This window comes from Oryzibacillus soli, assembly GCF_051594765.1.
Lineage (GTDB): Bacteria > Bacillota > Bacilli > Paenibacillales > NBRC-103111 > Paenibacillus_AR.
The window spans coordinates 1-56,638 of record NZ_JBPPGJ010000021.1; the positions used below are offsets into that span (position 1 = coordinate 1).

Annotated in this window: 52 protein-coding genes and 1 other RNA gene; 35 read left to right on the forward strand and 18 right to left on the reverse strand. The window is 57.7% G+C overall.

Annotation, left to right across the window (positions count from 1 at the left end):
* Nucleotides 1–399 precede the first annotated feature (399 nt).
* The 5 genes from ACSEXW_RS23285 (at nt 400) to ACSEXW_RS23305 (ending at nt 7,280) form a co-directional block, all read left to right on the forward strand.
* Entirely contained in the window at nt 400–2,151 is a 1,752-nt protein-coding gene (locus ACSEXW_RS23285; RefSeq protein WP_438448582.1) for a sensor histidine kinase, read from the forward strand.
* Nucleotides 2,148–3,581 carry a response regulator transcription factor gene (locus ACSEXW_RS23290; protein ID WP_438448583.1) on the forward strand — a complete coding sequence of 478 codons (1,434 nt, stop codon included), beginning with the start codon at nt 2,148–2,150 and terminating at the stop codon, nt 3,579–3,581. The genes ACSEXW_RS23285 and ACSEXW_RS23290 overlap by 4 nt, the downstream gene beginning before the upstream one ends.
* Nucleotides 3,582–3,763: 182 nt before the next feature.
* The gene (locus ACSEXW_RS23295) at nt 3,764–5,479 is read left to right on the forward strand and encodes an extracellular solute-binding protein (protein ID WP_438448584.1); all 1,716 of its coding nucleotides are present in this window, start codon (nt 3,764–3,766) and stop codon (nt 5,477–5,479) included.
* A gap of 8 nt (nt 5,480–5,487) precedes the next feature.
* Entirely contained in the window at nt 5,488–6,378 is an 891-nt protein-coding gene (locus ACSEXW_RS23300) for an ABC transporter permease (RefSeq protein WP_438448672.1), read from the forward strand.
* A gap of 17 nt (nt 6,379–6,395) precedes the next feature.
* The gene (locus ACSEXW_RS23305; RefSeq protein ID WP_438448585.1) at nt 6,396–7,280 is read left to right on the forward strand and encodes a carbohydrate ABC transporter permease; all 885 of its coding nucleotides are present in this window, start codon (nt 6,396–6,398) and stop codon (nt 7,278–7,280) included.
* Nucleotides 7,281–7,351: 71 nt separating this feature from the next.
* Here the strand turns inward: ACSEXW_RS23305 and ACSEXW_RS23310 are convergent, their stop codons facing one another.
* Nucleotides 7,352–8,314: a D-2-hydroxyacid dehydrogenase gene (locus ACSEXW_RS23310; RefSeq protein ID WP_438448586.1), complete on the reverse strand. Its 963-nt coding sequence runs from the start codon at nt 8,312–8,314 to the stop codon at nt 7,352–7,354.
* Between the two features lie 95 nt (nt 8,315–8,409).
* Between ACSEXW_RS23310 and ACSEXW_RS23315 the strand changes: the two genes are divergently transcribed.
* Nucleotides 8,410–8,616 carry a DUF3906 family protein gene (locus tag ACSEXW_RS23315; protein ID WP_438448587.1) on the forward strand — a complete coding sequence of 69 codons (207 nt, stop codon included), beginning with the start codon at nt 8,410–8,412 and terminating at the stop codon, nt 8,614–8,616.
* A 61-nt stretch (nt 8,617–8,677) separates the two neighbouring features.
* The gene (locus ACSEXW_RS23320) at nt 8,678–9,223 is read left to right on the forward strand and encodes an NADPH-dependent FMN reductase (RefSeq protein WP_438448588.1); all 546 of its coding nucleotides are present in this window, start codon (nt 8,678–8,680) and stop codon (nt 9,221–9,223) included.
* A 61-nt stretch (nt 9,224–9,284) separates the two neighbouring features.
* Here the strand turns inward: ACSEXW_RS23320 and ACSEXW_RS23325 are convergent, their stop codons facing one another.
* A complete protein-coding gene (locus tag ACSEXW_RS23325; RefSeq protein WP_438448589.1) occupies nt 9,285–10,460 on the reverse strand; it encodes a putative glycoside hydrolase in 1,176 nt (391 codons plus the stop codon).
* A 235-nt stretch (nt 10,461–10,695) separates the two neighbouring features.
* Between ACSEXW_RS23325 and ACSEXW_RS23330 the strand changes: the two genes are divergently transcribed.
* A complete protein-coding gene (locus tag ACSEXW_RS23330; protein WP_438448590.1) occupies nt 10,696–11,871 on the forward strand; it encodes an MFS transporter in 1,176 nt (391 codons plus the stop codon).
* Nucleotides 11,872–11,965: 94 nt separating this feature from the next.
* Here the strand turns inward: ACSEXW_RS23330 and ACSEXW_RS23335 are convergent, their stop codons facing one another.
* The 3 genes from ACSEXW_RS23335 to ACSEXW_RS23345 all read right to left on the reverse strand — a co-directional run bounded on the left by ACSEXW_RS23335 (nt 11,966) and on the right by ACSEXW_RS23345 (nt 13,741).
* On the reverse strand, nt 11,966–12,160 hold the full coding sequence (locus ACSEXW_RS23335; protein WP_438448673.1) for a hypothetical protein: 195 nt from the start codon (nt 12,158–12,160) through the stop codon (nt 11,966–11,968).
* Nucleotides 12,161–12,289: 129 nt separating this feature from the next.
* Nucleotides 12,290–13,120 carry a YitT family protein gene (locus ACSEXW_RS23340; RefSeq protein ID WP_438448591.1) on the reverse strand — a complete coding sequence of 277 codons (831 nt, stop codon included), beginning with the start codon at nt 13,118–13,120 and terminating at the stop codon, nt 12,290–12,292.
* Nucleotides 13,121–13,213: 93 nt separating this feature from the next.
* Nucleotides 13,214–13,741: a DUF4178 domain-containing protein gene (locus tag ACSEXW_RS23345; protein ID WP_438448592.1), complete on the reverse strand. Its 528-nt coding sequence runs from the start codon at nt 13,739–13,741 to the stop codon at nt 13,214–13,216.
* Between the two features lie 331 nt (nt 13,742–14,072).
* Between ACSEXW_RS23345 and cshA the strand changes: the two genes are divergently transcribed.
* From cshA to ssrS, 3 genes are all read left to right on the forward strand, one after another.
* A complete protein-coding gene (cshA, locus tag ACSEXW_RS23350; RefSeq protein WP_438448593.1) occupies nt 14,073–15,695 on the forward strand; it encodes a degradosome RNA helicase CshA in 1,623 nt (540 codons plus the stop codon).
* 205 nt (nt 15,696–15,900) lie between these two features.
* Nucleotides 15,901–16,659, forward strand: a complete 759-nt coding sequence (locus tag ACSEXW_RS23355) for a YesL family protein (protein ID WP_438448674.1) — start codon at nt 15,901–15,903, stop codon at nt 16,657–16,659.
* Nucleotides 16,660–16,748: 89 nt separating this feature from the next.
* Nucleotides 16,749–16,930, forward strand: a non-coding RNA gene (gene ssrS / locus ACSEXW_RS23360) — 6S RNA.
* A gap of 66 nt (nt 16,931–16,996) precedes the next feature.
* Here ssrS and xylB read toward each other — a convergent pair.
* A complete protein-coding gene (gene xylB, locus ACSEXW_RS23365; RefSeq protein ID WP_438448594.1) occupies nt 16,997–18,529 on the reverse strand; it encodes a xylulokinase in 1,533 nt (510 codons plus the stop codon).
* A gap of 81 nt (nt 18,530–18,610) precedes the next feature.
* A complete protein-coding gene (locus ACSEXW_RS23370) occupies nt 18,611–19,597 on the reverse strand; it encodes a dimethylarginine dimethylaminohydrolase family protein (RefSeq protein ID WP_438448595.1) in 987 nt (328 codons plus the stop codon).
* Between the two features lie 233 nt (nt 19,598–19,830).
* On the opposite strand from ACSEXW_RS23370, the gene ACSEXW_RS23375 reads away from it, so the two are divergent.
* From ACSEXW_RS23375 to ACSEXW_RS23405, 7 genes are all read left to right on the forward strand, one after another.
* A complete protein-coding gene (locus tag ACSEXW_RS23375) occupies nt 19,831–21,057 on the forward strand; it encodes an ROK family transcriptional regulator (protein WP_438448596.1) in 1,227 nt (408 codons plus the stop codon).
* 24 nt (nt 21,058–21,081) lie between these two features.
* On the forward strand, nt 21,082–22,260 hold the full coding sequence (locus ACSEXW_RS23380) for a galactokinase (RefSeq protein ID WP_438448597.1): 1,179 nt from the start codon (nt 21,082–21,084) through the stop codon (nt 22,258–22,260).
* A gap of 80 nt (nt 22,261–22,340) precedes the next feature.
* On the forward strand, nt 22,341–23,327 hold the full coding sequence (gene galE / locus ACSEXW_RS23385) for a UDP-glucose 4-epimerase GalE (RefSeq protein ID WP_438448598.1): 987 nt from the start codon (nt 22,341–22,343) through the stop codon (nt 23,325–23,327).
* A 16-nt stretch (nt 23,328–23,343) separates the two neighbouring features.
* Nucleotides 23,344–24,903, forward strand: coding sequence for a UDP-glucose--hexose-1-phosphate uridylyltransferase (locus tag ACSEXW_RS23390; protein ID WP_438448599.1), 1,560 nt, complete (start codon nt 23,344–23,346; stop codon nt 24,901–24,903).
* Nucleotides 24,904–24,928: 25 nt separating this feature from the next.
* On the forward strand, nt 24,929–25,846 hold the full coding sequence (locus ACSEXW_RS23395) for a hypothetical protein (RefSeq protein WP_438448600.1): 918 nt from the start codon (nt 24,929–24,931) through the stop codon (nt 25,844–25,846).
* 9 nt (nt 25,847–25,855) lie between these two features.
* Nucleotides 25,856–26,788 carry a 1-phosphofructokinase family hexose kinase gene (locus ACSEXW_RS23400; protein WP_438448601.1) on the forward strand — a complete coding sequence of 311 codons (933 nt, stop codon included), beginning with the start codon at nt 25,856–25,858 and terminating at the stop codon, nt 26,786–26,788.
* A 116-nt stretch (nt 26,789–26,904) separates the two neighbouring features.
* On the forward strand, nt 26,905–27,291 hold the full coding sequence (locus ACSEXW_RS23405) for a DUF1499 domain-containing protein (protein ID WP_438448602.1): 387 nt from the start codon (nt 26,905–26,907) through the stop codon (nt 27,289–27,291).
* 89 nt (nt 27,292–27,380) lie between these two features.
* On the opposite strand, the gene tpx is transcribed toward ACSEXW_RS23405, so the two are convergent.
* On the reverse strand, nt 27,381–27,899 hold the full coding sequence (gene tpx, locus ACSEXW_RS23410; RefSeq protein WP_438448603.1) for a thiol peroxidase: 519 nt from the start codon (nt 27,897–27,899) through the stop codon (nt 27,381–27,383).
* Between the two features lie 152 nt (nt 27,900–28,051).
* Here tpx and gltC point away from each other — a divergent pair, with 152 nt between their 5' ends.
* Complete coding sequence (gene gltC / locus ACSEXW_RS23415) at nt 28,052–28,939, forward strand: glutamate biosynthesis transcriptional regulator GltC (protein WP_438448604.1); 888 nt, start codon at nt 28,052–28,054, stop codon at nt 28,937–28,939.
* Nucleotides 28,940–29,113: 174 nt separating this feature from the next.
* Here gltC and ACSEXW_RS23420 read toward each other — a convergent pair whose 3' ends face one another.
* Nucleotides 29,114–29,794 carry a zinc metallopeptidase gene (locus ACSEXW_RS23420; RefSeq protein ID WP_438448605.1) on the reverse strand — a complete coding sequence of 227 codons (681 nt, stop codon included), beginning with the start codon at nt 29,792–29,794 and terminating at the stop codon, nt 29,114–29,116.
* 38 nt (nt 29,795–29,832) lie between these two features.
* Complete coding sequence (locus tag ACSEXW_RS23425; protein ID WP_438448606.1) at nt 29,833–30,264, reverse strand: MerR family transcriptional regulator; 432 nt, start codon at nt 30,262–30,264, stop codon at nt 29,833–29,835.
* Nucleotides 30,265–30,531: 267 nt separating this feature from the next.
* Between ACSEXW_RS23425 and ACSEXW_RS23430 the strand changes: the two genes are divergently transcribed.
* The 3 genes from ACSEXW_RS23430 to ACSEXW_RS23440 all read left to right on the forward strand — a co-directional run bounded on the left by ACSEXW_RS23430 (nt 30,532) and on the right by ACSEXW_RS23440 (nt 33,849).
* A complete protein-coding gene (locus tag ACSEXW_RS23430; RefSeq protein WP_438448607.1) occupies nt 30,532–31,893 on the forward strand; it encodes an ammonium transporter in 1,362 nt (453 codons plus the stop codon).
* Nucleotides 31,894–31,987: 94 nt separating this feature from the next.
* Nucleotides 31,988–33,064 (forward strand): DUF294 nucleotidyltransferase-like domain-containing protein, encoded by a 1,077-nt coding sequence (locus tag ACSEXW_RS23435; protein WP_438448608.1) that lies wholly within the window; start codon nt 31,988–31,990, stop codon nt 33,062–33,064.
* Nucleotides 33,065–33,102: 38 nt separating this feature from the next.
* Nucleotides 33,103–33,849, forward strand: a complete 747-nt coding sequence (locus ACSEXW_RS23440; RefSeq protein ID WP_438448609.1) for an exonuclease domain-containing protein — start codon at nt 33,103–33,105, stop codon at nt 33,847–33,849.
* Here ACSEXW_RS23440 and ACSEXW_RS23445 read toward each other — a convergent pair.
* A complete protein-coding gene (locus ACSEXW_RS23445; protein ID WP_438448610.1) occupies nt 33,830–34,279 on the reverse strand; it encodes a M67 family metallopeptidase in 450 nt (149 codons plus the stop codon). The genes ACSEXW_RS23440 and ACSEXW_RS23445 overlap by 20 nt on opposite strands.
* Before the next feature lie 102 nt (nt 34,280–34,381).
* Nucleotides 34,382–35,710: an MFS transporter gene (locus ACSEXW_RS23450; RefSeq protein WP_438448611.1), complete on the reverse strand. Its 1,329-nt coding sequence runs from the start codon at nt 35,708–35,710 to the stop codon at nt 34,382–34,384.
* Nucleotides 35,711–35,850: 140 nt separating this feature from the next.
* On the opposite strand from ACSEXW_RS23450, the gene ACSEXW_RS23455 reads away from it, so the two are divergent.
* Complete coding sequence (locus ACSEXW_RS23455) at nt 35,851–36,381, forward strand: peroxiredoxin family protein (RefSeq protein ID WP_438448612.1); 531 nt, start codon at nt 35,851–35,853, stop codon at nt 36,379–36,381.
* Nucleotides 36,382–36,462: 81 nt separating this feature from the next.
* Here the strand turns inward: ACSEXW_RS23455 and cimA are convergent, their stop codons facing one another.
* On the reverse strand, nt 36,463–38,082 hold the full coding sequence (gene cimA / locus ACSEXW_RS23460; protein WP_438448613.1) for a citramalate synthase: 1,620 nt from the start codon (nt 38,080–38,082) through the stop codon (nt 36,463–36,465).
* Nucleotides 38,083–38,332: 250 nt separating this feature from the next.
* Between cimA and ACSEXW_RS23465 the strand changes: the two genes are divergently transcribed.
* Together ACSEXW_RS23465 and ACSEXW_RS23470 are read left to right on the forward strand one after the other, a co-directional pair.
* Complete coding sequence (locus ACSEXW_RS23465; RefSeq protein WP_438448675.1) at nt 38,333–39,628, forward strand: DNA polymerase IV; 1,296 nt, start codon at nt 38,333–38,335, stop codon at nt 39,626–39,628.
* A gap of 122 nt (nt 39,629–39,750) precedes the next feature.
* The gene (locus ACSEXW_RS23470) at nt 39,751–39,987 is read left to right on the forward strand and encodes a ferredoxin (RefSeq protein WP_438448614.1); all 237 of its coding nucleotides are present in this window, start codon (nt 39,751–39,753) and stop codon (nt 39,985–39,987) included.
* A 61-nt stretch (nt 39,988–40,048) separates the two neighbouring features.
* Here ACSEXW_RS23470 and ACSEXW_RS23475 read toward each other — a convergent pair whose 3' ends face one another.
* Nucleotides 40,049–41,842, reverse strand: a complete 1,794-nt coding sequence (locus ACSEXW_RS23475; RefSeq protein WP_438448615.1) for a CHASE2 domain-containing protein — start codon at nt 41,840–41,842, stop codon at nt 40,049–40,051.
* Between the two features lie 271 nt (nt 41,843–42,113).
* Here ACSEXW_RS23475 and ACSEXW_RS23480 point away from each other — a divergent pair, with 271 nt between their 5' ends.
* From ACSEXW_RS23480 to ACSEXW_RS23490, 3 genes are all read left to right on the forward strand, one after another.
* Complete coding sequence (locus ACSEXW_RS23480; protein ID WP_438448616.1) at nt 42,114–44,195, forward strand: FecR domain-containing protein; 2,082 nt, start codon at nt 42,114–42,116, stop codon at nt 44,193–44,195.
* 32 nt (nt 44,196–44,227) lie between these two features.
* Complete coding sequence (locus ACSEXW_RS23485) at nt 44,228–45,853, forward strand: NHL domain-containing protein (protein ID WP_438448617.1); 1,626 nt, start codon at nt 44,228–44,230, stop codon at nt 45,851–45,853.
* A 125-nt stretch (nt 45,854–45,978) separates the two neighbouring features.
* Nucleotides 45,979–47,445, forward strand: coding sequence for a L,D-transpeptidase (locus ACSEXW_RS23490; RefSeq protein ID WP_438448618.1), 1,467 nt, complete (start codon nt 45,979–45,981; stop codon nt 47,443–47,445).
* On the opposite strand, the gene ACSEXW_RS23495 is transcribed toward ACSEXW_RS23490, so the two are convergent.
* On the reverse strand, nt 47,442–47,576 hold the full coding sequence (locus ACSEXW_RS23495; RefSeq protein ID WP_438448619.1) for a hypothetical protein: 135 nt from the start codon (nt 47,574–47,576) through the stop codon (nt 47,442–47,444). The genes ACSEXW_RS23490 and ACSEXW_RS23495 overlap by 4 nt on opposite strands.
* 193 nt (nt 47,577–47,769) lie before the next feature.
* On the opposite strand from ACSEXW_RS23495, the gene ACSEXW_RS23500 reads away from it, so the two are divergent.
* Genes ACSEXW_RS23500 through ACSEXW_RS23510 form a run of 3 tightly spaced genes read left to right on the forward strand, consistent with a single transcriptional unit; the run spans nt 47,770 to nt 50,198 of the window.
* Nucleotides 47,770–48,858, forward strand: a complete 1,089-nt coding sequence (locus ACSEXW_RS23500; protein ID WP_438448620.1) for a quinone-dependent dihydroorotate dehydrogenase — start codon at nt 47,770–47,772, stop codon at nt 48,856–48,858.
* A gap of 27 nt (nt 48,859–48,885) precedes the next feature.
* Entirely contained in the window at nt 48,886–49,788 is a 903-nt protein-coding gene (gene yjbM / locus ACSEXW_RS23505) for a GTP diphosphokinase (protein ID WP_438448621.1), read from the forward strand.
* On the forward strand, nt 49,785–50,198 hold the full coding sequence (locus tag ACSEXW_RS23510; RefSeq protein ID WP_438448622.1) for a DUF309 domain-containing protein: 414 nt from the start codon (nt 49,785–49,787) through the stop codon (nt 50,196–50,198). Before yjbM ends, ACSEXW_RS23510 begins: the two co-directional genes overlap by 4 nt.
* A 60-nt stretch (nt 50,199–50,258) precedes the next feature.
* Here ACSEXW_RS23510 and ACSEXW_RS23515 read toward each other — a convergent pair whose 3' ends face one another.
* Entirely contained in the window at nt 50,259–50,759 is a 501-nt protein-coding gene (locus tag ACSEXW_RS23515) for a thioredoxin family protein (protein WP_438448623.1), read from the reverse strand.
* A gap of 146 nt (nt 50,760–50,905) precedes the next feature.
* On the opposite strand from ACSEXW_RS23515, the gene ACSEXW_RS23520 reads away from it, so the two are divergent.
* From ACSEXW_RS23520 to ACSEXW_RS23530, 3 genes are read left to right on the forward strand one after another with little or no spacing between them, the layout of a single operon-like run.
* Entirely contained in the window at nt 50,906–52,408 is a 1,503-nt protein-coding gene (locus ACSEXW_RS23520) for an RsmB/NOP family class I SAM-dependent RNA methyltransferase (RefSeq protein WP_438448624.1), read from the forward strand.
* Nucleotides 52,409–52,411: 3 nt separating this feature from the next.
* On the forward strand, nt 52,412–53,158 hold the full coding sequence (locus ACSEXW_RS23525; RefSeq protein ID WP_438448625.1) for a pseudouridine synthase: 747 nt from the start codon (nt 52,412–52,414) through the stop codon (nt 53,156–53,158).
* 40 nt (nt 53,159–53,198) lie between these two features.
* A complete protein-coding gene (locus tag ACSEXW_RS23530; protein ID WP_438448626.1) occupies nt 53,199–54,005 on the forward strand; it encodes a Cof-type HAD-IIB family hydrolase in 807 nt (268 codons plus the stop codon).
* 68 nt (nt 54,006–54,073) lie between these two features.
* Here ACSEXW_RS23530 and yjcZ read toward each other — a convergent pair whose 3' ends face one another.
* Entirely contained in the window at nt 54,074–54,169 is a 96-nt protein-coding gene (gene yjcZ, locus ACSEXW_RS23535) for a sporulation protein YjcZ (protein ID WP_438448627.1), read from the reverse strand.
* Nucleotides 54,170–54,370: 201 nt separating this feature from the next.
* On the opposite strand from yjcZ, the gene ACSEXW_RS23540 reads away from it, so the two are divergent.
* Nucleotides 54,371–55,483, forward strand: a complete 1,113-nt coding sequence (locus tag ACSEXW_RS23540) for a hypothetical protein (RefSeq protein WP_438448628.1) — start codon at nt 54,371–54,373, stop codon at nt 55,481–55,483.
* A 75-nt stretch (nt 55,484–55,558) separates the two neighbouring features.
* On the opposite strand, the gene ACSEXW_RS23545 is transcribed toward ACSEXW_RS23540, so the two are convergent.
* Nucleotides 55,559–56,515, reverse strand: coding sequence for a C40 family peptidase (locus ACSEXW_RS23545; protein ID WP_438448629.1), 957 nt, complete (start codon nt 56,513–56,515; stop codon nt 55,559–55,561).
* Nucleotides 56,516–56,638 lie beyond the last annotated feature (123 nt).

Below are 56,638 nucleotides of genomic sequence, written 5' to 3' on the forward strand. Positions count from 1 at the left end.
CAAAACTGGGGACAAATGCTGCTGCAACTGTCTGTCTTTTTCCCGGATCGGGTCGGTCAACATTTACGCTAGACAGGCCAACTCCCCCTCCCCGGGGGAGTTCCCTATAAATGAGTTTACACAAAATTCTTGACAGACCCGGGATAATGGTCAGAAGCTGCTGCGGCATGACCCAACCACCCAACCACCCAACCACCCGATCAACCCAGCACTATTCCCTCCCCCGCTTCCGAAGAACGAGCCCACCTTTATCTACACTTCAAAAAAGGAGCTCGCCTTACTTATAGGCGCTGGAAGGTTTTGTATGATACCATTAGGGCAGATTCAGCTTCAATGCGACGGCGGCCGGGCTGCCGGTCAGCAGCTGGGGTGTATGCTAAGGGAGGCGTATCTGCGATAATGAGCCTTTTCAAGAAGCGGCGGTTTTCGTTCTACGACTATTTCACCTTAAAGCGAAGAATCATCATCCTTTTTATGTTCAGCACCTTGACCCCGTTCGTCATCATCGGCCTTATCTCTTACTATGCCATCTATTCCATCCTCACCAACAAGATCCAGACCGGAGTCCAGAGCAACCTGAAGCAGGTCGAGCAATCGCTGGAGAACACCATCGCTAATCTGAATCACGTCTCCCAGCAGTTGGCCTTCGAAGGCACAGTAGGGCGGAAGCTGGACGAATTTCTGGACGCCGGCGTGTCGTACAAGCGCTTCGAGCTGTACGAGGAGCTGAAGGAGGAGCTCCGGCTCATTACATTTACGAACCCCAGCATCGGGTTGACCTTCTATTACTTTAAGAAGGATGGGACTTATAACTTCGAGAATCTGGGCGTGCGGGAGGGCTTCTCCCCCGACCGGCTGCCGCTCCTGGCGGAATATTACGGGATCTCGTATTACGGCCCCCATATCAGCAACAATTATTCGGACAACCAATATGTCCTGTCCGCGCTCCGCAAGGTGGAGCTTCCCGGAAGGGACGACACCTACGTCTACATTGAGTCCGGCTTCAGGCTGACACAGAACATTCTGAGCAACAATCCGTTCCGCGAAGGCGTGTCCCACATCATCCTGGACAATGACGGCCGGATCGCGTACAGCGAGACGCCGACTGCCTTTCCCATGGATACCCGGGCGCCGGATTTCCTTCATCAAGGCAAGTCCGGGGCGTATCAGGACTATGTCTGGTTCAAGGAAACCAGCAATCAGGGCTGGAGCGTCATCACGGTGATCCCCAAAGCCGTCTACAACAAGGAGATGAACCGCTGGTTCGCTCAGATTCTGTTCTTCTCCTTCCTCTTCGCTGCGGTCAGCGTGCTTCTGGGCTGGCTTCTCTGGAAGATGGTGTACCGGCCGCTCAACAATTTCAACAAGGAGATCAAGCAGATGGCGTTAAGCCGCGGGCAGATGCTTCCGCCCGCCAGAACTCAGATTCCTGAATTCGACTACCTGCTGAATCAGTTCCGCATGATGAAGGATCAGATCTGGCACCTTTTCTCCGAGGTGGAGCAGAAGGAGAAGAGGCGGGTGGATCTGGAGGTGGAGAAGCTTCTGTACCAGATCAATCCTCATTTTCTGATGAACACGCTGGATACGGTGCATTGGCTTGCCGTCATGAACGGGCAAGGGGAAATCGACCGTCTGGTCTCCTCCTTGAACAAGCTCTTATATTACAATCTGGGCAAGCTGGGCCAAGCCTCCACTATGGAGGAGGAGATCGATGCGTTGCAGCAGTATTTGACCCTGCAGCAGATCCGATACGACTTCAAGTTTGACGTCCGGCTTCAAGTGGAGGAGACGGCACTGAAGGCGCCTGTTCCCCGGTTCATTCTGCAGCCGCTGGTGGAGAACTCGCTGTATCACGGCTTGAACGACGACGGCCGGATTCTGGTGGAGGTTAAGCAGAACGGAGGGATGCTGGAGATCGGCATTCATGATAATGGCGCGGGTATGACGGAGGAGGCGATCCGTCAGCTGTTCCAGCAGCGGGATCCATCGAGCCGGAAGGTGGGAATGGGGATCGGCCTGCATTACGTGAAGCGGATGATCGAGAACCAGTACGGTGATCGGGCCGGACTAAAGATCAACAGTGTGATGGGAGAGGGGACCAGCATCCTCTTGCAGCTGCCCATTCAGGAGGTGGAAGCGATTGCATGATCAGAGTACTCGTGGTGGATGACGACAAGCTGGTTCGCAAGGGCTTGATCTCGGCGATGCCCTGGAGCGACTTCGGCATGGAAGTGGTAGGGGAAGCGAGCAACGGGGAGAAGGCCTTGGAATTTCTGGAGTTGCAGCCTGTTGAGCTCTTGCTGACGGACCTGGCCATGCCGGTTATGTCGGGTTTGGAGCTGATGCGCGCGGTGAGAAAGCGTTACCCGGAGATTCATATCGTGGTGCTGACGTTCCATCAGGACTTCGAATATGTGCAGGAGGCTCTGCGCCTGGGCGCCATCGATTATATCGCCAAGGTGCAGCTGGAGAAGGAGCATTTCGACGAGGTGCTGCAGCGGGTTACGGCACAGATTCATGAGCGCGGACAGAGCGTCCACGCTCACACGCACGCCCATCTGCATCCACCGAAGGGAGGGAGAAGCGAGAAGCTGCCGGACTCGGGAGCGGCCTTCTTATCTCTCGGTCGGGGGTGGGATCCATATGACAATCCGCTGCCTTCCGGAGCCGTTACATCAGGGGCTCTGGTGGAGGTAGACCGGCATCTGTGGTTATGGCTTCCGTCAGACTCCACCGGGCCGGAGAAGGAGGCTCCGGAGGCACTTCGATCCCTCTTCACGCCGTCTTTAGGCTGGGGCATGCTGGAGCTGCAAGGCATCGGGTCGATGGAGGCAAAGGACCTGCACGGATCGCTTCTGGCCTATAGGGAAGGGGGGTTCTTTTATGACTTTATCCCAACGGGGGGAAGCCACATATTCAACCCGGCCGAAGAAAAGGCGGAAGCTGCCGAAGATCGGGAGCCGAGGATCGCCCGGTTGAAGAGCTGTTGGGCCTCCCGGGAATGGATTCATGATGATGCCGCCTACCAGAAGGTCAAGAACGAGCTGAAGGACCTTCGGCTGCCGAAGGCCAAGCTGCTCGGTCTGCTGTACGCCCTTCTGGACGATTGGAATCGGATAGGGGAACAGCTGGGCTTCCATAGGGTTGAGCTTCAGGAGGTACCGCACCATTGGGGGAGAGTTCAAGCGGAGCTGGACGCAATCCGGTATTCCATCCGGCGCTCCATCGAGAACACCTCCTTCTCCCGTGAAGTGGTCGGTGCAGTGATGAAGGCCGTGGCGCTTGTCCATGATGAGCTGGACCGGCCTGTTACAGCCGCAGATGTAGCCAAACGTGTCGGTATGAGCCGAAGCTACTTCAGCCAATGCTTCCGGGATATCATCGGCTCCACCTTCAACGATTACCTCCGGCACGTCCGTATGGAGCGTGCGAAGGAGCTCTTGCTCTGCACCAACAAGACCATAGCCTGGATTGCCGAGAATACGGGCTACACGGATGAAAAGTACTTTAGCCGCACCTTCCGGGACTACGAGGGCCTCCTTCCGAGCGAGTTCCGCAGCTCCAGCCTGCAACGGTAGAGATTTGTTCTCCCGCAGGGGGGACGGATGTCGGAGAGCGTGAGCGAACGCAGCGCGGCCCCTAATATTTTTCGGTCAAATGCCCCACAAAAGCTGTAACCGCTTCCTATCCGAGGGACCGCACGGTTTATGGTACCTTAATGGCGTAGGGAAATACGATCTTGGAGAAAGAAGGGGAATCCATGCGCAGGATGAAAATTGCCGCACCATGGCTCATCGCATCCATGATGGTCGCCGTTACCGCATGCAGCGGCAGCACAACCTCGGAACCGCCCGCAACAACGAGCGGGACGGGAGCGACACCCAAGTCCGATACGGCAGCGACCAAGGCGCCGGCGGATCCGTTCGGCAAGTACGAGAAAACCGTGACGATCAACATCGGCAAGGAAGTCAACCCCTCCGACAAAACACTCCCCCCGGGCGACAGCACCGAGAGCAATCAATATACGCGGTATGTGAAGGACAACTTGAACATCGATGCGAAGAACGCTTGGCAGGCGGCGACCGGCAAGGATTACGACCAGAAGGTCAATCTGTCCATCGCGAGCAACGATCTTCCGGATGCGATGATCGTTAACGACACCCAGCTTCGGCAGATGGTCAAGGCGAATCAGCTGGCCGATCTGACGGAGGTCTTCAACCAGTACGCCTCCCCGGCGGTGAAGAGCATTATCGAATCCACCAAGGGGCTCGCGGCCAAGGCGGTGACCTTCAACGGCAAGATGCTGGCCATTCCCAACGTGACGACCGAGTCCGACATGGTGCATATGGCGTGGATCCGCAAGGATTGGCTCGATAAGCTGAACCTGCAGCCCCCGAAGAGCATCGACGATCTGGAGAAGATCGCCAAGGCCTTCGTAGAACAGGATCCGGACGGCAACGGCAAGGCGGATACGATCGGCATCGTAGGCCCACAATCCGGCGGATTGCTCCATGCGAACTTCATCGCGCCCAACAACAACAATTACGGCTTCGACCCGGTGTTCTCCTCTTACCACTCGTATCCGGGATTCTGGCTGAAGGGCGGAGACGGCAAGGCGGTATACGGCTCCATCCTGCCGGAGACGAAGCAGGCGCTGGCCAAGCTGGCGGATTGGTACAAAAAAGGGCTGATCGACAAAGAGATCAGCGTGCGCAAGGATTCGGCCGAGCTCATCAAGAGCGGCCAGGCGGGGATCTGGTTCGGCATGTGGTGGGCGGGCTATGGGCCCTTGGGCGATGCCATCAAGAACAACCCGAAGGCCAACTGGCAGGCGTACAACGCCCCGCTTGACGCCAACGGCGAGTTCACGCCTCACATGGGTACGCCGTCCAACAAGTTCCTGGTGGTCCGCAAGGGCTACGAGCATCCGGAGGCGGCGCTCAAGATGGTGAACCTGCTCTTGCGGGATGAATCCAAGATGGATGTGAAGGTGTCCTTGGACAATTACCCGCTGCGCGTAGTTTTCGCTCCGATGGACGAGATGGACGTTACCTACAAGATGATGAAGGAAGTGCTCGCCGGCACCAAGAAGCCGGAGGAGCTGGATTTGCCGGGCTACAAGCTGCTGAAGAACGATGCCCTGACCGTGAAGAAGGTGAAGCTGGAGCCTTATGACAAGGTCGATATCCAATACTGGGATCCGAACGCCGACCTGGGGGTATGGAAGCGGATGTACTCGACCTTCGTGGGAGTCGGGGCTCTGCAGTCCCCTTATAAGCGGACATATAGCCTGACCTACGGCATGACGAAGTCGATGGAATCCAAGTGGCCGACACTCGACAAGCTGGAGAAGGAGACCTTCCTGAAGATCATCATGGGATCCGCCCCCGTAGATTCCTTCGACACCTTCGTCACCGAGTGGAAAAAGCAGGGCGGCGACCAGATCACCGCCGAGGTTGAGGAGCAGTCCAAGTGAGAAGCGGCATGAAATCCAGAGGCTTCGCCAAGCATTACTATCTCATGCTTCTGCCGGGCTATGTCTGGCTGATCCTGTTCAGCATCGTCCCGATGTTCGGCTTCGTCATCGCCTTCCAGGACTATAATCCGGGGCTCGGCATGCTGCATTCGGACTGGATCGGCTTCGAGAACTTCCGGTATCTGTTCTCGCTGAGCGACAGCGGCACCGTCTTCTGGAATACGCTCTATATCGCCGTCATGAAGATCGTCGCCAATCTGATCGTGCCCCTCGTCTTCGCCCTGATGCTGAATGAGCTTCGGCTGGCCGTCTTGAAGCGATGGATCCAGACCCTGGTGTATCTGCCCCACTTCCTCTCCTGGGTCATCCTGTCCGGGATCCTGCTGGACATCTTCGCCTATAAGGGGCCGGTCAACAGCATGCTGTCCGTGTTCGGGGCGGAGCCGATCCTCTTCTTCGGACGGGCGGATCTGTTCCCGTACCTGATCGTCGGCAGTGACGTGTGGAAGGAATTCGGCTTCAACACGATTATTTATTTGGCGGCTCTGACCGGCATCAATCCGGCGCTGTACGAAGCGGCGGCCATGGACGGGGCGACGAGGCTCCAGCGGCTCGGACACATTACCTTGCCCGGCATCTCCACGACCGTGGTGCTGCTGTCCGTTCTTAGCCTGGGCAATGTGTTGAACGCCGGGTTCGACCAGATCTTCAACCTGTATAACCCGCTGGTCTATTCCTCCGGCGACATCATCGACACGTGGGTATACCGGACCGGTCTCGTGAACCTGCAGTACGGGCTGGCGACCGCCATGGGCATGTTCAAATCAGTCATCAGCTTCGTTCTGATCGTCACGTCCTATGCCTTGGCTTCGAAATTCGCCAACTACCGGATTTTCTAACGGAAAGGAGCATCAGCATGGTTAGAGAAACGTCTCCCGGCTCCAAGCTGTTCGACGTAGTGCTCGTCGTCCTGCTTGTCGGCATCGCCCTCCTGTGCCTGCTGCCCCTGTGGTACACCTTATCCATCTCGCTCAGCACCAACTCGGCTGCGGAGGCGGGACTCGTCAAGCTGTGGCCGGTGGGCTTCAACCTGAACTCGTACAACGAAATCATGGGGGATGCCAAGTTCTTCAACTCCTTCTGGATAACCGTGAAGCGGGTGGTGCTGGGAGCCGGGGTCAGCTTCGTCGTCACCGTGTTGATGGCCTACCCCTTGTCCAAGTCGGCCAAGGAGCTGCCCTTGCGCAATACGCTCATGTGGATTCTCGTCTTCACCATGCTGTTCAACGGCGGCTTAATCCCCTGGTACCAGACGGTCAAATCGCTGGGCCTCATCAACAGTATCTGGGCCTTGGTCCTGGGGCATAGCGTGCCGATGTTCAACGTGATCCTGGTCGTCAACTACTTCCGGAACCTGCCGAAGGAGCTGGAGGAGGCGGCGCTGGTGGACGGGGCGGGGCCTTGGTACATGCTGGCGAAGCTCTTCGTCCCGCTAGCGGTTCCGGTGCTGGCCACGGTCACTCTGTTCAGCATCGTCTACCATTGGAACGAATTCTTCAACGGGCTGGTGCTCATGTCCAAGGCCAATATGTACCCGCTGCAGACCTACATCCAGCAGCTGGTGGTGGTCATCGACGCCTCTACGATGGACACGGAGCAGCTGAAGCGGCTCTCCGAGCTGTCCAACCGGACGCTGAATGCCGCCAAGATCTTCATCGCCATGATCCCGGTGCTGATTATCTATCCGTTCCTGCAGCGCTTCTTCATCCACGGGATCACGTTAGGGTCGGTGAAGGAGTAAGGAAAATCCGATTCAGACCAAAAGAGCGGAAGACCGGGGAGCCGGTTTTCCGCTCTTTTTGGGGTCACGGCTCAGTAGCCGGTCTCCAGGTTCACATCGTTCATAAGCCCGCGGCCGTCCAGATACCGCCGGAGGTTCTCGAACACGATCTCGGCAGCGCGAGCCATATAGTGCGGGCTAAGGCCCGCCACGTGGGGCGTGATGAAGACATTGGGCAGCTCCCATAGCGGGGAATCCTCCGGAAGCGGCTCCTTCTCGAACACGTCGAGAGCAGCTCCGCCGATGACTCCGCTGCGCAGCGCTTCGATCAGGTCATCCTCCTTCACGACGGAGCCCCGGGCCAGATTGATGAGAAAAGCCGTGGGCTTCATGGCGCGAAGCTCCTCCATGGCGATGAAGTGCCTGGTCTCCTCCGTAGCGGGGAGGAGGAGCACCACGAAGTCGCTCCGGGAGAGGAGCTCCAGGAGCCCCTCCCGGCCGGAGTAAACTGCATCAAGACCTTCCTGCGGTTGACCCGAGCGGGAGTAGCCCAATGTGGTCATCCCGAAGGCCCGGGCCTTCTCCGCAACAGCGCGGCCGATGCTTCCCGGACCGAGAATCCCCACTGTACGGCCGTAGAGCTCGTTGACGGGCACGTTTTTGCCCCACACCTTGTTCCGCTGGTTCATCAAGTGAAGATCCGGACGGCGGCACCATTGGAGCATATACAGGAGTGCAAACTCGCTCATCTGAATCCGATGGATTCCCCGTACGTTGGTCAGACGAATGCCGCGATCCGCGAGGATGGCGAGGGGGATGCCGTCCACACCGGCGGAGAGCATCTGAATCCACCGGAGCTTCGGAGCGGATAGGATGGCTTGGGCCTCCAGCTTGCCGGTGGCCAGGAAGATCTCGGCCTCCGTACCGGCCTCGGCTAGCTCCTCCGGTGTCCGGCACAGGACGATCTCCACCCGGCCGGCCAGGTCGCCGGGCAGCCGGTCCGTTATAGCGGCGATGTTAGCTCGGGTATAGGCGGCAACTTGGATCGGGCGCATGACGGCACTTCCTTTCGAGGGATGGAGTTTGGTACCATCATACCCTTTTTTCTGCTAAGATGAAATCGGACTTCAACGTAACGGAGGGGTAACGGATGTTCCTGTACAAGATCGAAATCACCATGCCCGAAGGGAAGAAAGCGGCCTTGATCGTCCTGGCCGATTCGGATGCCAAAGCGTTCGAATACGCGGAAGGCCATCTGGCCCGGCATTACATTAAAGCGCCCGAGGTACTGGAGATGGTCATGCTGGAGAAGAAGCGGGTGGAAAAAGGCTCCGGTTATGTGATCGAAACCGTTTGACATTATATACATAATAAACTAAAATGTATATAAAGTTGTCAAATCGGGGAGTTGATGCGGAATGAAAGTGATCATCCTGGCCGGAAGCAACCGGAGGAATGCTACCAGCACCAAGCTGGCGGAGGTAGTGGGGAAGCGGATCCGTGAAGCGGGTCATGAGGCGGTATTGTTCGACCTGTATGAGAAGCCGGTTCCGCTGTACGACCCCGATGCGGATTATGACGGAGAACCGGCCGTCGTGGACCTGTACCGCGGATTTCTTGAAGCGGATGCCGTTGTTCTGGCCAGCCCGGAGTATCACGGCACCATGACGGGCGTGCTGAAGAACGCGCTGGACCACCTGGGCTTCGAGCATTTCGACGGCAAGCCGGTGTTGGCTCTGGCATCTGCAGGCGGTGCCGTTGGAGTCAGCACTCTGACCCAGATACAGGCGGTAGTCCGCAATCTGCACGGCATCAACTGCCCGGAGTGGATCTCGATCGGAGGGGACCAGCGCAGCTTCGGTCCGGACGACGAGCCCGCTGATCCGAAGGTGAGGGCCCGCCTGGAGCGGACCGTCCATTATTTCCTCCGTATGGGGCAGGAGCTGAGAGGACTTCGCAGCTGATTCCTATGTAATGAAGAGGCCGCTTGTCTCCCGATGGGAGCACAAGCGGCCTTTGTTCCGTTTATTTATAGATGACGCCGGGGGAATAGGTGTTGGCTGCATTCCAGAGCAGGTATTCGTTGACGCCGTTGTCCTTCAGAGCGCGGATCTGCTCCTCCACTTCATGCTTGCCGTACTTGATGTAGCCGGGGACCCAGGATGCGGTGAAATCCTGTATCCAAGGCCGGATGATGGGCTTCAGGCTGCCGATGGGCTCCAGCTTCTTGTTCGTGTCGATGGAAGCCCCGTTGATGGTGGCATAGGGCGCCGCATCCGGCACCTTCTGACCGAACCAGCCGGTGCTGTAATGACTGGGATAGATCATGGGAGCGATGACGTCCACATTCTGCGAGATCTTGTTGAAGTCCTGGCCGATGCCTTCGGCGGCCGGGACGGATGCGGCGTAGCCGAAGATGTCCACGGAGGTGCGGATTCCTAAGGGGGCCAGCTGCTCCCGGGCATACTTCACGAAGGAGGTGACGGCGTCTGTGCGGGAACGCTCATCCTTGGTGTATTTCAGTGAGTCCGCCCGCTTCTCGAAGCCTTCCGGGAACCGAACGTAGTCGAATTGGATTTCCTTGAAGCCGGCCTTGATGGCTTCCTTGGCGACGGCGATATTGTAATCCCAGACCTCCTTGCGGTAGGGATTGACGAAGCTGTCCGGCGTAGGCTTGCCGTTGTTCCAGATGGAGCCGTCCGGATTCAGGAATGTGAGCTCCGGCTTCTTCTTAGCAAGCACGGTGTCCTTGAAGACGACGATCCGGGCGATGGGGTAGACGTTATGCTCCTTCAGCTTCTCCATCAGCTTCGGCATGTCGGCGATGATCTTCTTGGAGGTCTCCATGGCCGCCAGCTCCGGGTTTCCGGTGTCGTAGGTGATATACCCGTAGTCATCCTTGATGTCGATGACCAATGCATTCAGGTCCGTCTCATCCAGCAGCTTCAAGAGATCGTTCAAGCGGGCGCCCCCTGCGCTGTGGGCAGTGGAGTAGACACCTTTTACCGTAGGGGCCTCCTTCTGGGGGTCGACCTTGTTGACCGGCATCAGGGGATCCAGCGCCGTTGTGCCGTCCGGCTTCTGAACCACCGCCGCGGGGGGCATCTGCGAGGCCTGGACCAGCTGATCCAGGGTAATGCCCGGCTGGCTCTCCGAGACGTTCCCCCAGACCATCATTAAAGCGGCTAATAGCATTTCCATAGTAATCTCTCTCCCATATCTATCGCATCCAAACGTATTCCCATTATACGCGATGGCACTCCTGCCGCACAGGGGTTAGTAGTAGGATTTTGTTGGTTTCCGGCGGAAAAAGTCGGACCAACACGGAAGTACACGGATGAACCCGGATCGAAACGTTGATCTGGCACGACTTCTCAATCGGACCGGATTGCGGTAGGATAGAGGGATGGATAGAGGAAGGAGTCTACTAATTCCGATGAGAAAACAAATTGCCGTCCTCCGGGGGTTAACGTCCGGTTATTACGCCACGCAGGCCATCCTGCTGCCGCTCTTGCCCTTGTACTTCGCCAATCTCGGCTACAGTTCCCAAGAGACGGGCCTGTTCATGATGATCGGCCCCTTCGTCACTGTATTCGCGCAGCCCATGTGGGGGTACATCAGCGACAGGCTGCAGAAGCTTCGGATCATCATCCTGAGCCTGTGGCTCTTGACCATTGCCTCCAGCGTGCTGCTGTTCCATGCGAATACCTTCATGCTGACCTTCCTGTCGGTGCTGCTCTGCTACTTCTTCATGCTGCCGTCCGTTCCGCTCTTGGACAGCATCATTCTGAAGTCTACGGCGGAGGCCAAAGTGCCGTACGGCTCGGTCCGGCTGTGGGGCTCGGTCGGCTTCACGATCGTAGCCGTCCTGTCGGGCTTCGCCCTGAATGCCCTCGGCGGCATTACGAATATCAAATATATGTATTGGACGGTTTGGCTTATTCCGCTGTCCTTGATCTACCTGCTCCAGGACGTGAAGTCGGACGGGAAGCGCCCGCGGGTCACCTTGGGTTCGCTTAAGGCAGTCACGGGGAACAAGCCCTTCCTGTGGTTCCTGCTGCTGGTCTTCGTCCTGACCGTGCCCCACCGGATGAACGACGCCCTCTTCAGCCTGTATCTTCAAGAGATGCATGCCGACAACTGGATGGTCAGCCTGGCTTGGGCATTGGCGGCAGGCAGCGAGATTCCCACCTTTGCGCTTTTGTCGCGCTACATGCACAAATTCCATGAGCTGGCCCTCTTGGGGGCCGCCGCCATGCTGTTCACCGTGCGGTGGCTGGTATACGCCAGCGTACACGACCCTTGGGTCCTGACCTTCATGCAGCTGACTCACTCGGTGACCTATGCTCCCTTCTGGGTGGTGGCGGTGCAGTATACGGTACGCCTGGTTCCAGAGGAATTCCGCGCGACGGGTCAATCCATGCTGTCCGCCGTGTTCCTGGGCATTGCAGGCATCACCGGAGGATTCTTCGGGGGACGGATTGGGGACCTGTGGGGCTACGGCGCCGCTTACCGGATCGGGGCGGGGATGGCGTTCTTGGCCGGAATCGGCTTCCTGGTCACCCATGCCGTATACCGGAGGCGCAGCACGATGGTTCTTGAAGGCGATTGATCCTCTGCCTATGAAGCAAAATCACTCCCCGGCATGCCGGGGAGTGATTTGTTCTAATCCGTATGAAAAAGATACTGCCGATACCGTGGTGCGTTTACTGGATGTAGACGTTCTTCTGGTGCTCGGAGATGCTGTACTGGATGATCTCAACGGCGTCTTCTTCCATTAAGGCTTCGATTCCATTCACGAGGACAATCTCGGAATCGAGTTCCCGAGGCTTCAAGAAAGGATAGAGCTCGGGGGTTAATTTCATCACAATCCTGGATAGCTTAACGGTTTCCACGTGAATCACCCTTCCCAATCGTAATGGTTCGATCAGAAACAGACGTTGCACGATCTCTCACGTAACACCAGAATCCTATGAAATTACTCCCTCATTATAGCATAGACCGAAGACGATGACATTGAGAACTTATGTCTATTGCACATTTCCGCGCCGGAATTGTCCCAGTACGCCAACCGTTTCCACAATATTTACGAATGCATTAGGGTCGGTATCCCGAATAATCTTCGTTAATTCCGCCAGCTCGTACCGGGTCGTCACCGTCATGAGCATGTCGCTCTCATGATGGGAGAAGGCCCCCTCCGCCTTGATCAGGGTGACGCCGCGGGGAAGGCGGAGCATCTTCTCCAGGAGGGCGTCCTTGTTCTTGGTGATGATGAACAGGGTGACCTTGATGTGCCGGATGTGTATGGTGTCCACAACCTTGCCGGAGATATAGATGCAGAGCATGGACCGAAGGGCTGCAGTCCATTCCTGCTGGACATAGGCCAGCGCCAGCACCACGAAGCCGTTCAGGGCGAACAGGAACATCCCCAGCGGAAAATCGCTCTTGCGGGTCAAGATGGAGCCTACGATGTCGAAGCCGCCGCTGGAGCCGCCGATGCGGAGGGTAATGCCCGATCCGATGGCGATGATCACCCCGCCGAAGATGGCGGCGATGAGCGGGTCCTGGGTTACTGACGTCTCGGGAAACAACTGCATGAACCAGGAGGTCAAGGCTACGGTCACCACGGAGATGGTGATGAAGCGCCTCCCCAGCACCACCCAGCCCCAGATCATCACCGGCAGGTTGAACAAAAGATACAGCATGCCGATGTTCAGGGGCGTCACATAGCCGACGATCATGGCGATGCCGGATATGCCGCCGCTCAAGAGCTGGTGGGGAATGAGGAACAGATTGAAGCCTCCTGCGATCAGGGCGGCACCCAGTACGGTAATGAGCAATTCAGCGGCGGTTCTCTTCATGGCGGCGTTCTGCACCTCATCATTAGGGTAGGAAGATGGTTGTCTCTACCTATTAGTATAGTAGAACGTGCGCCGCCGCGCAAAAGGGCTATCTTACGTCTTCATGAACTTGACTTGGGAGGATGGAGTCCGTTCTCCGCGCATGGCGATGAACTTGCCATCCTGCCATTGCAGGAAGAAGTACTCTTCTCCGGAGCCGAAATATCTCCAGTACAGCACGTCGTCCCCGCTCCGAAAATCCGTATTGCCCAGGGTCCGGGTCATATCGGTACGATGGTGCTCCAGCGTGAAGGATTGCTGTCCGTCGATGTCGAGCTTGGCGGGCACGTCGTCGGGGCTGTCCAGGGAACCCTCCAGAAATTCGCAGAGGAAGCATTCGTAGCTGCGGCCTTTTTCCACAAGCAGGCATGAAATATTACGCCCGTTCTGCAAATAATAGGCATAACGGTGGGGGGCGTAGCCACGGTCGAAGTACTCCGCTTTTCCCGTGATAACGTACTGCTGCAAATCGACGTTCACAATATCTCCGACACCCGAATCCTCGAAGGGATTCCGGGAGGCGGGAACAGGCTCGGGTTTGCGGCTCTTCATGATGGAGCCGATCCTCTTGAATATGGACATGAACAGTCTCTCCTTGTCAGTGGCTTCAGGCTTAACCCTATATACGCGAACCCGGCGCATGAGGTTTCGCTTGCCCGTATTCTGCCTGATCAAAAATGCCTCCCGGAAAAGTGGCAATCTTTGTTGTATATATGCTACAATGTTAGAGATATTCTTAAGTACGGCTGTATTTTCCTGAGTTTCCAGGGATATACTTATGGGTTGTGAGATCGGGGTTGCAGTGTACGGGATCGTTCCCCTTGCATATAAGCGTCGCACTTAAGGGTAAATCATTGAAGCCGCGGAAGCCGGCAGGCCAGCCGGAAAACCGCGCAGAAGGAGAATGAACGCATTGAAAACTTTTAACGAATTCGGTTTGGAACCGAAGGTACTTCGCGCGATCACGGAGATGGGATTTGAAGAAGCAACGCCGATCCAGGAGAAGACCATTCCTCTGGCTCTGGAGGGCAAGGACCTGATCGGTCAGGCTCAGACCGGTACCGGCAAGACCGCCGCGTTCAGCGTGCCGCTTATCCATAAGATCGATGTGACCGAAGAGCGCATCGTGGCGCTCGTTATGTGCCCGACCCGCGAGCTGGCCATCCAGGTGGCTGAAGAAATCGGCAAGCTGGGCCGATTCAAGGGCATCCGTTCCCTGCCGATCTACGGCGGGCAGGATATCGTCAAGCAGATCCGCGCTCTGAAGAAGCGTCCTCAGATCATCATCGGCACCCCAGGCCGTCTTCTTGACCATATTAACCGCAAGACCATCAAGCTGGACGATGTGCAGACCGTCATCCTCGACGAGGCAGACGAAATGCTGGACATGGGCTTCATGGAGGACATCCAGAGCATCCTGAAGCTTGTTCCGGAGAACCGCCACACCATGCTGTTCTCGGCTACCATGCCGCCGAACATCCAGAAGCTGGCGCAGCAGTTCCTTCGCAATCCGGAGCATGTCTCCGTGATTCCGAAGCAAGTCAGCGCTCCGCTGATTCAGCAAAGCTACATTGAAGTTCAGGAAAAATTGAAGTTCGAAGCGCTGTGCCGCCTTGTAGATATGGAAGCTCCGGAGCTGGCCATCGTATTCGGCCGGACGAAGCGCCGGGTTGACGAGCTGGCAGAAGCTCTTCAGAAGCGCGGCTATTCCGCGGAAGGCCTTCATGGCGATCTGTCCCAGAATCAGCGCGACAACGTCATGCGTAAGTTCCGCGACGGCAGCATCGACGTTCTGGTAGCCACCGACGTGGCGGCACGCGGTCTGGACGTATCGGGCGTTACCCACGTCATCAACTTCGACCTTCCGCAGGATCCGGAGAGCTACGTGCACCGGATCGGCCGTACCGGCCGTGCAGGCAAGGAGGGAACGTCCTATACGTTCGTCACTCCTCGTGAAATCGACCATCTGCACCTGATCGAGCGCGTAACCCGTCACCGGATTCCGAAGCGTCAGCTGCCCACCATTGCAGAGGCTATGGAAGGCAAACAGCGGATCCTGGCCCAACAGATTCTGGAGATCGTCGACAACGGCGATATTCACGAATTCAAGGCAACCGCCATTCAGTTGTTGGAGCAATATGATTCCGTCGTGCTGCTGGGCGCGGCCATGAAGCTTCTGGCAGGCGAGCACAGCGACGTGCAGATCGAGCTGACTCCGGAGGAACCGATCCGCGTGAAGCGCCGTCCGTATAACGACATCCGTTCGGCCGGACGCCGTCCGGGTGGTTCCGGCGGCTATGGCGGCGGCTACGGCGGCGGGCGCCGCACCGGCGGAGACCGTCCGGGCGGACACGGCGGGCACGGCGGGCACCGCAGCCATTCCGGCCGGAAGGAAGGCGGCGGCTACGAAGGCCGTTCCTACCGTGACGGCGGCAGCGGCGGAGACCGCGGCGGCAGCGGCGGTGATCGCGGCGGGTACAAGGGCAACCGCGGAGGAGACCGTCCTGCGCGTGAAGAGGATTTCGCCAACCGCTAATGGCGGCGGTTGATCCATGGACGAAGGGTCCGCTCCGGCGGCCCTTCGTTCTTTTTTTGCTGCAGCGGCAGATGTTGACACAACTGCGGGATCCCGGCGTCTACCGATCCGGCTCGAAATAGGCTATAATAAGAGAACGTTAGCATAACTGCTGGAGCACCAACAACGATCTGCCAGCAGCGACAAGGAGGAACTACTCGTGGAAATGCGAGGTTTAATGGGCGGTTTTTACCGCATATCGGAATGGATTATGAGGTTCTCGGCCATCAATCTGTTATGGGTGTTCTGCTCGATTCCATTCTTCTTCTTACTCTTATCCCTGATGATCACACCGGACGCAACCAACGATCAGATTCTGAGCATGTTCTGGATGCTGGCCGTCGTGGCGCCGTTTACGCTGATTCCGGCAACCGCTGCCATGTTCGGAGTTGCCCGCAAGTGGATTATGGGTGACGAGGACGTGCCGCTGTTCAAGACTTACTTCCGCAACTACAAGGAGAACTACAAGCAGAGCATGCTGGGCGGTCTGATCTTCGCTTTCCTGGGGGCCATCCTGGTGGTGAACCTGGACTTCTATTCCGATCGGTCGGACGGTTTGCGGTATCTGTCGCTTCTGTTCATCTCCTTCACCGTGGTGTTCGGGGCAGCGTTAATAAATTTCCTGTCCATGACGGTACACTTCAACATGAAGCTGCTCCAGCTGATCCGCAATGCGTTCATCATGACGCTGGGACAACCCTTTACCTCCATCGCCATTCTGGTGACCAACGGCTTGATCCTGTATATCAGCAGCAAGTATACGTTCCTGATCCCGTTCTTCATGGGGAGCCTGATGGCGTATGCCTCCTTCTGGTACTTCTACCGGAGCTTCCAGCGGATCCAAGACAAGGCGGAGAAGCAGCGTGAGAAGGAAGAAGCCGCGCTTCTGAATAATGCGGACGAACCGGTGCAGACTAAAGATTGAGCCGGTTGCCGGAATCCGGCAAGCATCCCATAAGCTTTAGCCGGTCTACCGGTTTACATTGGCGGACGCAAGGGCTATAATGAGGGTACAAAATCCTGCGATGTGCGTTATGATCCTACGTTGTTTTGAACCAATGGATGTTTCTAGGGAGACCTACATTGCCGCGCGGCTGACATGCCCTCGAAAAGGGACTTCAAAAACGCGGCTGCGGACACCCACCTGCGAGAGCGGGTTTGAAGCATGTGGATCGGACGGCATAGGCGGGTTTTCTTTTTGAACAGGATAAGGGCTGTCTCCGTTGCCTTGCGGCATCGGGACAGCCCTTTTTTTTGCTTGCTTATGACTTCACGGCCAGATCGGTCAGCTGATGAAGGGTCTCCTTCAAGGTCGGGTAAAGCGAACGGTAGATCTTGTAATAGGCTTCATACTTGGCGCTGTTGGCCGGATTCGGCTCAACCCGATCGACAACCTGGATCCAGCTCTCGCATAGCTCCGAGGTATCGCGCTTCAGGACGCCGGAGGCAGCCATGACTGCCGCGCCATAAGCCGGGCCGTCCGTCGAATTGACGGTGACGACGGGATAGCCGAAGATGTCGGCGATCATCTGGCGCCAGAACAGGCTGCGGGCGCCGCCGCCGTTGACCCGCAGCTCGCTGATCTCGACGGAGGATTCCTTCATCAGCTCCAGAGAGTCGCGCAGGCCGAAGGTAATGCCCTCGAGGACGGCACGGGTCAGGTGAGCCTTGGTATGCCGCAGGTTCAGGCCGATGAAGCCGCCGCGTGCTTTCGGATCCGGATGAGGCGTGCGCTCGCCGGTCAGGTAGGGGAGGAACAACAGGCCTTCGCTGCCCAGAGGCGCGGTCTCGGCCAGTGCAGTCAAGTATTCGTAGACATCGCGGCCCTCTTGGGCGGCTTTCTGGAGCTCTTCGTACCCGAACTGGTTCTTCCACCATTGGAAGGAGCCGCCGGCGGACAGCATGACACCCATCCGGTGCCACTTGCCGGGAACGCCGTGGCAGAATGAGTGGAGGCGGCATTCCGCATCCACCTGGTAGCTGTCGTCATGGACGAAGACGACACCGGAGGTGCCCAGAGCGACGGAGGCGATGCCGCTCTTCACAACGCCGACTCCTACGGCCCCGCAAGCTTGGTCGCCGCCGCCGGCCACCACAGGGGTCCCCTCGGCCAGGCCGGTCGCTTCCGCTGCCGAGGCCAAGAGATGGCCGGCAATATCGTTGCTCTCGAAGAGAGGGGGGAGCCATTCCATCGGAAGATCCAGGGCCTCGACTACCTCCCGGGACCAACGCCGGTTGGCGACGTCCAGCAGCAGGGTGCCGCTGGCATCCGCCATGTCCATGCCGAATTGGCCGGTCAGCTGCAGGCGGACATAATCCTTCGGCAGCATCAGATGGCGGGTCCGGGCATAGAGCTCGGGCTCCTCTTGCTTCAGCCATACTGCCTTGGGCGCGGTGAAGCCGGTAAGCGCTTTATTGCCGGTCAGCTCGCCCAGCCGCTTCGCGCCGACCTGCTGCTCGATCCATTCGCATTGGCTTCCGGTCCTCTGGTCGCACCAGAGAAGAGCGGGACGCACGACCTGCAGGGCCTCGTCCAGGAAGACGGAGCCGTGCATCTGGCCGGACAGGCCGACGCCGGCAACCTGGGAGCCGGCAATGCCGGTTTTCTTCAGCAGCTCCTTAATACAGAGCGCAGACTTCGTCCACCAATCCTCCGGGTTCTGCTCCGCCCAGCCGGGATGGGGCTGCGACAGCGGATATTCCTCGCTATGGCTGCCTACAACGGCTCCTTGCTCGTTGACCAGAATACATTTCACGGCGGAAGTGCCCAGATCGATACCTAAAAAGACCTTCATGTCCTCTCACCTCATCTATAAAGTACACCCATTATAACATAGTTCGTTTAATAGATAAACTAATAGTTGGAGGTGCATAGGCTAGACATGGTCCCGGATTAGCGGCAGGGTAAGGCAGTGGATACCTCCTCCAAGCTTGAAGAATTCGGTAACCTTGGCAGGAATGACCTCCACGCCGCAGCGGTCCAGAAGCTCGATGGTTCTGCAGGCCGTGTCGGAGAGTAGAACCTTGCCGGGGCCAAGCACCAACCCGTTGATGCTCAGAGGATGGTCCGACGGATCGGCATGGAGGAGCTCGATCTGGCGGTTGTGCAGCTCATCCAGGAACCAGAAGGGGAGCAGGGCTGTGTTCACCAAGGCCTTCCGGCGGTCCACCATCAGGAAGGCTTCATCGAGGTGAATGATGGTCGAAGGAAGATCCACGGCTAAGAGGCGGACGTTCTGAAAATCTAGTATGGCCCCGATTTGGCGGATTCCCTCCGCATTAACCCGCTCAGACCGGCCGATGACCGCCGTCCGGGCATCCAGCATGGTGAAGCTGCCACCTTCTGCGAATCCGCTGCCCTGGACCATACCCAGAACAGGCATGCCGAGGGAATGAAAGGTGCGGGCGGCCAGAGCCGCTTCGCCGTATCGAATGTAGAGGGCGAACCTGGGTATGATGACGCCTCCCGGCACCACCATGCCCGAGTCGCGGACGAAGAGGCGCTCGGGCCAACCGTTGGCGTCTCCGGCTTCTACGGTCTCCACCCCGTGCTCGTGCAGCAGGACCGTCAAGGCGTCATGCTGCTCCTGCAGCGCGTCCAGGCGAGCCATCTCCTGCCCGTGAAGCTCATGGGGCGACCGCCCGTGGATGGCCCCGGTCAGCACGGGGCCCGACTCGATTTGCTCGGCATGTCGATGAAGCTTCAGCACCTCGTCGCCCGGACGGTGGACAAGCACCTTGCGGAGGGTGCCGGTGCCGTTGATGACCCCCCAAGGCGCCCCCCATATATCGCGGAGCAGATGGGGATCGTGGAAGGGCTCCGTTACCCGGGTACGGGTCAGATAGCGGTGACTGGGTTCCATAGCAGCCCATCCTTTCTTCGGTCGGAAATCAAGTCCTTTGTTCCTAGATTCCCGCATTTTTGCCGCACTATCCCGAAGAGACCGGGCATTTTTATGCGAAGGTAATGTGGGTGGCCTATCGCCGGATGCAATGCGCACCCTTCGACAAAACTAGGTCTTGAAAGCCGAAAAGAGACCTGCTACAATGGGTACATCAAATACTTTATTTAGTAAATAAAGAAAGTATGTGGCGTATGGAATTTTTCAGCACAGCGAACAAAAGCCTTATCAAGGACATCAACACCGCCACCATTCTGCAGATCGTCCGGACCAAGGGACCGATCTCCCGGGCCGAGATTTCCAAGCTGACCGGCTTGAACCCGGCCACCGTCTCCAGCAACGTCGGCAGCCTGATCGAGAACGGACTGGTGCGGGAGACGGGCATCGGCGCCTCCAGCGGCGGCCGCAAGCCCATGATGATCGAGCTGAACCCGGATGCCTATTATGTGATCGGGGTCGATATGGGAACCACCGATGTTTCGACCGGAATCACGGATCTGGAGGGGCGGATCCAGCACAAGGTGACGCTTCCCTTCGGCGATAGGACAGAGCCGGAAGAGATTCTGGGGGTGATCCGCCAATCGATCCGCGACGTGATGGCGGCCTCCGGGCTGGAGACGGACCGCTTTATCGGCATCGGCATGGGAATCCACGGCCTGGTCGATCCGGACCGGGGCATCTCCCTCTACGCGCCTGCTTTCCAGTGGGAGGATGTGCCGATCGCAGAGCCCTTCAGCCGGGAATTCGGCCTCCCCGTCACCATCGATAACGATGCCCGGGCCATGGCTCTGGGGGAGAAGTGGTTCGGCAAGGCGGCGGAGGTGGGCAATTTCGTATTCCTGAACATCGGTACGGGAATCGGCTCGGGCATCTACGTGAACGGAGAGCTGATCCGCGGCGCCCACTTCGGAGCCGGAGAGATCGGCCACATCCGGGTGCAGGATACGGGCGAGCGCTGCTTCTGCGGCATTGTCGGCTGCCTGTCCACCTTGGCCTCCGGCCCCGCCATCGAACGGCAGGCCCGGCATGACGCGTCTGCAGGGCTGGCGCCTCATCTGCTGCAGCTTGCCGGGGGAGAGCCCGGCCGGATCACCGGCGAGCTGATACATCAAGCGGCGCTGCAGGCAGACGCCTATGCCATCCGCCTCCTGGACGAAGCGGGACGGCACATCGGCAGCGCGCTGTCGGTGATCGTGAACCTTCTGAATCCCGAGATGGTCCTGATCGGCGGCGGCGTTTCCAATGGCGGAGACTTCCTCTTCGACGGGCTGAAGGAGGAGGCGGCCCTTCGGTCCATGGCCAACAACATCAAGAAGACCTACATCGGTCCCGCCGGTCTGGGCGACGATTGCGGCATGATCGGGGCCGCGGCGCTCATTCTGCGAAGTGTATTCCGTAATCCCAATCAATATAATTCCTAATCTACTTAAAGGATGGTGCCACACATGGCAAACGAAAAGCTTGAGCAGTTGAAACGTCAATTCACCGAACGCTTCGGCGGAAGCGCCGACGGTATCCGGGTCTTCCTGGCTCCCGGGCGTGTGAACCTGATCGGAGAGCATACAGATTATAACGGCGGATATGTGTTCCCGGCGGCCTTGACCTTCGGCACCTTCATGCTGATCCGCAAGCGGAACGACAACGTCATCCGGCTGGCATCCACCAACTTCGACCTTCAGGGCGAATTCACCATGGAAACCGCCGTCTATGACGAAGCTCATGACTGGATCAACTACCCGAAGTCCATTCTGGTTCACCTGGCCAAGCGGGGCTTTACCTTCGGCGGGTATGACGCACTGTTCCACGGGGAGATCCCGAACGGTGCGGGCCTCTCGTCCTCGGCATCCATCCATCTGGCCACTGCGTACGGCTTTATGTCTATGGAAGGCCATCCGATTGACCGAGTGCAGCTGGCTCTGGCCGCTCAAGAGGCGGAGAACCAGTTCATGGGCGTCAAGTGCGGCATCATGGACCAGTTCGTCATTGCGAACGGCAAGAAGGACCATGCCGTGCTTCTGATGTGCAGCACGCTGGAATACCAGCTGGTGCCTTTTAAGGCGCAGGGCTACAAGATTGTTGTGGGCAACACCAATAAGCGCCGGGGATTGGTGGATTCGGAATACAACACCCGCCGCGCCCAATGCGAGCAGGCAGTCGTCTATCTGCGTGCCGCGTTCCCGAACCTGCAGCTCCTGGGAGAGCTGACCAAGGAACAGTTCGATGCCAACGCCCATCTAATCCAGGATCCCACCGTTCTGAAGCGCGCCCGCCACGTGGTGGAGGAGATCGACCGGGTGCTCCAGTCGGTGGATGCCCTGAAGGCCAACGATCTGGTCCGCTTCGGCCAGATGATGAACGGGTCCGGCGACTCCCTGCGCGAGCTGTATGAGGTAACCTGCAAGGAGCTGGACGTAATGGTTGAGGAAGCCCGCAAGATCGAGGGCGTACTGGGCGCCCGTATGACCGGCGCAGGTTTCGGCGGCTGTACGGTATCGCTGGTCCGCGACGATATGGTGGATGCTTTCATCGAGCAGGTGGGCCGGAACTATGCCGAGCGCACCGATTACAAAGCGGATTTCTACGTGGCGGATATCGGCGACGGCGTGAAGGAAGTTACGGAATAAGGCAAGCGTTGAAATTATTCTTTCTATATAATAGATTCATATCCTAGATTAGATTCCAGAATTTATAAGGAGTGGTAGAGATGGCAGTATTGGTAACCGGCGGGGCAGGCTATATCGGATCCCATACCGTAGCGGAGCTCATCGCGAACAACGAAGAGGTCGTCATCGTCGACAACCTGTATCAAGGACATAAGGACGCGGTGGTTGGGGGGAAGCTGTACGTAGGCGATATCCGGGATAAGGAGTTTCTGGATACGGTCTTCAAGGAGAATGCGATTGACGCGGTGATTCACTTCGCAGCCAACTCACTGGTGGGTGAGAGCATGAAGGATCCGGCCAAATATTACCACAACAACGTATACGGAACCCTGTGCCTCCTGGAGAAGATGAATGAATACGGCGTGAACAAGATCGTCTTCTCGTCAACAGCCGCCACCTACGGCGAGCCGGAGAACATCCCGATTCTCGAGGACGACCGGACCTTCCCGACCAATACCTACGGCGAGACCAAGCTGGCCATGGAAAAAATGATGAAGTGGTTCGACACGGCCCACAACGTAAAGTACGTATCCCTGCGCTACTTCAACGCCTGCGGGGCACATGAGAGCGGCAAGATCGGAGAGGACCACAATCCGGAGACCCACCTGATCCCGCTGATTCTGCAGGTTCCGCTGGGCAAGCGTCCGCACATCTCCGTCTTCGGCGAGGATTATCCGACGGCGGACGGCACCTGCATCCGGGATTACCTGCACGTCTCCGACCTGGCCGATGCGCATCTGCTGGCCGTGAAGCATCTGCGGGCAGGCGGGGCAAGCAGCATCTATAACCTGGGCAACGGCAAAGGCTTCTCCGTCAAGGAAGTCATCGACATGGCCCGCAAGGTCACCGGCCATCCGATCCCGGTATCTATCGAAGGCCGCCGCGCCGGCGATCCGGCTGCTCTGGTAGCGTCCTCCGAGAAGGCGAAGCGCGAGCTGGGCTGGCAGCCGAAGCGCGACAGTCTGGAGCATATCATCGAGACCGCGTGGAACTGGCACAAATCCCATCCGAACGGCTACGAGGACTAAGAGGGAGACGACAACCATGAGCGAATGCACCATCGCGCAAGATATAGCACTTCTGGTCCGCTTCGGCCGGGAAAACGGCATGCTGGGCGAAGGCGACGAATGGGCCGCCACCAACGCCCTTCTGGCTCTTCTGGGAGTGGCGGAGCCCTATGAGGGCCCGCTCCCCGAAGAGCGGGCGGACAGTCCCGTCCCGATTCTGGAACGGATTCTGGACTACACGGCGGAGAAGGGGCTTCTTCCCGCCGATACGATGGGATACCGGGACCTGATGGATGCCCGGATCATGGGACACTTGATGCCCCGGCAGTCTGAGGTGGCTCGGGAATTCTGGGCCACCGCCCGCGGCCAGTCCATCCAAGAGGCGACGGACCGGTTTTACGGCCTGTCCATCAATTCCAACTATATCCGGATGGACCGGATCAAGAAGAATGGCTACTGGCTGGCGCCGACGGAATACGGCGATCTGGAAATCACCATCAACCTGTCAAAGCCGGAGAAGGATCCGAAGGACATCGCCGCCGAGCGGAATTTGCCTCAGAGCAAGTATCCCAAGTGCCTGCTGTGCGTGGAGAACGTCGGTTATGCGGGGCGCTTGAACCACCCGGCACGCCAGAACCACCGGATCATCCCTTTGACCTTGGCCGGCAAAGCCTGGTTTTTCCAATATTCGCCCTACGTTTACTACAACGAACACTGCATCATTCTGAGCGCCGAGCACACGCCTATGAAGGTGTCCCGCAAGACGTTCGTCCATCTGTTGGACTTCATCGGGCAGTTCGGGCACTACTTCATCGGCTCCAATGCGGATCTGCCCATCGTCGGCGGCTCCATCCTGAACCATGATCATTTCCAAGGCGGCCGTCACATCTTCCCGATGGAAAAGGCTCCGGTCGAGCAAGCGTATGAGGCTCCGGGTCTGCCGCAGGTGAAGATCGGCCGCGTGAAGTGGCCCATGTCCGTCGTCCGGATCTCGGGCCCCGAGCAGGAGACGCTCATCGAACTGGCCGACCGGATTCTGCAGGAATGGCGGGGCTACTCCGATGCGGCTGCAGCGATCCATGCGGAGACCGTGCCGGATGGCGTTCCGACCCCCCACAATACGATTACTCCGATTGCGCGGAAGAACGCACAGGGTGAGTATGAGCTGGACCTGGTGCTTCGGAATAACCGGACCTCGGAGGAGCATCCCATGGGCATCTTCCATCCCCATGCCGACCTTCACCATATCAAGAAAGAGAACATCGGCCTGATCGAGGTGATGGGCCTCGCCGTGCTGCCGGGACGCTTGAAGCAGGAATTGGAGGAAATTGCAGCCATCCTGACAGGAGAAAACGGTGCGGACGGCGAATGGAATAAAGAAGAGCATCCGCTTGCCAAGCATGCAGCGTGGATATCGGAACTGCAGGCCCGTTACGGAACGGCCCTGTCCAAGGAGCAAGCCGCGCGCGTCATGGAGGAAGAGGTCGGACACAAGTTCGCCCGCGTGCTGTCCGATGCCGGCGTCTACAAGCGTACAGGTGACGGAATGGCGGCTTATGACCGGTTTATGGCGCATCTGGGCTTCCGGCGGGTGTAACGCAGCGCAAAAAGGGGATTGAGGCATGGCCATAACAGTCCGAACCATCTCATACGGAGCTTGGGGCAAGTGTGTGGAGATCAGCAACGGGATCGTGGATGCGGTGGCAACCATTGAACTCGGCCCGCGGATTATCCGTTACGGCTTCACCGGCGGACCGAACTTATTCAAGGAAGACACGGAGCGCTCCATTCAGGTGCCTGTGGACCGCTACTCGGAGAGCGGAGACACCTGGTATATTTACGGAGGACACCGCCTCTGGACCAGTCCGGAGGGGAATCCCCGGAGCTATTACCCGGACAATGTGCCGGTGACATGGACCGCTACGGAGAAGGGGGTCATTCTGACTCCCCCGCCGGAGAAATGGAACCAGCTCCAGAAGCAGATGGAGCTGACCATGGATGAGAGCGGAGAGGTGACCGTCATTCACCGGATTACCAATCTGGGCGCATGGTCTGCTGAATTGTCCGTATGGGCGCTGTCCGTGATGGCGCAGGGCGGCCAGGCCTTCGTTCCGCAGGTGAAGCGGGAGACCGGGCTGCTGGGCAACCGGATTCTGGCCTTGTGGCCTTACAGCCGGATGGATGATCCAAGAGTGACCTGGGGGAATGACTTCATTCGGATCCGTCAGGATTCGGGCCCGTCGGCCTTCAAGATCGGAACCAACAACGAGAACGGCTGGGCGGCCTATCTGAACGGCGACTGCTTGTTCGTGAAGTACTTCGAGCATCACATGGGAGGCCGGTATCCCGATTACGGTGTGTCGTTCGAGGCATACGTCAACGATCACTTCCTGGAGCTGGAGAGCTTGAGCGAGCTGACCGTTCTGGAGCCTGGCGCCACCGTGACTCACCGGGAGACTTGGCACGTGTTCCGCAACGTGGTTCTCCCGGAGGAGGAGAAGGCGTTGGGCGTTGAGCTTCAGCACTTCCTGAGAGGATAATCCGTCCCCATGATAACCACAGTAACCCTCAACGCAACCATCGACAAAACGTGTTTCCTCGGCAGTCTGGAAATCGGACGCGTCAACCGGGTACCGGTCATGCATACGGCCCCTGGAGGCAAAGGCATCAACGCGGCGAGGGTAGCCCATCAACTGGGCTGCCCCGTCCTTGCTACCGGCTTCGTAGCCGGATTTAACGGTTCTTATATCGAATCGGAGCTGTCACGGACGGGAATCCTCCATGACTTCGTGAAGGTGCAGGGGGAATCCAGGGTCAGTCTGAATATCATCGACCAGTTCAGCGGACTGACCACCGAGATTCTGGAGCAGGGACCGACGGTAGGCGATGATGAGATCCTCTCCATGAAGGACAAGCTTCGCCAGCTGGCCTCCGAATCCTCCATCATCGCCATCAACGGCAGCCTGCCGCTCGGCGCCCCGGCGAATCTGTATGCGGATTTCATCGAGATTGCCCGGCAGGAGGGAGCCCTGACGGTGCTGGATGCCAGCGGGCCGGCTCTCTTGGCCGGCATCGAAGCGATTCCGACCTGCGTGAAGCCGAATGAGCACGAGATCGCAGACATTCTAGGGCGGACGCCTGCGTCGGACAGTGAGATCGCAGATGCGGTCCGGCACCTGATGGACAAAGGAATCGCCTGTGTGGCGGTGACCTTGGGGAGCCGGGGAGCCTTGGCCGGCATGAACGGCGCGATCTTCCGCGTGCGGATCCCGGAGCTGCATGCCGTCAATGCAGTGGGCTGCGGGGACTCGTTTGTCGGCGGCCTGTGTATGGGGCTGTACAAGAAGCAAGGGCCGGAGGAATGCATCCGCCTGGCAGCGGCGGCCGCAACGGCAGACGCTCTGACGGAGGAAGCCGGCAGCATCCGGCTGGATGACGTGAAATCCCTGATGGGGCGGATTGATCTGGAACCGATTCGATGACAATTTTGCGCGGGGCCCAATCTCCTCTTTTTATCCGGTCAAAAGAATGGTAATATGGAAGGGTCAGATTCCGTGGCAATCGCTTCATTTCGATTCACCAAAGGGGGAAAGGCGTTTTGCTTAAGAGAACCTTGATCGGCATCGTCCGAAGTTTTGAGCAGACCGGTGAGAAGGCGCGGGATCCGCTTCTGAAGACGCACCACTACCGGTTATCCAAAGCCAAGGCTTGGGAAGAGGTCGTATCGACCATAAAGAAAATGAACGGTTACAAGCTGCTTCACGAAGTCCCCAATGTTGGCGAGATCGTGGTTGAGAAGAAGACGCTTCTCGGCCGCGTTCAGGATATCACCATTACGGTATTCGACTTGGGCCCCTCCAAGACGGCGGTGGATATCTATTCCGCATCCCGAGGCTCCATGGGCGATCTGGGCTCCAACTACCGTACGATCCTTGAGCTGTACAAAGAGCTGGACCGGAAGCTGGCTTCGTACAAAACTACATAGATTGGATCATCGGTTCACTTCAATGCAAAAAAACAGCGGAAGCTTTCGTTTCCCGCTGTTTTTATTTGGCTATATGACGGTATGGAGCTTTAGACCAGCTTCTTCACGGCTTCGATAGCCGCTTCGTAGTTCGGGTGCTCGGTCATTTCCGGCAGAACCTCGATATAGGCGATCTTGTCGTTGGCGTCTAGGACGAAGATGGAGCGCATCAGAAGGCGCAGCTCCTTGATGACGACCCCGTAAGCTTCGCCGAAGCTCAGGTTCTTGTAGTCGGACAAGGTGACGACCTTGTCGATGCCTGCGGCGCCGCACCAGCGGGCTTGGGCGAACGGAAGGTCCACGCTGATGGTCAGGATGGCGACGTTATCGCCCAGGTTGGCGGCTTCTTGGTTGAAGCGGCGGGTCTGTGCGTCGCATACGCCGGTATCGAGGGAAGGAACCACGCTGATCAGCTTGACTTTGCCGGCATAGTCCTTCAAGGATACTTCGGTCACCAGATCTTTGTTGACGGTGAAGTCCGGAGCTTGGTCGCCGACTTGAACCGGATTGCCTACCAGTGTGATCGGGTTGCCTTTCAGTGTAGCTACGCCAGTGCGTTCTTGTGCCATGGGAGTAGAACCTCCTTGTAAGTTTTTCATTTGAAATGAATGGGAATTGAGCCTTTCTCATTATAATATGTCTAAACGGGCGTTGTCCAATTAAGATATGATATATGTCACAATTCGACAAATTTCTTCGTTTGAAAGGATCGGTTGGGTCTGTGGAGCTCAGACAACTTCAGTATTTTATTAAAGTCGCAATTAAGCAGCATGTAACGCAAGCATCGGAGGAGCTTCATGTGGCCCAATCGGCCGTCAGCCGCCAAATTCATCAGTTGGAGCAGGAGCTTGGCGTATCGCTGTTCGTTCAGAAGGGGCGGAATTTGCAGCTGACCCCGGTGGGGAAGCTGTTCCTGGACCGGGTCGAAGGCGTGCTCTCCGATCTGGAGCGGGCTGTGCAGGAGGTACATGAATTTCTGGATCCGGAGCTGGGAGAGGTTCGAATCGGATTTCCCCACAGCTTAGGCATCAGCCTGCTGCCCACTGTAGTGGCGGAGTTCCGCAAGCTGCACCCGAAGGTGAAGTTCCGGCTTCGCCAAGGAACCTATAGCAGCCTGATTCGCGATCTGAGCGGCGGAGAGATTGACCTGTCCTTCATCTCCCCGTTTCCAGAGACGCATGATCAAGTGACCGGGGAGCTGCTGCTCTCCGAGGAGCTGTATGCTGTCGTGCCGCAGCAGCATCCTTTGGCCGGATCGGAATCGATCCGTCTCAGCCAATTGAAGCAGGACCCGTTCGTAATGTTCAGCGACGCCTATTCGCTGCGCACGATCGTGCTGGATGCCTGCAAGGCGGCGGGATTCGTTCCGCAGATCGGATTCGAGGGCGAGGAGACGGATACGATTCGAGGCCTTGTGGCCGCGGGACTTGGGGTAGGGCTCTTGCCAGAGATGGCCCTGACAGAGGTCAGTCCCCTGGAGCCGGCCAAGCTGCGCGTCACCGAACCGAAGGTAACCCGTACCATCGGGCTCATCCGGCGTAAGGATGAGAAGCTTACGCCGGTGGCCGAGCTGTTCCGGTGCTTCCTTCTCAAATATTTCGAAAGATAGAAACGGGCTTGGATTAGCCCAAGCTTTCATGAACCTATAACAGAAACGCAGATCGTCCCTATCCGGCACTCTCGGCCAATAGGGACGATCTTTGTTATGTGACCATACTAAAATCGGGAAACCAACCCCAACAAAAAAAGCCCCGAAACCGGGGCTTTTTCATCTACACTCCAATCAATCGTCCGAGCGGTTGAAGATCCAGATATACTCCAAGAGCTGGAGCACGCTGATCAGGGCGGCGGCCACATAGGTCAGTGCGGCGGCGCCGAGCACCTTGCCGGCCATGCTTTCTTCCATGTTGCGGATGAAGCCGAGGCTGACCATCTGGGCTCTGGCCCGGGAGGAGGCGTTGAACTCCACCGGAAGAGTGATGACCTGGAACAGCACCGCGGCGCTGAAGAACAGGATACCCAGGAGCAGAAGGCCGCTGAATTTGAACAGGAAGCCTGCGATGAACAGGAACGGAGCGACGCCGCTTGCGAAGTTCACCATCGGGAACATCCGGTGGCGGGCCACCAGCATGGGGTAACGTACCTTGTCTTGAATGGCATGACCCACTTCATGGCAGGCGACGCTGACAGAGGAGATGGAGTTGCCGTAGTAGACTGGCTCGGACAGGCGTACCGCCTTGGCGATCGGGTCATAGTGGTCGGACAGGCGGCCCGGCACCGGTTCGACCGGGATGTTGTACAGGCCGTTGTCATCCAGCATCCGGCGGGCGGCCTCATAGCCGGTCATGCCGGAGCTTGTGGGAACCTGTTCGTAACGGTTGAACGTTCCCTTCACTCGGAATTGTGCCCAGAGGCTTAGACCGAATGCCAACACGATCAACAAAGTCCATGGGGTAAACAGCATAATGCTAAACACTCCTTTTTATATAGTATGCACAGAAGTCAGAGGAGCGGGCCTTTGCCCAGCAAGATCATGATCGCTTCGATGCAGGCCGCCCCGTGGGGCGTCAGAAGCTTAAACAATTGCTTGGCTTGGTTCGGCTTTAGCTGGTCGATCAAGGGCTCCAGTTCCTTCACTTCCTTCTCGAGCTGCTGCATGTGAAGCTGTAAGGATGTGAGTTTATCTGCCACATCCTCCTGCGAGCTGACACGGTCCAGACGATCCAGATTGGCTTTGATCTCTTCCAGGGAATACTTCTCTTTCTTCATGGTTTCAATACGTTTCAATCTAGAAATGGTTTCATCATTGTAATAACGGTAATGATTATCCATCCTCTTGACGGGATGGATCAGACCCAGCTGCGTGTAATAATCAATGGTGCGCGGACTGGTGTCCGTCAGCTTGGCAAGCTCGCCTACCCGGTATAGAGTCATATCCCCATGGCAATCACCTCCAATTTCAGTTTAACGGATGCTAACCATACAGTCAAACGTGATGCTTTTGTATGCGAATATCCTCCTATATATGTCACGATAAATTACACGGAGCTTGAAAACACGAATTATATGTTAAGAATACAATCCAATTTTTCGTATTTTACAAAAATAGATGTTGTCAAACCCCACTCTCCCGTATATAATGACATTAAGAATTTCATCAGATGTTATAAAACATAACATTAAGAGAGGGAAGTGGTCGAAATGTTAAGAAAATTACTGTGGACGACAGGTGCTTTGAGCTTGCTGTTCCCGACGATGGCCTTTGCGGCAGATGACCCGACGCCGGCACAGCTCACCATCTCGCTGAACGGATTGTGGACGCTGCTCGCAGCCGTACTGGTCCTTCTGATGCAAGGCGGGTTCATTCTTCTGGAAACGGGCTCCACCCGGATGAAGAACGCCGGCCACGTAGCCGGTAAGACGATCTTCACCGTCGGCCTCTGTACCATCGTCTTCTGGGCGGTTGGTTACAGCCTGATCTTCTCCGAAGGCAACTCCTTCGTAGGCGGTCTGGCAGACGCCTTCTTCAATCCGGCTATCGCCAGCTCCGACGCGCTGCCGCCGACGATCATGTTCATGTTCCAATTCGCATTCGCTGCGGTTTCCCTCTCCATCGCATGGGGCGGCTTCGCAGAGCGTGCTAAGCTCTCCGTATACCTGGTGTTCTCGGTGCTCTTCACCGCGCTGATCTATCCGGTCATCGCTCACTGGATCTGGGGCGGCGGCTGGCTGGCTGAGCACGGCAAGCAAGACTTCGCTGGTTCTACCGTCGTTCACTTGACCGGCGCTATGGCCGCACTGGCCGGAACGATCCTGCTGAAGCCCCGTATCGGCAAATTCAACAAGGATGGCACGGTGAACTCTATCCTGGGTCACAACCAAGTATTCTCCGCCTTGTCCGTTCTGCTCCTGTGGGTAGGCTGGTTCGGCTTCAACGCCGGTTCCACTCTGGCTGTAGGCGATGGCTTCTTCGGCTTCGTAGCATTCAACACGCAGCTGGGTGCTGCAGGCGGCGCCGTCTCCGCGCTTCTGATCTCCTGGATCGTTCTCGGCAAAGCTGACGTGCCGACGATGCTGAACGGCGCGCTGGCCGGTCTCGTAGCCATCACCGCCTCCTGTGCTTTCGTTGATCCGTGGGCCGCTGTCGTAATCGGTCTGGTTGCAGGCGTATTGGTCTTCTATTCCATGAAATTCTTTGATAAACTGAAGATTGACGATCCGATCAGCGCACTGTCCGTACACGGCGCGGCTGGGGTGTGGGGAACCCTCTCCAACGGTCTGTTCGCCACTCCGGAGCTGGCGGAGAAGGTCGGCATCGGTAAGGAAGGCCTGTTCTATGGCGGCGGCTTCGATCAATTCTGGGTACAGCTCTACGGTGTCGTATCCGCCGGCGCATACTCCTTCATCGTCGCGTTCGTGCTGCTCTACATCCTGAAGCTGATCATGGGTCTGCGCGTTACCGAAGAAGAAGAGGTAATCGGTCTTGACCTCTCCGAGCACGGCAGCTACGGCTATCCGGAGCAAATGAAAAAAGCTTCCGGCTACAACTCGATTTCCGGTTAAGATCAAACGATATACAGATACAGGAACAGGAGGCCGCTCAAAGAGCCGCCTCCTGTTTACTTCCAGACGGCACAGGCGGGAAGGGGATCGTACCATGGCATTCCATTTGGAGGAGATCCGGGCGGTTATCGAGTCGGCCCGGGATATAGAGACCCTGCGCGGGCTGCGCGACCGAATCCATGAAGGAGCACGATCCGTCCCCCAAGAGACCCTGCCGGAGGATTGGAACGAGTGGATCAACGGGATTCACGACCGCTTGATCCGTTTTGCCGTTAGCGAGGCGGAGCGGGAGCTGGCGGAGAGCGGCCTTGGGGCGCCGCCGGTCCGCTATGCCATGCTGCTCTTCGGCAGCGGAGGACGGCGGGAGCAGACCATGTGGAGCGATCAGGACAACGGCCTGATCTATGAGAATCCGGCACCGGGCCTGGCGGAGCAGGTCCGCCTATATTTTGAAACGTTAGGCTCGTTGATCGTAGAGAAGCTCTTCCGTCTGGGCTATCCGCCATGCGAAGGCAATGTGATGTGCAATCAGCCGCTGTGGGCCCAAAGCGTGGACGGGTGGAGGAGCACCTTGGACGCCTGGATGGAGGATCCGAACTGGGAAAATATCCGGTATCTGCTGATCGTGGGGGATATGCGCTGCATTCACGGCGACCATGAGCTGGCCGGTGTTCTGAAGGAACGGATGCACGAGCGTGTAGCCGGCAGCCGGGAGCTGCTCGGTGCGCTGCTTCGGAATACGCTGCGCCGCAAGGTCTCCCTCGGCGTTCTGGGCAATCTGATCCCCGAGCGCTTCGGCGAGGATATGGGCGGCATTGATATCAAGTACGGAGCCTACATTCCCCTGGTCAATGCGATCCGCCTGCTGGCCATCCGGCATGGTCTCCTGGAATCGGGAACTCTGGACCGGATCGGGGCCATGCAGAGGAGAGGGCTGGAGGAGGAGAAGCTGACCGTCGATTGGCGGAATGCGTTCGACACGGTGCTGCGGCTCCGGTCGCTAACCTCCAGCAAGCTGGAGGATGGCTATTACCAGTCCAGCGGCGTGCTGCCGGGGGCGCTCTTGACGAAGAGCCGGAAGCAGGAGCTGAAGGCGGCCCTGAGAACCGGGCAGAAGCTTCATAAATATGTAGAGAAAACGATCCATGCCATGGAGACGGATAAAAGGTAAATCGGGATGTACATGATGGTATACCGGAGGTGGAAGGGATGAAGGACACGGGACCGGCAGGCCGGATGTGGCAGCTCTACAAGATGGGTGGTATCACGCCGGCTATCACGTCCATGTTTGATGCTCGTAACGCCCAGCAGATGGCCTTCATCCGCTCCGTGATGAAGGAACAGCGTAAGAATTCGCTCTATGACGTTCAATTGGAGACGATGGAGGCGGTGGTATTCGATCTGGAGACCACAGGCTTCTCGCCGTACAATGGGGATGAGATTCTATCCATAGGCGCGATTCAGATCCGGGGCGGAGTGGTCTCGGAGACACAAGAGGACCGGTTCTACAGCCTGGTGAATCCCAGGCGGAATGTGCCGATAGAGATTACGGAGCTGACGGGGATCACCAATGAGATGGTGGAGCAGGCGCCGGAGCTCATCGATGGGCTGAGAGGCTTCCTCGAATTTGTGCAGAGAAGGGTGCTGATCGCTCACGGCAGCGGACATGACAAGCACTTCCTGAATTCCGCCTTGTGGAAAACCTCCAAGGTGAACCTGTCCCACCGGGTGCTGGATACGATGATGATCGCCATGTGGCTTCACCCGAAGCGCGGGCGCTATGACTTGGATGCCATTCTGGATCTCTACGGGGTGGAGGTGCTGCAGCGTCATCACGCGCTGGACGATTCCATTATGACGGCCCGCCTGTGGTCCAAGATGCTGGTGGACATCCGGGAGAAGGGGATATCGAATCTGGGCGAGCTGTATGCCCATCTCAGCCATTACGGATCATAACCTTCTGTTCGCGCCATACATCACCCGGTTGGGGATGGTAGCAGCGGATGGAAGGTTTTTTTTGCTGCAGGGAGACGATGGCATAGGTGGCTAAGCTCCATTCCAGCCGCAGGTCCTCTCCGGAGGGAAAGGCGGGACTGACCGGATGAGAGTGGAAGATCCCGACTAGCTGATCCTCACCCGGGGATGGAGTCAGCGCGGCCATACTGGCTTCGACCCATATCTCGGGCGGGAAGGCGAATTGTGACTCAGGCAGGGGAGCATGGTTGGGGATCGGACGGAATCGGTTCACCTGAATTTCGTGGGAGGTGGGGCAGCAGGTGCCGTACAATATGCCGCAAGCCTCGAGGGGGCGGCAGATCAGGCAGTATTCCATGAGTTCTTCCGCAAGGGCTTGTGGAATACACACGGTTTCGGGTCGATCGGTCATGTGGCGCGGTCCCTTCTGTGCAAGCTGCATTAGGGGTATTGTAACATCCCTCCTGGAAAAAAAGGAAGGACGGGATAAGGGATCCCGTCCTGGCAGCTTGCCCTACGCGACTTTGGCGTCCGGCTTGATCAGGAAGAATACCAAGCCAAGCGTAATCAAGGACAGCGAGGCAACCGTAATGAACACGGCGTACGTGGAGACGTCCATCAGCAGCTCGAACAGCGGCGGGCCTGCCGCCACCCCCAGGAATCGGAGCGAGCTGTAGAGGGAGGTGATCATGCCGCGGTGAGCTTTTTCTACGGAGCCGGTGATCATGGTGTTGAGGCAGGGGAGTACGAGCCCGGTGCCGATGCTGCTGAGCGTCAGCAGACCGATGAAGATATAGATGTTGGTATTCAGGAAGATGGCGGCGCTCAAAGAGCCGACCATCATGGCCAAGCCGATCAGCATGAGCTCCCGCATCAGCTTGCCGTTCTTCTTGATCAGGGAGCCGGTCGTGTAACTGGTAATGACCATGCCCAGGAGAGGAATGGCCAGAATCAGGCCCTTCATAATGCCGTCCACATTATAGGGGTCCTTCTCCAGAATTTGCGACAGGTAGAACAGGACACCGAATAAGATGAACAGGGCCAAGGAGCCTGCGAAGAACGAAGTGATCAGCCAGCGGGCCTTCTTTTTGAGAATGGATAGCACCGTATGGATGTACTCGCCAAGCTTCGGAGGCTCCCGGTTCTTCTCCGGCTCCTTGATGATGAACATCACCGCAAGCAAGGAGAGAAGGCAGAAGGCCGGAAAGGCGAAGAAGGCGGCATACCAGACGATAAGGGCCAGCGCGGCCCCGATGATCGGGCTCAAAACCTTGCCGGTACCGTTGGAGGCTTCGGTCAAGCCCAACGCTTTACTCTCGGTTGCGCCCTTATACATATCACCCACCAGCGCCATGGCGATGGGGGCTGTTCCGGCAGCGCCGATGCCTTGTATTGCGCGGGCAATAATAATGATGGTGTAGGAGCCCCAGACGGCGCCGAAGCCGGCAAGCACCCCTGCCGCACCATAGGTGATCAGCGATGGGATAATCACGGCCTTCCGGCTGAACCGGTCGGAGAGAAAGCCCGATACGGGAATGAAAAGTCCTGCCGTTACGGAGAAGAGCGTGATGATCAAGCTGCTCTGAAAATCCGTGATGCCCAGTTCCGTGACCATATCGGGCAGGATGGGGATCAGCATAGAGTTCCCCAAGACGAGGACCATGGGAATGGTGGCAATGGCGATGAATTCCCAGACCAAACCTTTGGACTTTTTCTTGTCCTTCCCGTGCTTCTCCTTGGACTTCTGCCCCTTGCCGGTCTCCTCGGCCGAATCCTCCTCGGCGGTAGGTCCCATTAAGCTTTCGAATGTCACTTGAAGCCGTTTGTTTTTGGTCTTTTCCATGGAAGTGGCTCCTCTTCTCAAATTGTCCGTACTAATGTTGCCGGGGCGGAAGACCTTCATACCTTTGTATTTTGCCCCAATTGGGGTATGATACTTGTATGGCCCGTAAATAAACATGACCCTTCAGAGGAGTGCCCATCATGACCAAGAAAAATATGGCCGTTCTCGTCGTGGTCCTGCTTCTGGCAGTGGTAGCCCTGTATCGGGATTTCGGCCAAGCCAAAGAAAGCCTGCCCGCCCAGACGGCTGCGAAAGCGCAGTACAATGCGCCGGCCTTCACCTTAAAAGGCCTGGATGGCAACACCTATAGCGTGGGAGGCAAGCGGGACAAGCCGATGCTGCTGAACTTCTGGGCGTCCTGGTGCAGTCCCTGCGAGGAAGAAGCGCCTGATCTGGCCCGGCTGTATGAGAAGTACAAGGACCAGCTGGATCTCTACGCGGTGAATGTAACGGGTAATGATGATGTGAAGTCCGCAAGAGCCTTCGCCGAACGGTACCGCTTCGGCTTCCCGGTCCTGCTGGACGAGAAGCTGGAGGCGGCTGAGCTCTACCGGTTCCAGGTCATTCCCACCAGTTTCCTGATCGACCGCAACGGGGTTGTGGTGGAGATGATCAACCTGTTGGAGCCTAAGGAGCTGGAGAAGAAGCTGAAGAAGCTGATTGAGATGTAACGCCAGCGTCTAATAATCCCATACAAAAAGCCTTCGACCGCCGGATATCCGGTGCCGAAGGCTTTTTGTATGGGGGAATAATTAATGGTTGACGATCCCGATCTGTCCGATCTGGGCTTCATCCTGGGTGTTCCGGACGCGCTGCTTGCCGATAAGAGAATACCGGATGCTGTCCACCAGGGCATTGTAGCTGGCTTCGATAATATTGCCCGATACGCCGACCGTATTCCAGCTGTTCTGGAAGTCGGTAGACTCGATGAGCACCCGAACCTTGGCGGCCGTCGCATCCTTCTCGTCCAGCACGCGGACTTTATAATCCGCCAGGTGCATCTGGACGATGTCCGGATAATACTTGACCAGGGCCTTGCGCAGCGCACTGTCCAAGGCGTTGACGGGGCCGTTGCCCTCGGCTGCTGTAAAGATCGTTTCCCCGTGGACCTTAACCTTAACGATGGCTTCTGTGGCGAAAGGATTATCGCCGGATTTCTCGACCAAGATCTTGAAGGACTCCAAGGAGAAGATGGGATCCAGCTCGCCGAAGGCTTCGCGGAGCAGGAGCTCCAGGGAGGCGTCAGCGCCCTCGAATTGGAAGCCTTGATGCTCCAGTTCCTTAATCCGCTCGATAACGGCTTTGGTTTTCTCCGTTTCCTTATTTAAGTCCAGATTCAGTTCCTGGGCCTTGGCGTATATGTTGCTCTGGCCCGCCAGCTCGGAGACCAGAACCCGCTGCTTGTTGCCGACCAGCTCCGGCTCAATGTGCTCATAAGTGCTGGACGCCTTCAGGATGGCCGATACGTGGATGCCTCCCTTGTGGGCGAAGGCCGCGGTGCCTACGAACGGCTGATTGGGCTGCATATGGATATTGGCGATCTCGCTCACATAACGCGCTGCGCCGGTCAACCCGGCCAACTGCTCGTCGCTGACACAGCGATACTTCATCTTCAATTGAAGATTCGGAATGACGGAGCACAGGTTGGCGTTGCCGCAGCGCTCGCCCAGACCGTTGAAGGTGCCCTGGACTTGACGGGCCCCGGCCGCGACCGCAGCCAACGAATTGGCGACTCCCAGCTCGCAGTCGTTGTGGGCGTGGATGCCGACAGGCGTCTTCAGCTCGGAGCATACGCGGCGGACGATGTCGCCGATCTCCGTCGGCAGGGTGCCGCCGTTGGTGTCGCAGAGTACGACCCAATCGGCTCCGGCATCTTCGGCTTGGCGGACGGTCTGGAGCGCGTATTCTTCATTATTCTTGAAGCCGTCAAAGAAGTGCTCGGCCAAGTAGATAACCTCAAGCCCGTTGGATTTCAGGTATGCGACGGAATCGTGGATCATCGCCAGATTCTCTTCCAGTGTGGTCTGAATGGCGGTATGAACGTGGAAGTCCCAAGACTTGCCGAAGATGGAGGCGACCTCTACGCCGGATTCGACGATCCGGTTCAGGTTCACGTCCTCCGCGGCGGCGGAGCCCTTGCGGCGGGTGCTGCCGAAGGCGCTGATCTTGGCGTGGTTCAGCTTCACTTCCTTGATCCGCTTGAAGAATTCAATATCCTTGCTGTTGCTGCCCGGCCATCCGCCTTCTATATAATGGATGCCCATGGCGTCGAGCCGCAGGGCGATCTTCAATTTATCCTCCACCGACAAGCTGATGCCTTCCCCTTGGGTGCCGTCACGAAGGGTGGTGTCAAAAACTTTCACTTGGTCCATGTTACGCCCCCCTGTATCCTAGTCCGTTCCGCCTGTACCAGCGGATCATCACTTCCGCGCATTACTGCGTTAAGCGAATGTATAATTTATTATTATAGCATAATTTTAAGGTACCGAAAGGGGATTGCGCAAAAAAGGCCGGGACCCTGGCCCTGCGTTCTCTGCGTTGAAGCTTGACCCGCCTCCGGGACGGCGGTAAGCTTAAGAGGAAGCAACATCCTACGGTAAAGGATCGGGTACCATGTCGGAGATGAACAAGGAGTATTATCCGAAGAACGGCAGGGTCATACTGCATATCGATATGAATGCTTTCTACTGCTCGGTTCATGAAGCGGTGAATCCCGGCGATTATGCGGGCAAGCCGTTGGCGGTGGCCGGCAGCGTGGAGCTCCGCAAGGGGATCATCGTGACCTCCTCCTATGCGGCACGCGGCCGCGGAGTGAAGACCGGCATGCAGGTCCGGGAAGCCATGCGGCTGTGTCCCGAGCTCATCCTGATCCGGCCGGACTTCGATCTCTACCGCCAGTTCTCCCGCCGATTCATGAATCTGGCCTACAGCTATTCGCCTCTGCTCGAGGCCATGTCCATCGATGAATGCTTCGTGGATATCACGGGCTCGAAGCAGTTCGGCACGCCGCTTGCAATTGCAGAGGAGCTGCAGCGTCGCATTCGGACCGAGCTGGGCCTGCCCTGCTCCATCGGAATCGCTCCGAACAAGCTGCTGGCCAAGATGGCGTCAGATATGAAGAAGCCGAACGGTATATCCGTTCTCCGCCTGCGGGATGTGCCGTCGGTCCTGTGGGATATGCCCTGTTCCTATCTGTACGGAATCGGAAGCCGGACGGCTGAGAAGCTGTCCAAGCTGTCCATCCGGACCATCGGCGAGCTGGCCAAGACGGACGAGAGCTTCCTGATGGCCCACTTCGGCATCGTAGGCGCGTGGCTGCACCGGGCGGCAAACGGATTGGACGATACCCCGGTGAACCCCGAGCAGGAGCCGAGCAAATCCATCGGCCACACGACGACCCTTCCGAAGGATCTGACGGATTCCGGCGAGGTGAACCGGGTGTTCCTGAATCTGGCCGATCAGGTCTGCCGGAGAATTCGCAGGCAGGGGCTGTTGGCCTCCACGGTCCAGATCACCATCCGCAATCCCAGCATGAAGACCATCACCCGTTCGGTTACGCTGGAGCGGCCGACGGAGGATGCGGACGAGGTGTATAAGACCGCCTGCCAGCTCTATGCCAAGCATTGGAGGAACGGCCAGCCGATCCGGCTCCTGGGGATCACCCTCCAGAACCTGGATGACAAGTCGAAGGCCGCGGTCCAGCTGGATCTGTTCGACTTCGAGAAGCAGCCTAAGCGGGAGCAGCTGAACCGGGTCATGGACCAGCTCCGGGATAAGTTCGGCGAGGATGCGGTGCTGACGGCGGGTATGCTGGGGGATGATCCTTCTACGCTTATCCGGAACCATAAGGTACGCGGAACCTCCCTTCAAATGGATCATCTGAAGCTGCAAGGATTCGGAGAGGATAGCGCAAAATAGCTGTCGATAAACAATTTTTGATCGATTTTGGATATCAATAAGATCTTGTACAAGTATTTGAACTTTCTATGAATTTGTATTATAGTATCTGATGAGGATAACAATGAGGAGGAATTATCACAATGGCGAAATATACTTGGGTAGACAAAGAAACCTGCATTGCATGCGGCGCTTGCGGCGCAACTGCACCGGATATCTATGATTACGACGACGAGGGCCTGGCTGAAGTCATCTTCGAAGGCGACGGCAACAAAGGCGTAACCGAGATTCCGGAAGATCTGTTCGACGATCTGCAGGATGCCCAAGACGGCTGCCCGACCGACTCCATCAAAGTCGCGGACGCTCCGTTCAACAAATAATTCCAACCTAAATGACCGCCGTTCCTCAATGGAACGGCGGTTTTCATTTTTAGAGGCGCTGCTATTTAGGTGCCTTAATGTGACCCAACACTTCGTACAGCTTGATGCCGACGGATTTGCCCTTCATCATCTTCTCGCCGACAAACTGGTATTCGAAATAGTCCTTGGTGCGCTCGTAGGTGGCTTCGGACACGAGCACCTGATTCGGTTGGGTGTTGGATTCGATCCGGGCCGCCGTATTGACATTGTCGCCGATAGCGGTGTAGTCCACTCTCAGGTAGGAGCCGATATTGCCCACAACGACAGGTCCGGTGTTGATGCCGATGCCAACCGCGATTGTTACCTGGTACCGGTCCATAATATCCTGGCGGACCTTCTCCATGCCCTTCTGAATCTCGTATGCCGTCTTCACGGCGTAATACTCATGATGCTTCACGTCCAGAGGGGCGTTGAAGAGAATCATGGCGGCGTCACCGATGAACTTGTCGATGGTGCCGTGATTTTCCAGCGTCTTCTCCGTGATCAGGTTGAACATCATGTTCAGGAACCCGACCACTTCCTCCGGAGACAGCTTCTCGGACAGAGGGGTGAAGCCCCGGACGTCGAGGAACAGGATGGTCAGCTCCTTGCTGATGCCGCCCAATTGGATCTCCTGGTCCGTTGCGGCAATCTCCTTGACGAGATCGGGAGAGATATAGCGCCCGAACTGCTTGGTGATGTAGTGCCGCTGCTTCGTTTCATAGAAGGTCTTGATGGCGATGTTGACCAGATAAGAGAAGAGCATGGCGATCAACGGATAAGCGGCGTTGACATCCTTCTCCATGGAGGAGAACATCCAGTATTGGCCGGCCAGAATGACGGCGGCGGAGACCGCTACCAGGAGCATGCCGAGGATCGGCTTCAAGCGCCAGGCGATCGCAGCCATCAGCGCCACCATGGCCAGCATCCAGATTCGGGTCACAGTGCGGTTCTCGAACTCCACCTTGCCGCCGTTCAACAGCTGGTGGATGATATTCGCATGGGCATATACCAGCTTGGTCCGCTTCTCGATGGGGGTCGTTCCGTCATCATTCTCGAAGCCGGAGGCCGTGAAGCCGATCAGCACGATCCGGTCCTTCAGCTTGACGCTGCCCTTCAGCACCTCGGTAAACGGAAGCATCTGAATATTGCTGGAGTAGAGGTTGTAGCGGATGTTCATTTCCTGGCCGGGGAAGCGGGACAGGATCTCTTGGACGTTGGCGCCCGCCAGCTCCGCCGTCTTTAAGGCCAGCGAGGGAAGAACACCCTGCGGTGTTTCCACCTGCAGCCAGGTTTTCCGGATCACGCTGTCGTCGTCCAGGTTGGCGTTGATCAGGGCGGTTTGGGCCTTTTGACCCAATTCCGGGATGGGGGTGATTAGGCTTTTGGATTGAATCAGCTTGTCCTTGCTCCGCTTGGTGATGTTATCATTGTTGACGGCGTTATAATTCCCGTCGAACACGGCTTGGGACGGAAGGATGACGTTCTTGTGCTTAGCCAGCTCATCGGCGAAGGCCTTGTCGCTGTCCGCATTTCCCTTGGCATTGAACATGACGTCGAAGGCAATGACCTTGGCGCCCTGCTTCTCCAGGTTCTGCAGCAAAGGCACATAGACCTTGCGGTCCCAAGGCCAAGCTCCGATTTCCTGCAGGGACTGGTCGTCAATGCCGACAACCACAATGTCATGCCGGTAGTCCGAGTCGGCGGACTTGGACATATTGAAGTCGTACAGCGCCCGGCTCAGAACATCGAAGGTATTGAAGCCGAAGAAGAACAGGACCAGGATGACGACGGCCAGGTTGCCCCAGATGCCGGTGAGTAACTGCTTTTTTTTCATTCGTCCACCTACCGTACTATCTATTGGAATGATTCTATTTCTATCCCAAACAATAATATAAAAGACCTATGGAGTAAACAGAAAAAAAGGTGTGTTCCGACACATTTTGGCCTTAACGCCTCTAGTAAATCTGCATATCCCTACTTGCACTAACATTTTACGACAAAGATGCCATTGTCATTATGCTAGAATGACTTTAAAATAGTGGTTATAGATGGGTTGGCAGATTGAATCCGTTTAGGAGAACTTGGAGGAGAGGGGCTTTAATAACGTGCAGAAAAATATGAGCCGACCGGCAAAGCGAATGTCCTGGCTGTCTATGGCGCTAAGCTTCGTAATGATGTTCTCGCTCTTGGTCAGCGTGGCGGCTGAAACCGCAGAGGCCAAGTCCAGCCGGCTGGCGGTGATCACCGACGTCGGGGGAGACGCGACGGTGCAGGCCGCAGGCGCATCCCAGGCGTACGACGCGTACACCAACATGGGCTTGAACCAGGGGGATCTGATCGTCACGGGGGCGAATTCCTACGTGGTCCTGAAGATCAAGGACACGGATGACGAGCTGACCATCGGCGCCGATTCCGAAGTATACATATCTGAGCTGGCCAAGAAAGGCTCCGGCAAGTCCTCCAAGCTGAAGATGTGGGCGGGCTCCGTCTGGTCCAGCGTGAAGAAGCTGGTGTCCGACGACGACGAGCTTCAAGTGGAGACGCCTACGGCGGTCATGGCCGTTCAGGGCACGAATTACCTGGTAACGGTCAATCCGAAGACGAAGGAAACCTCCGTCATCGTTGCGTCGGGCGTGGTACGGGTCGATTCTTCATCCGTTCTTGCTGATCCCGAATCTCAGCAGACGATGAACACCCAGGAGAACCGGTATGTTCTCGTATACCCGGCCCAGCAGATCAACCTCGACAAGCGTGATGAGGTGAAGGATCTTCGGACGAAGGTGGAATTCATTGATATGGGTTCCCTGGTGAACCAAGCACCTCCGAAGGTTCTGGAATCCATCATTAAGAATAAGGCGGAGATCGATAAGGAAAACGCCGAATTCCTCGAGAAGCAGAAGCAGCAGCTGGAGCAGAACGTCCATCGTCCTGCGGGCTCGACCCTGTTGATCAAGGATCAAAGCGACTTGGACAAGATCGGCAAGAACCTGGACAACCTGGTCGGCAATCTGGCCAAGGCAGCCATCGACGAGAAGAAGATCCAGCAGAAGACCATCGACGAGGCGAACAAGAAGATCGATGATCCTCTGAAGAAGCTGGATCTCTCCAAGGTCGAGCAATTGGACAAGACTGCGGGCAGCGATCCGGAGCTGGAGAAGCTGAAGGCGTCGCAAAAAGCCGCGGCCGATGCGGAGAAGCTGCGCCAGCAGGCGGAAGAGCAGCGGCGGCTGCTGGACATGCAGGCTCGTCTCGAGGCGGTGCTGAAGCAAATCGAGAATGAGAAGAAAGCGCTGGATGAAGCCAACAAAAAGGCTCAGGAAGAGCTGCAGAGACAAGCGGAAGCAGCGTATCTCCAATCCTTGACCGAGGCGGAGAAGGCGAAGTTCGAGGAGTCGAAGAAGAACCTGGGGAACCAAACGGCGAACCCGGCGCCTGTAACGCAGACCCCGACCGGAACGTCCAACGAAACTCCGTCCAACAGTACGACCTCTGTAACATGGAGCTCGCCCGTCTCGGCCACACAGGGGCTGCCCGCTACCGTCACCGCCAGAGCGGTGGACGCGGATGGCGTGGCACAGGTCCAATTCTTCGTAAGCTGGAACGGAAGCACGACCCCGATCTCCGGCAGCGTATCCAAGTCGGGCGACGATTATTCTATCGCATGGACGCCATACCAGAGCGGAACGGCAACCCTGATTGCGCGGGTGACGGATTCCGCCGGCCAAGTCTATGAGTCGACGAAGCAGGTTTCCGTCAGCCCACAGACCGGGGTCCAGCTGCAATTTACGAGTCCTCCCGCTTCCAACACCGGCACCCTGTCCGTCAGTCTTCAGGGCTATGATTACAAGGCCATTCAAATTCACTTCCTGACGGCAGGCCAGCGGATCGTCACCACCACGGAGCCGGTCTCCGATGTCTTCGACCCCACGTCCAATACAGCCTCCTACGTCAGCGGGCTGAACGAATATTCGGATGGTAACGGCAATTATGAGTATGTCTTCGCCGCAATGAATACCAACGGAACGGCCAATATGTCCGGTGCCCAGGTTCTGCGGGCCGTGATCCAGAAGCAGGTCTCGCCCTTCACCATCACTCTGGCTTTCATTAAGATTGTGAAATCGGACGGCACCGTGGTCGAGCTCACGCCGACGAACCTCTCGGCAGTCGTAACCGGAGCCTCCAGCTGACGGACAGAATTTATCGACTAAAGGAGAAGCCTATGAATAGGATACTATCGATTCTCGGAATCTCCGTACTGGCCTCCTCCCTGGCGGGGGGAGCCGGTGCGGCGGCCGCCGAGCTGAGCAAGCAAGCGCTGGTGGCGGACGGTGGACGGTGGATGACGGAAACCACCGTCTATGCCGGAACCGGCGATCTGGGCGTAACGGATGGGCTGAACCTGGAGTCCACCTTCCGGATGCCGGAGAGCATCGCCTTGGCTGCGGACGGCAGCCTCCTGGTATCCGATTCGAGGAATCAGGTGATCCGGAAGCTGACGGGCGAACGCACCTCCCTGTATGCCGGCGTGAACCTGCTGAAGGATGCCAAGGGATTCCCGGTGGGTGGTCTTGCCGACGGTCAAGCCGAGGCCTCCTTCTTCAACCAGCCGGCAGGTCTGGCCGTGGATGCGCAGGGCAGCGTGTATGTAGCTGACGCGGGGAACCATGCGATCCGCAAGATCAGCGCGGGCGGCCAAGTCACAACACTGGCCGGCGGCGGGGTGCTGGGCCGGACGGACGGCCAAGGCAAGAACGCCCGCTTCCACACCCCCAAGGATGTGGCGGTTGCGGCGGACGGCAGCGTGTTTGTGGCGGATACCTTGAACCACCTGATCCGCAAGGTCGCTCCGGACGGAACGGTCACCACCCTGAATGCGTCTTCCGCCCGTGTGGTGGAGGTGTTCCCGGGCAATGCCGTTGCAGCGGGAGATTACCGGGACGGCGACTTGAAGAGCGCCAAGTTCAACGAGCCCTCCGGCTTGGCTCTGGACGCCAAGGGCAATCTGTACGTGAGCGATACCGGGAACCAGCGGATTCGCTACATCGATCTGAAGGCGGGAACCGTCACCACGGTGGCCGGCGGCGGACTTACGGCAGGCAAAGTTTACCCTGACGCCGATCTCTACGCCGCAGGGGACTATGCGGACGGCCAAGCCGCCGACGCCCGGTTCGACTTCCCGGCCGGTATCGCGGTAACGGCGGAAGGCGGCCTGCTTATCGCCGATTCGATGAACCACTCCGTCCGTTACCTGAAGGACGGTACGGTCCGGACCCTGGCGGGCAAATCCAATCAGTTCCCCGGCGAGGAGGACGGAATCGAGGGCTACGGCGAGCTGCATGCGCCTTCGGACGTGGTGGAGCTGGCTGACGGCCGGATTCTGGTGGCCGATGCGTTCAACAACCGGATCCGGATGATTCGTCTGAGCCAGCTTCCCTCCGGCATTGCTGCAGACGGCTCCATTCATGTGGTGCTGAATGGCAAGACTCTCCGATTCGAGGTCGCTCCGGAATACTCGGCGGAAGGCCGGACGATGGTTCCGGTGCGGGCCATTGCCGAAGCAGCCGGCTATGAGGTGACCTACAAGCAGGTGGGCGCGGCTGAATATGTCGGATTGGCGGACAAGAAGATCGCCGTGGAGATGGCCATCGGCCAAGCCTCCGTGAAGCGGACCGAAGCGGGCAAGGCCGCCAAGGAAGTGAAGGTAGACGCGGCACCGTATCTCAAGCAGGACCGGACCTTGGTCCCCCTCCGCTTCTTCGCGGAGAATCTGGGGATCGACGTCCAATGGGACGAGCAGACGAGCACCGCTGTCCTGAGGAGCCAGACCTTCGTGAAAGCGGAGTAGATACATGGAGTAGTGAGTGGAACCCGATGCCGACAGCATCGGGTTGTTTTTTTGAGGCAAGGGTTCAAGATTGGACGGTCATTTACCGATATAAGGAAGGAGAACACCACCGGGAGGGAATGCGGATGAATGACAAGAACCCGGACGAGCAGCTTCAGGCTTTCTTCGAGCACAATCCCTTGAATGACGATATGGACTATCTGAAGAGCTACGTGAAGGACCACCCCGAGAATAAGATGGGCTGGTATCTGCTGGGGAAGGCCTATGAAGCAAGGAATAAGCCGGGCAAGGCCAAGTATTGTTACGCCCAGTCCGGCGAAGTATACGAGGCCTTCGAGAAGCGCAAGGTGGAGCTGGGCCTGCTGGAGGAATTCAAGGCCGACCGCCCGGTATTGCCCGGACAGAAGGATCGCAGAAGGCCTCTGTACCGGACCTTGAGGCTGTCCGCCGCGGTCGGGGTTGCTTTGATGATGGGATCTTTTTTTCATACAGACGGGAAGGAAGGAACCGCCGGCTCCGGAGAGGACGCAACGAAGCCGTTCCATGTATCGGATGGAGCCGGAGGAGCGAAGGAGGGAACGGCCTGGCCACAAGGCCCCCAAGTGCTCTATATGAACCCGGTATTCCCGTTGTCCCAGGATGCGGTATGGAAGCAGTTTCTGCTCTCGGGCAGCGTGAAGAACCGGACGACCCTCTTGGCGGAGGGGAAGCTGACCTCCGACGGGAAGTGGGTCAACGGGCTGCGGAAGCCGGAGCTTCTGGCGAGCGGAACCACGCCGGCTGAGGGCGGAGAGCTGCGGGTGGTCTACCGCCGGGCGGAGCTGTGCAATTGCACCCCGGATAAGGATGGCGACGCGGAGGCGGCGGTGGAGCGCTGGGTGACCGAGCGGGAGGAAACCGTTCTCGTGGAATCGGCCGTTCGGGCCTATCAATCGAGATACGGAGGTGCGCTTCCAGCAGAGCTGGATGGGCTGGTCCGGGATTATCCCCATAATATTCTGCCGGGGTATACAGAGGGGATGAAGCGGGTTTATAAGGACATTCTGGCACGGTCCCGTTCCGGAGCTCAAGAGGCGGGAGGGGGCAATTGGCCTGGATATACGGCAGGGGGAACGGTTCGGAAGCAAGCGGCAGGAGAGGGCTATCTGGAGGCACCCCTGGAGATTATTGTGGACAAGAGCGCGTTCCGCCTGGCCTTGGTCAGCGGAAGCGTGATCCTTCGAAGCTATCCGGTGGGGCTGGGCGGTGCCCGGACTCCGGAGGGGGTCTTCACGATCAGTGACAAGGTCAAGAATCCCAACGGGAGAGACGACGGGGACTTCGGCTCCAGAGGCATGCAGCTCTCGGATACGGACTACGCGATCCACGGAACAAAAGAGCCGAGGAGCATTGGAGAAAACCGCTCACTCGGCTGCATTCGAATGTTAAAGGAAGATATCGAGGAGCTGTTCGACATGACCCCGTCCGGCACGAAGGTAACCATCGGTACGGGACTGCTGCCGCCTGAGACGCTCCGCAAAGAGAAGACCTTCCGCCTGCCCGCCCTAAGGGAGGAGCGGAACCCGAGCAAGATCTATCACTGGCTGGATTAACCGTTTACAATTAGAAGCACAGCCATAACGATGACGATGACCGCCACGATGGCGCTTACCCAGATCAGGGCCTTCTTGTTCACGCCGGAATCCTTACTCTTGCGGTGCAGTACGGGTGCTTGTCTCTTCATGCGAAATTCAATCCTTCCTCTGAATGATTGGTTTGCATTTATTCTACCATAGAACCCGGCGCAAGCCCACATCCCGTCTGGAAATTCCCGTTAGGAGCTTGTGGCGCCTCTTCCATTTTTTCTTTGAAAACAGTAAACTGTTCGTTAGGATAGAATGTTTATTAATTAAGAAGACGGACAGGAGAGTGCCCACGTGTATGCATCAATAGCCAAACCCGTTTTGTTCCGTATGGATCCCGAGCATGCGCATCACTTTACCATTAACGGACTGAAACGGGCGGCTCGGATTCCGGGCGCCTTGTCGATAATGAAGAAGCTCTACAGCGTTCCCCGGCTGCCGGAGCTGAGCCAGAAGCTGTGGGGACTGGACTTCTTCAATCCGATCGGTCTGGCGGCTGGGCTGGATAAGAATGCGCAGGCCGTAGAGGGCTTCTCCGCCATGGGCTTCGGCTTCATGGAGGTCGGCACCGTCACGCCTCTGGCCCAGCCGGGGAACGAGCTGCCAAGGCTGTTCCGGCTGCCGGAAGACCTTGCATTGATCAACCGGATGGGGTTTAATAATGTAGGTACGGATCAAATGGCGGTAAATTTGTCCAGTATTCGCGAGCGGTCGATACCGGTGGCGGTGAATATCGGCAAAAATAAAAACACACCCAACGAGGAAGCGGAGGAAGACTACCGGACGTGTATCCGGAAGCTTCATTCCTATGCCGACTTCTTCGTCGTCAATATCAGCTCCCCCAATACGCCGGGGCTGCGGAGCCTCCAATTCGGCGAGGATCTGAAGCGGCTCTTGGCGGCGGTGGCTGACGAGCTGAGCGCGGTGGAGAGGCAGTCCGGCAAGAAGCTGCCGGTCCTGGTGAAGATCGCTCCGGACATGACAGCCGAGGAGTTGGAGACCGTCGTTGGAACCATCGCGGCAGCCGCGGTATCGGGGATTATTGCAACCAATACCACGCTGTCGAGGGAAGGGCTGCGCCATCCGAATGCGAAGGAAACGGGCGGATTAAGCGGGCGACCGCTGACCCATCGCTCCACCGAAGTCATCCGGACCATCTACCGGCTGACCGGTGGCCGTCTGCCGATCATCGGCAGCGGCGGCGTGTTCACGGCGGAGGATGCGTATGCCAAGATTAAGGCGGGAGCGAGCTTGGTGGAGGTCTATACAGCATTGATATACGAAGGACCCGGACTGGTGAAGCGGTTGAACGGGGGATTGCCGGCACTGCTGCGCCGGGATGGCTTTTCCCATATTTCACAGGCGGTGGGAGCCGACGTCTAGGGCCCAAGAGACGGGAGGTAAGGCGGAATGGACGGAAGAGATTGGAGCAAGTTCCTGCTGCCGTATGAGCAAGCGGTAGAGGAGCTGAAGGTCAAATTTAAGATCCTGCGCACCGAGCTGAAGGCACGGGAGGAATATTCCCCGATCGAGTTCGTGACCGGCCGGGTGAAGCGGATATCGAGCATTCTCGCCAAGGCCAAGAAGCTGAACGTAGCCATGGAGAACCTGGAGACGGGTATTGAGGATATTGCGGGGATCCGCATCATGTGCCAATTCGAGGAAGACATCGAGCGGATGGCGGACCTGATCAGAGAGCGGGAGGATCTGAAGCTTCTCTATTGCAAGGATTACATCCGCAACAAGAAGGAAAGCGGCTACCGCAGCTATCATATTATCGTCGAGTACCCGGTGCAGACCTCCCTCGGCATGAAGCGGGTCCTGGCCGAGATCCAGCTGCGCACGCTGGCCATGAATTTCTGGGCCACCATCGAGCACTCGCTGAATTACAAGTACCACGGCATCATCCCGGCGGACATCAGCGGACGTCTGAGCAAGGCCGCGGAGGCCGCTTACCGTCTCGACCAGGAGATGTCCAGCATCCGGGACGAGATCGTAGAATCCCAGAAGCTGTTCGAGGATCATTCCAACCTGGTGGAGAAGGTGCTGAACAAGATCCAAGTGCTCTACTTCTATCGCAAAGCGAAGGAAGCCAGCGTCTACCAGGAGGCCTTCAACGCACTCTTCGAAACAGGCGAGCTGTCGAAGCTGTCGGAGCTCGCGGCCGACATCGAGCTCACCATCGCGCAGGCCAAGGCTGAGGGTGCATTGGCGAAGGCGGCTCGCGCAGCGGAAGAAGAGAAGGCTAACGGGGATGCCGGGCAGCAGGCCGCCGGCCTGAACGTCCAAGACCCGCCGGAGGAGCCGAAATGAGGGGCTACGAGCGGCTGTATGTGGAGTTCGTCTACTATTTCAATGTGGAACGGGATTACTTTGAATGCCATGAGGTCATGGAGGAGCTGTGGCTGGAGGAAGGCCGGAGTCCGGTCTTCCAAGGTCTGCTGCAGATCGCCGTCGGGCTGTACCATTACCGGAACGGCAACGTAAGCGGCTCCATCAAGCTGTTCACCCAAGGCATCGCCAAGCTGGAGAACCAGCCGGAGATCCTGTATGGCATCCGTGTCGGCAAGCTGGTGGAGGAGAGTCGTACCTACGTGGAGAAGCTGCTCCGGCTTGAGGAGGAGCCCTTCGACTTCTATGACCTGGACATCGAAGTGACGGATCCGGAGCTGGACGACAAGGTCCGGGAGCTGATCGAGCATCCGCCCGTACATGAGGATTAACTTAGCACAAAACCGCTCCCCGGTGTATCGGAGGAGCGGTTTTGTACGTGGTGCGGCTGATTATCCCTTGTACTTGGTCAGGAAGGCCTTGAACTTCTGGTAGGAGTCGTCGGAGGGCTTGCCGTTCACCATGTTGAAGCCGCCCTCGATGCGCTCCACTTCCTTGCCTTCCTTGTAATACACCAGGGTCGGAGTGACGGTCAGCTTGTAGTCGGCCCAGCCCTGGTCGAACTCCAGCACGTTGTACATCTTCATATCCACGCCCATTTCCTTGGCAAGGGGAGCCAGGAAAGGCGTTGTCGCGACGCAGTGCGGACAGGTCGGCGAGAAGAAATAAACGAGCTGGCTGCCCTTCGCGTCCAGCTTCTTCTTCAGGTCCGCAGGCAGAATGATGTTCTGATAGTTGGGATCCTTCAGCTGCTTCACTGTCATGGAGTTCAGCTTGGATGCCGGGATGCCGTAGACATTGTCGTCTTGGGCGCGTAGAGAAGCCTGATTGACGAAATACAGAACGGCGAACAAGCCTAGGATGAGGCCCAAAAAGATGATCATTTTCTTCATACCGATTCCTCCAGTAGCCGATTCGCGATTGGTGGCCCCGCATAGTGTAATCCATAGTTTTTCTTGGTATAGTATAGCATAGAACGGATAAGGGTTGGCAAGCGTACTCCAGACCAAGCCCGATTATAAGGAAATGAGTGGATCCAATGGCAATCAAGCTGCCCGCCGCCTTCGTGGAGAAGATGCGCGGGCTATTGGGAGAGGCGGAGTTCGAGGCCTTCGCGGACTCCTACGGGGAGGAGCGGCATTACGGGCTGCGCAGCAATCCGTTGAAGCTGTCTCCAGAAGAGCTGAAGGAGCGTGTACCTTTCCGCCTCTCACCGGTCCCATGGGCTCCGGAAGGGTTCTACTACGGGGAGGGAGACCGTCCCGGGAAGCACCCTTACTATCATGCGGGACTCTATTATATTCAGGAGCCTTCGGCGATGGCGCCGGTGGAGCTACTGGACGTACAGCCGGGCGACCGGGTGTTGGATCTATGTGCCGCTCCGGGAGGCAAGACCACCCAGATTGCCGGCAAGCTTCGGGGTACCGGACTTATCGTGACGAACGACAACAATGCGGAACGGGTGCGGGCCTTAGCGAAAAATGTGGAGCTCTACGGTATCCGCAACGCGCTCGTATTGAACGAAACGCCGGACCGGCTGGCAGCACGGTGGCCCGGCTTCTTCCATAAGATCCTGATCGACGCCCCTTGTTCGGGGGAAGGGATGTTCCGCAAGGACGAGGACATGGCCCGGCAGTGGGAGAAGCACTCCGTGGAGAAGTGCTCCCTCATGCAGCGGGAGATTCTCCAGCAGGCGGCGGCCTTGCTGGCTCCCGGAGGACGGCTGGTCTATTCCACCTGCACCTTCTCCCCGGAGGAAAACGAATGCAGCATCGCCCGGTTCCTGCGCTCTCATCCGGAGTTCCGGGTAGTGCCGGTGGAACCGGCCTTCGGCTTCGCCCCAGGCCGGCCCGATTGGTGCGCTCAGGCCGAGGGGATGCAGGAGCCAGACGGGGCCGCCTTGGAGACGGCGGGAACCCTTCGGCTGTGGCCCCACCGGATCCGCGGGGAAGGTCATTATGTGGCGGTGCTGGAGAAGGAGAACGTAGCGATGCCGGATGCAGCGGAGAGCGGGGGCGGCTTCGCCCAAGGCAACGGAAGGGAGCCGATCTCCTCAGCAACCCGGAAGCGTAAGCCGGGACTGCCTTCAGCCAAGACCGCGGAGCCCGGTCCGGAGGCCTGGGAGCAGTTCACCCGGGAGCATCTCCGGGTCATGCTTCCGGGGGTTCCCGTCTACTTCGGGGAGAACCTGTATCTCGGCCCCGAAGGCGGACCGCCTCTGGATGGCCTTAAGGCCTCCCGTCCGGGCTGGTTCGCCGGAGCCGTTCGCAAGGGGCGCTTCGAGCCTTCCCATGCCTTGGCTATGGGACACCGCCCCGGCGAGGCAAGCCGGGTGCTGTCTTTTGCCTCAGATTCGGATGACTTGGTCCGGTACTTGAAGGGGGAGACCCTGTTCGTGGAGGAAGAGGAGATCGTCCGGGAGAACGGTACGCCGGCCAAAGGCTACGTCTTGGTCTGTGCAGGCGAATTTCCCGTCGGATGGGGCAAGTGGTCCGGCGGCATGTTGAAGAATGAATATCCCCCGGCGTGGAGGTGGATCTGAAGGATGAAAGAAACGCAGCGGTTGGACAAGCTGCTGGCCCATGCCGGCTTCGGCACACGGAGCGGGATCAAGCTTCTGGTGAAGCAGGGTGCGGTCCAGGTGAACGGCAAGACGGTCAAAGACAGCGGGATGCAGGTCCATCCCGAGAAGGATGAGATCTTGGTGGACGGCGAGCAGGTCCTCCACAAGGAATTTGTGTACTTGATGATGAACAAGCCTCCCGGTGTCATCTCGGCGACGGAGGATCTGCGGGACCGCACGGTGCTGGATCTGATCGGGCCGGATTATGCCCATTACGATCTGTTCCCGGTGGGACGCCTCGACAAGGATACGGAGGGGCTTCTGCTCCTGACCAACGACGGGAAGCTGGCCCATGAGCTGCTGTCACCCCGCAAGCATGTGCCCAAGACGTACTATGCGGAAGTGAGCGGGGCTGTAACGGAGAAGGACGGGGAAGCCTTCCGCCGGGGAGTTGAGCTGGACGACGGGTACGTCACCATGCCGGCCGAGCTGCAGATTCTATCCACCGGGGATCCGGAGGCCGGACGTCCGTCCAAGATCGAGCTGACCATCATGGAAGGCAAGTTCCATCAAGTCAAGCGGATGTTCGAAGCGGTGGGCAAGAAGGTCGTCTATCTGAAGCGAATGAAGATGGGACCGCTTCTCCTGGACGAATATTTGGCGTTGGGAGCCTACAGGGAGCTGACGGACGACGAGCTGGCCGGGCTCCGCAAAGAAGAGAAGCGCTGACGGGCCACCCCCGATCGGCGTATGGAGGGAGAGTGTACCGATGTCGATGCCTTACCGATTGATTGCACTGGATGTGGATGGAACCCTGCTGAACGATGCGCATGAGCTGACACCCGGAACCAAGGAGGCCGTCCGGGCCGCCGCGGAGGCCGGCGCCGAGATCGTGCTGTGCACCGGCCGGGGAGCATCCAACGCCTTCTACCTGCTGGAGGAGATGGGCTTGTCCGGGATGCTGATTACCCATAACGGGGCCACCACGGTCCGCTCCGAGGACCGCGGGCTGGTTCAGAGCTTCGCCTATCCGCTGGACCGCATCCGGAACCTTCTGGACTACTGCCGGAAGGAGGGCATTCATTATGATGCCAATTCCGTCTATGAGCTGTTCGCGGACCGGATCTCGCCGGAGGCCGAGGCGATGTACGCCCGGTTCGGGATTACACCGGTGAAGCTGGACGATATCTATAGTATGGAGGGGCTCTGCTACAAGGTGTCCCTGTTCGGCACGCCCGAGCAGCTGGACCGGCTGGATCAGGTGTGGGATACGCTCGAATGCCCGATGGTCCCGATCCGGAGCGACGCCCGGTTCACGGACATCATGCATCCGGATGCCAGCAAGGGCCATGCCCTGCGCAAGCTGGCCGTACGGATGGGCATCCCGCGGGAGCAGATCTTGGCCGTAGGCAACTACTTCAACGACATCGACATGCTTCGCTTCGCCGGTCTGGGCGTGGCCATGGCCAATTCCCCCGAGGAAGTGAAACAGGCGGCGGACGAAGTTACGCTGTCCAATAATGAAGAGGGGGTCCGGGCGGTGCTTATGAAGCATCTGAGGGGCGCCGTCGGCTAAACACAAGAACCGGTGACCCGAAGTCACCGGTTCTTGCGTTTCGTGGAGCGGATATGGGAATGCTGCGATTAGATCAGGATTCCTTTGGTAATGATGACCAACAGGATGAACAGCACCAGAATGATACCTGTGGAAGTGTAGTGCCCGCCTGTAACTGCGCCCATGGGAATTCCTCCTCGGATTGAATGTACCGACTTGCTGCTGCTGTTAAGTCCTTGTGCCGCGATTCGGCTTTCTGTCTGTCGGTCTACTGTATCATATGCCCGGGGGCAGGAGCGGATTGGACATTCGCCCGGGTGGATGAAATTTGGGCGCGGAGGCTATCTTAAAGGAGGAATGCATTCTCAAGCTGGAGGCGATGTTCCATGGCCGAGATTGTCTTAAGGCCCGATCTCAAGACTGCGGGCGGAGAAGTCAACGACATCCTGTTCAAAGGCCGTTTCGTCGGGACGCTCTTGCTGGTATACAGGGAGAACGACCGGGTGTGCGGCTCCGTCCAATTGGAGAAGGAATCCTTGTCCTCCAAGGACAAGAAGGAAGTGGTCCGTTACGTTACGGACTATGTCCAGTCGACGATCCATGCCATCAAGGCTGCAGACTGCGACGTGCTGGTCACTCACAGCTCCTACGACCATGTCATCGCCACGGACGCCGACCAGTGGTCGGACTGGGAAGAGGACGGAATCCTGGTTCATGATGAGCCGGAGGTCATCTGGGTTACCGACGAGGATACCCTGGGGGATTGGGATGTATCGGACCGGGATACCGTGGAGATGGATCGTACCGTAAACCGGTATAACCAGGATCCGGAGGATGACCGTCATTACCGGAACCCCGTGTACTATGAGCTGGTCTCCACCAAGGAGAGCCGCAGCAAGATGGAGTACCACGTCTACGACAAAAATCAGGAGTGGGTGGCGGAGGTTTTCCTCCGGATCATCGGACCCGATGTTGTCGGCGATATCCATTGGGTCTTCAATCCGTTGGATGAAGAGATCGAGCATGTGACCGATCTGGTCGTATCCGATTTTGACTCCGAGGCTATCGATACGTTCACCATCGATCACCGCTTCGAAGGACAGATCATCGAGACTATCGAGCTGACCCACGAGGACCTCTTGGACGACTCCCTGGACTTGGACGGGCGTGACCGTATCGCGGGCACTCCGGATGAGCTGGAGGAGTATACCGTGGTGCTGGCCCGGGACGATCAGGACATGCTGACCTATGAGATCTACAAGCAGCGGGAGGGCGGCCTGCCGATCGGAACGGCTACGGTGGACATCAGCCGCAAGCAGCTGTCCGGCTTCATAGACTTCAGGAGCAAGATGAGCGAGCCCGGCGAGCGGGAAAAAATCGCCACCCTCGTCATGCAGGAGCTGGACAAGGAGAAGGACTACAACACCATCAGCTTCACCATGCTGCAGCACAACAAGCCCATCGACGAGATCGTGTTCGAGAACGAACCGGTTCATTAGACAATAGGCCGCGCCCGGCTCTTCGTATAAGAGCGGACGCGGCCTTTGGCGGCATATTCTGCCGGATTAGCCGGATTAGAACAACACGGGGATCTTCAGTACCTGGCCGACATATACGGAATCGCCGGCTAGCTGGTTCGCCTTGCGGATGAGCGCTTCGGGGGTGCGGGTCTTGTTGGAGATCGCCCAGAGGGAATCGCCGCTTACGACTGTGTAGCTTTTCATGGGAGCTTCCAGCTTCAGACGTTGTCCGACCTGGATGGCATCACCGGTCATCTGGTTCCAGGTGCGGAGCTGATCGATGGTGACATCGGCCAGCCGGCTGATGGTCCAGAGGGTATCGCCGGGCTGGACTACGCGGCTCTTGCCCTTGGCATAGATCTGGCTCATGAGCAGGTCCGGATCCTCCGTCATCAGCTGCTGCCCGGGAGTCAGCATATCCTGCTTCAGCTTATTCCAATTGCGAAGCTCTTGAACCGTGGCATTACGTCCCAGGCTTACGGACCAGAGGGTATCTCCCGGGCGGACCGTATAAGTCGCGGGAATGACACGCTTTATGGCCATCAGGTGGGTTTTCCAATATTTCTGGGACAGGTCGGAGTAGCCGACGCCCTTGCCGCTGGAGGAGGCGTGCAGAATCTTGCCGTTCCCGACGTAGACCGATACATGGCCGGCTTCGTTCGGGTATACCGGATCCCGGAAGAATACCAGGTCTCCCGGCAGAGCGTCCTCCACGGAAACGGAAGTACCCAGGCTCATCTGCTGGTTGGCGGTCCGGGGAAGGTTGATGCCGTTCTCCGTGAAGATCCGGAAGGTGAAGGACGAGCAGTCGAAGGTCTGGGTCTGGGACGGATCGGACCCGAATTTGTAAGGCGTGCCCAGATAGGCTTGCCCGGATGTCAGGATGCGGCTGCCGATGCTTGCGGCTTGCGAAGTTGCTTCCGTAACGGCTGGAACGGCTGCGGCGGCGTGCGGGACCAGTGCGCCCATAAGGGTGATGCCGATCAGGAATGCGCCGAATGGTTTATTCATCGATGAGTTCCCTCCGTCTTGTATTGGCTGCTAGGCCAGTATACCGGGGACGGAGGTCAGGCAACAAGGAACAATAGTTGGTGCCTCCGGGGCTTGCAGGAAGCCCTGAGACAAAGAAGCAGC

What these genes read in the sequence shown, in the direction of transcription:
- ACSEXW_RS23285 (WP_438448582.1), top strand. Translation starts at nt 400, where the DNA reads ATGAGCCTTTTCAAGAAGCGGCGGTTTTCGTTCTACGACTATTTCACC.
- ACSEXW_RS23290 (WP_438448583.1), top strand. Translation starts at nt 2,148, where the DNA reads ATGATCAGAGTACTCGTGGTGGATGACGACAAGCTGGTTCGCAAGGGC.
- ACSEXW_RS23295 (WP_438448584.1), top strand. Translation starts at nt 3,764, where the DNA reads ATGCGCAGGATGAAAATTGCCGCACCATGGCTCATCGCATCCATGATG.
- ACSEXW_RS23300 (WP_438448672.1), top strand. Translation starts at nt 5,488, where the DNA reads ATGAAATCCAGAGGCTTCGCCAAGCATTACTATCTCATGCTTCTGCCG.
- ACSEXW_RS23305 (WP_438448585.1), top strand. Translation starts at nt 6,396, where the DNA reads ATGGTTAGAGAAACGTCTCCCGGCTCCAAGCTGTTCGACGTAGTGCTC.
- ACSEXW_RS23310 (WP_438448586.1), bottom strand. Translation starts at nt 8,314, where the DNA reads ATGCGCCCGATCCAAGTTGCCGCCTATACCCGAGCTAACATCGCCGCT.
- ACSEXW_RS23315 (WP_438448587.1), top strand. Translation starts at nt 8,410, where the DNA reads ATGTTCCTGTACAAGATCGAAATCACCATGCCCGAAGGGAAGAAAGCG.
- ACSEXW_RS23320 (WP_438448588.1), top strand. Translation starts at nt 8,678, where the DNA reads ATGAAAGTGATCATCCTGGCCGGAAGCAACCGGAGGAATGCTACCAGC.
- ACSEXW_RS23325 (WP_438448589.1), bottom strand. Translation starts at nt 10,460, where the DNA reads ATGGAAATGCTATTAGCCGCTTTAATGATGGTCTGGGGGAACGTCTCG.
- ACSEXW_RS23330 (WP_438448590.1), top strand. Translation starts at nt 10,696, where the DNA reads ATGAGAAAACAAATTGCCGTCCTCCGGGGGTTAACGTCCGGTTATTAC.
- ACSEXW_RS23340 (WP_438448591.1), bottom strand. Translation starts at nt 13,120, where the DNA reads ATGAAGAGAACCGCCGCTGAATTGCTCATTACCGTACTGGGTGCCGCC.
- ACSEXW_RS23345 (WP_438448592.1), bottom strand. Translation starts at nt 13,741, where the DNA reads ATGTCCATATTCAAGAGGATCGGCTCCATCATGAAGAGCCGCAAACCC.
- ACSEXW_RS23355 (WP_438448674.1), top strand. Translation starts at nt 15,901, where the DNA reads ATGCGAGGTTTAATGGGCGGTTTTTACCGCATATCGGAATGGATTATG.
- xylB (WP_438448594.1), bottom strand. Translation starts at nt 18,529, where the DNA reads ATGAAGGTCTTTTTAGGTATCGATCTGGGCACTTCCGCCGTGAAATGT.
- ACSEXW_RS23370 (WP_438448595.1), bottom strand. Translation starts at nt 19,597, where the DNA reads ATGGAACCCAGTCACCGCTATCTGACCCGTACCCGGGTAACGGAGCCC.
- ACSEXW_RS23375 (WP_438448596.1), top strand. Translation starts at nt 19,831, where the DNA reads ATGGAATTTTTCAGCACAGCGAACAAAAGCCTTATCAAGGACATCAAC.
- ACSEXW_RS23380 (WP_438448597.1), top strand. Translation starts at nt 21,082, where the DNA reads ATGGCAAACGAAAAGCTTGAGCAGTTGAAACGTCAATTCACCGAACGC.
- galE (WP_438448598.1), top strand. Translation starts at nt 22,341, where the DNA reads ATGGCAGTATTGGTAACCGGCGGGGCAGGCTATATCGGATCCCATACC.
- ACSEXW_RS23390 (WP_438448599.1), top strand. Translation starts at nt 23,344, where the DNA reads ATGAGCGAATGCACCATCGCGCAAGATATAGCACTTCTGGTCCGCTTC.
- ACSEXW_RS23395 (WP_438448600.1), top strand. Translation starts at nt 24,929, where the DNA reads ATGGCCATAACAGTCCGAACCATCTCATACGGAGCTTGGGGCAAGTGT.
- ACSEXW_RS23400 (WP_438448601.1), top strand. Translation starts at nt 25,856, where the DNA reads ATGATAACCACAGTAACCCTCAACGCAACCATCGACAAAACGTGTTTC.
- tpx (WP_438448603.1), bottom strand. Translation starts at nt 27,899, where the DNA reads ATGGCACAAGAACGCACTGGCGTAGCTACACTGAAAGGCAACCCGATC.
- ACSEXW_RS23420 (WP_438448605.1), bottom strand. Translation starts at nt 29,794, where the DNA reads ATGCTGTTTACCCCATGGACTTTGTTGATCGTGTTGGCATTCGGTCTA.
- ACSEXW_RS23425 (WP_438448606.1), bottom strand. Translation starts at nt 30,264, where the DNA reads ATGACTCTATACCGGGTAGGCGAGCTTGCCAAGCTGACGGACACCAGT.
- ACSEXW_RS23430 (WP_438448607.1), top strand. Translation starts at nt 30,532, where the DNA reads ATGTTAAGAAAATTACTGTGGACGACAGGTGCTTTGAGCTTGCTGTTC.
- ACSEXW_RS23435 (WP_438448608.1), top strand. Translation starts at nt 31,988, where the DNA reads ATGGCATTCCATTTGGAGGAGATCCGGGCGGTTATCGAGTCGGCCCGG.
- ACSEXW_RS23440 (WP_438448609.1), top strand. Translation starts at nt 33,103, where the DNA reads ATGAAGGACACGGGACCGGCAGGCCGGATGTGGCAGCTCTACAAGATG.
- ACSEXW_RS23445 (WP_438448610.1), bottom strand. Translation starts at nt 34,279, where the DNA reads ATGACCGATCGACCCGAAACCGTGTGTATTCCACAAGCCCTTGCGGAA.
- ACSEXW_RS23450 (WP_438448611.1), bottom strand. Translation starts at nt 35,710, where the DNA reads ATGGAAAAGACCAAAAACAAACGGCTTCAAGTGACATTCGAAAGCTTA.
- ACSEXW_RS23455 (WP_438448612.1), top strand. Translation starts at nt 35,851, where the DNA reads ATGACCAAGAAAAATATGGCCGTTCTCGTCGTGGTCCTGCTTCTGGCA.
- cimA (WP_438448613.1), bottom strand. Translation starts at nt 38,082, where the DNA reads ATGGACCAAGTGAAAGTTTTTGACACCACCCTTCGTGACGGCACCCAA.
- ACSEXW_RS23465 (WP_438448675.1), top strand. Translation starts at nt 38,333, where the DNA reads ATGAACAAGGAGTATTATCCGAAGAACGGCAGGGTCATACTGCATATC.
- ACSEXW_RS23470 (WP_438448614.1), top strand. Translation starts at nt 39,751, where the DNA reads ATGGCGAAATATACTTGGGTAGACAAAGAAACCTGCATTGCATGCGGC.
- ACSEXW_RS23475 (WP_438448615.1), bottom strand. Translation starts at nt 41,842, where the DNA reads ATGAAAAAAAAGCAGTTACTCACCGGCATCTGGGGCAACCTGGCCGTC.
- ACSEXW_RS23485 (WP_438448617.1), top strand. Translation starts at nt 44,228, where the DNA reads ATGAATAGGATACTATCGATTCTCGGAATCTCCGTACTGGCCTCCTCC.
- ACSEXW_RS23490 (WP_438448618.1), top strand. Translation starts at nt 45,979, where the DNA reads ATGAATGACAAGAACCCGGACGAGCAGCTTCAGGCTTTCTTCGAGCAC.
- ACSEXW_RS23495 (WP_438448619.1), bottom strand. Translation starts at nt 47,576, where the DNA reads ATGAAGAGACAAGCACCCGTACTGCACCGCAAGAGTAAGGATTCCGGC.
- yjbM (WP_438448621.1), top strand. Translation starts at nt 48,886, where the DNA reads ATGGACGGAAGAGATTGGAGCAAGTTCCTGCTGCCGTATGAGCAAGCG.
- ACSEXW_RS23510 (WP_438448622.1), top strand. Translation starts at nt 49,785, where the DNA reads ATGAGGGGCTACGAGCGGCTGTATGTGGAGTTCGTCTACTATTTCAAT.
- ACSEXW_RS23515 (WP_438448623.1), bottom strand. Translation starts at nt 50,759, where the DNA reads ATGAAGAAAATGATCATCTTTTTGGGCCTCATCCTAGGCTTGTTCGCC.
- ACSEXW_RS23520 (WP_438448624.1), top strand. Translation starts at nt 50,906, where the DNA reads ATGGCAATCAAGCTGCCCGCCGCCTTCGTGGAGAAGATGCGCGGGCTA.
- ACSEXW_RS23525 (WP_438448625.1), top strand. Translation starts at nt 52,412, where the DNA reads ATGAAAGAAACGCAGCGGTTGGACAAGCTGCTGGCCCATGCCGGCTTC.
- ACSEXW_RS23530 (WP_438448626.1), top strand. Translation starts at nt 53,199, where the DNA reads ATGTCGATGCCTTACCGATTGATTGCACTGGATGTGGATGGAACCCTG.
- yjcZ (WP_438448627.1), bottom strand. Translation starts at nt 54,169, where the DNA reads ATGGGCGCAGTTACAGGCGGGCACTACACTTCCACAGGTATCATTCTG.
- ACSEXW_RS23540 (WP_438448628.1), top strand. Translation starts at nt 54,371, where the DNA reads ATGGCCGAGATTGTCTTAAGGCCCGATCTCAAGACTGCGGGCGGAGAA.
- ACSEXW_RS23545 (WP_438448629.1), bottom strand. Translation starts at nt 56,515, where the DNA reads ATGAATAAACCATTCGGCGCATTCCTGATCGGCATCACCCTTATGGGC.